Genomic DNA, 57,365 nt, shown 5'->3' with positions numbered 1-57,365 from the left:
CTCTGTTGGTACTGTTGAGGTTCAACGGCAGAAAAAACCAGCCTGGATATACCTGACGAAGTGCATCTGCCTGCAGGCAGTGCATAGACCAATACGGAAGGTACCAGGCTGGCTCGATTCCAATAAAACAGGCAGAGAGTAAAGATCACAAGCTACTTATACAACCTTTTGCCTGTTGGTAAATAGTTCTCCCTCTAACATATGAGACCGTCAAAATGTACATTTTATTTCGAACTCACATCACTTATTGAAGGTGGCTTTAAAGTACGTATAGTACAATTCGGTTTCTCCTTCAAAGCCTGAGCGGGAACCAAATAGCAGCCATGCACGGCCGTTTTCGTCGGAGGTTACCGTTGTATGTTGATCGGATTGTAATGTTTTTATTTCATATTGCTCGCCTTCTTCACATTCGCGGCTGTTAGCAATGTGTCCCATAATGACATTTTGGTACCACTGCTGAGGATCATTCTGCTGTTCAATATTTAGCAAATAATAATCCTTTTCTTCATTTAAGATGGGTTGGGGTTGGGTGGTGCTGGCATCGGCGATGATTTTTACCGCCTCTCCGGGTGCTCCGCCAATACCGACGCATCCGGAGGGTGCAGAGGTGGCGAAACTAACTTCAAATGCTACCTTATAGGTGGTATTAGCTTCCAGACCATCCACCTGTTTGCGGAACAGCATTTTGACATCGTCGCTGTTGTTTACTGCGCTGATATAGTGGCCGCTATCCTGACTATCAAGTGGTTCTGGCAGATTTCGGTATTCGGAACTTAACTCCATTTTTTCTTCCCAGCCCACATTGTAATTGGTAAAAAAAGCTTCCCATTCGGCTGGTTGTTGCCTGAAATCATATTCGAAAATCATCTTTGCGGTATCATCGCTATTTGATATACCGCATCCCAAGAGAATACTAACAATGAGTGCTAATGTTATAATGAATTTGGACGAAATATTTTTATAAACACTTATCATAAATATCTCTCTTTAGTTATGATTTGTGGTTAGTTAAAATTTATTTACCAAATATTGCATTGTATGATATATATTATAATTGAAATAATTTAATATATTATTTATATAAATAGCGTTAATTGTAACTCAATGATTAAGCTATGAAAGAACTGTCAGTAAATAAAATGGAGAAAATAGAAGGTGGAGATGTTGATCCTGTGTGCGATGTTGCACGAAATGCACATACTCTAGCTAGTATAGGATTAGCCGCATTTATGTTGGGCGGACCACTAGCCGGTGGTATTATGGCAGGTGGTGCGGCTGGTTATTATGCAGTGTGTGAATTAATGGATTAAACCACGTAAAGTACTTGCTAATATATTTCAAGAAATGAATAGAGAAAGGGTAAAATCACCCTTTCTCTTTTTTTATATATCAATCAGCTTTGCTTAATCCATTTCCCTAATTCTTTAAAAGAAGGCTTTTTGCCGTACATCAAAATACCTACGCGATAAATTTTGGCAGCCAACCACATGATGCCAAAGAAAGTGAGTACCATTAAAACCAGGGATAATATTATCTGAAGTAAAGGAACTTCAGTAGTGGCAATCCGTGTAACCATATTGATTGGTGCGGTAAGAGGAAAGAGGGATGTGAAGATGGATAATGCTGAATCGGGGGATTCCATTACTCTAACATTGAAGAAATAGCCAAGCATGATAGGAACCGCTACTGGAAACATGAATTGTTGGGAATCCTGCTCGTTTTCAACAGCAGCTCCTATGGCTGCAAAAATGGCACTGTAGATTAAAAATCCTACGATGAAAAACAGTAAGAAATAAAGGAATATAGAAGGGTCTATAGCCAATTGTTCCAGCGAAGATGGATCAAAGGAGGAGGCGGTTGCTTCTGCCGCTTCTTCAGGCATGCTTTCCATTTGCGCCTGCATAATCATAGCGGCAACGGGTGCCGCTGCCAGTGAGAGGCCAATGTAGAATGCAATCCAAATACCAAATTGGGTTACGGCCATGCCTAACACTCCAAAAAGCTTACCATACATCAACTCAATAGGCTTCACTGAGGAAGCAATGACTTCCACAATGCGGTTGGTTTTTTCTTCAATCACGCCCCGCATAAGAACCGATCCATAAATGAAAATTCCCATAAAGATCATAAAGCCCAAGGCAAAACCTACCATAGAGGCTGCTACCGTGTTATCCTCTGACTCTCCTTCTTCGGTGAGTTTTATGGCCTCGAGGCCGGTCCGGGTTTCAAAGATATTACGTACGTCTTCAGATACATTTTCCCGAGACAATCGTTCCTCCCGGATAACATCTCGGAGATCAGAACGCACGGAAGATATGAAGCCAATGCCGCCGCTCCCTCCATATATCATGACGGGAGTTTTACCATATGTCAAAACGGAATCATCGAGGACAATAAAGCCATCAATATCTTCCGAAAGCACTTGTGAACGAAGGCTGTCTTCAGAAAGATTGCTTACATCCAAATAGCGAGTTTCATTGATTTCGGTTAACCGATCGTACAACACTCCTGTGTTATCTGATATCCCGATTTGTTTCTCGACCTCGGCATCAGTGATGTTGACAAAAACAAGGATACCAACTAAAGCAACTAAGGCCAGAGGCGTTAGTGCCGTAGCAATGATAAAGCCTTTACTTTTTACCCTTGTGAGATATTCTCGCTTCAGTACCAGCCAAATTTTGTGAAAACTCATGATTATTGGATCTCCGCTTTTTTGAGGTTGTCTTCGCCTACGGTTGAGATGAAAATTTCGTTGAGGGTGGGTTGAATGCGTTCGAACTTGTGAATCTCCGCATGTTCCATGGCCAGCTTTAGGATGTCCTGCATATTCTGTCCGTTCAGTACCCGAATTTCTGCAAAATTGGTAGAGCGATTGTTGATGCGCACATCTTCCAGCTGATCCAGAAAGGCTCCGTCACCTTCAAATTCCAGGTTGATGGTGTTTTTGCCAAAGGAGGCTTTGATTTCGCGCAATTTGCCGGTCAGTACGGCTTCCCCTTGGTTAAACAGGCAAATGTCATCACACATCTGTTCCACTTGTTCCATACGGTGGGTGGAGAATAGAATAGTTTTACCATTTTCCCGCAGCTCAATAATAATTTCTTTCAGGGTTTCGCTGTTGATGGGATCCAGACCACTGAAAGGTTCGTCAAAAATATAAATGTCCGGATCGTGCGCAATAGTGGCAATGAATTGAATTTTCTGCGACATTCCTTTGGAGAGCTCACTCACTTCCTTCTTCTTCCAGTCGGAGGCGTCAAAGCGGTCCAGCCAGTAGTTGATGGCCTTTTTTGCCTCGGAGGCGCTCATTCCTTTGAGTTGGGTGAGATAGAGCAGCTGGTCCATCACCTTCATCTTCTTATACAGGCCGCGCTCTTCCGGCATGTAGCCAATCATCCGCTGGGTTTCCGGGCTGGCTTGTTGTCCGTTTATGGTGATTTCACCGGAGTCTGGATTCAGGATGTGATTAATCATACGGATGGTGGTAGTTTTGCCAGCCCCATTGGGACCAAGCAATCCAAAAATCCGGCCTTTATGTACCTCGAAGCTAACGTCATTAACCGCCTTGGTTTTTCCAAAGGCCTTAATCACGTTCTTAACATCAATTACTGCCATAGTTTTTTTGATTTGAGTGATATGGTGATTTGGTGATATAGTGAAGGAGGCGATGGGGACGTTATCTCTAAGGATAAGTTGTGTCCATTGAAATGATACAGTAACCTTTTAATTTACACAAAATCACTATATCACTATATCACCAAATCCCCCACTTTTCTTTTGGAAGATGCCTAAAGATTTCTTATTTCTCACATTAATATTTATTGATAACGAATAAGGACACTTAAGGTTACAAAAACATTATGCACATTATTCATCTGAGCGCGGAATGTTATCCGGCCGCCAAAGCAGGCGGGCTGGCAGATGTAGTTGGCTCACTTCCCAAATATCTGAATCAGTTGGGGGAAGAGTGTGAAGTAGTGATTCCTAAATACGACAATCACTGGATGGGAAAACAGGAATTTGAAAAGGTTTTTGAGGGCGCTTTTTCTATGGCCGCCGAACCGGTTCATTTTTCCGTGCAGCGCATGAAAGATGACAAACTGGGATTTCCATTTTATGTGATTGATATCCCCGGGCGTTTTGATCGTCCCGGCATCTATATTGATCCCTGGTCAGGCCACGGGTATTGGGATGAATTGGAACGCTTTGTAAGTTTTCAGACGGCTGCAATGGAGTGGATGAAGGCCGAGAATATTAGGCCGGATATCGTGCATTGCCATGATCATCACACCGCACTGGTACCGTTTATGATGGCCCATTGCAATCGTTATCGGGATATGGCGGATACGCCCTCTGTCATCACGGTTCATAATGCCGAATACCATGGGGAGCATGACATTGATAAATTTAAGTTATTGCCGGCTTTCAATTTAGATAATATCGGCTTGTTAGACTGGAACGGAAGATTAAATTCCCTGGCGGCAGGGCTTAAAAACGCCTGGAAGATTACCACGGTGTCTAATACTTATATGGATGAGCTTGCTCATAACAGCAGCGGCTTAGAGATGTTATTTGATCACGAGAAAGATAAATCCACCGGTATTGTAAACGGCATTGACACGGAAGTCTGGGACCCTGCCACAGATGAGCTGATTGAATATAATTTCAGCTTCCGGAATCGAAAGAAAGGTAAGCTGGAGAATAAAGCCCATTTATGTAAAGAATTTGGATTAAACCCTGACCGGCCAACTATTTCTTTTATCGGAAGATTGGTACGGGAAAAAGGCGCCGATTTACTCCCGGACCTTTTTAAGCGGGTGATGTATTCCGACAAGGAAGTTAATTTTGTATTATTGGGCACGGGCGATCCTCAGTTGCACCAGGTATTTGCTAGCATGCAAGATGATCATGTAGGATTTTTTGATGCCACGCTGGAATACAACGAGAAACTGGCCCATCAAATTTACGCCGGATCAGATTTTATTTTAATGCCTTCACGCGTAGAACCATGCGGGTTAAATCAAATGTTTGCTATGCGTTATGGAACGGTTCCTATCGTACGAGCTGTTGGAGGGTTGAAAGATACCGTAAGGGATATTTCTGAAGATGAAGGATATGGAGTTACTTTCAGCGATTTTAATCTTGATGCGGCATCAGAGGCCTTAAGCAGGGCTGTGGAGTTGTATAAAGACGAAGCCCGGTACTCGGAAGTACTAAAACGAATTATGAAGCTTGATTTCTCATGGAAGAGTTCTGCCAGGGAATATCTGAAAATGTACAACGGACTAAGAAGTACAGCCTGAGTTTAACTCCAGCCAAACCGGAGTGTTAAACCTTCTTAAATCAATACAATTTCACACAATATACATAGCTGTTTATTCTATTAAATATAGTGTATAGCTATAAAGAGACTTATTAAAGGGAAATATAAAATACATTCAATATGAAAAGTTCATCCGTAATTGCAGTAATTCTTGGGGGAGGACGCGGTACACGTCTTTATCCATTAACCGATCACCGTTCAAAGCCAGCAGTTCCGGTAGGGGGTAAATATCGCCTTGTAGACATTCCCATATCTAACTGCTTGAATTCCAATATCCGCCGTATTTATGTGCTAACCCAGTTTAATTCAGCCTCACTGAACCGGCATATAAAAAACACCTATAATTTTGATGTATTCAGCAGCGGTTTCGTGGATATTTTGGCAGCTGAGCAGACCCCAAATAATACGGGTTGGTTTCAGGGTACGGCCGATGCGGTACGGCAATCGCTGCACCATATGGAGAATCATGAACACGATCATGTGCTCATCTTGTCGGGCGATCAGCTTTACCAGATGGATTACCGGAAAATGCTGGAGCGTCATAAGGAAAACGATGCGGACCTGACAGTGGCAACTATCCCGGTAAATGCCCAGGATGCTACCGGCTTTGGCATCATGAAAACCAATAGTGACGGTTATATAGAAAACTTTGTAGAGAAACCCTCTCTGGATGAATTGGAAAAGTGGAAATCTGAAGTTCCCGAGCCCTATAAAGAACAAGGTAAAGACTATCTTGCCTCAATGGGGATTTACATTTTTAACCGCGAAGTGCTGAAAAAACTTTTTGCCGATAATCCCGATGCTACTGACTTTGGAAAAGAGCTCATTCCAAAATGTGTAGAAGGCGGACAGCGTGTTTGTAGTTATGAATTTGGAGATTACTGGACGGATATCGGAACGATTGAGTCTTTCTTTCAAGCCAATCTGGCTTTGGCAGATACGATTCCGGATTTCAATCTTTATGACAACGAAAATTTTATATACACTCGCGCTCGCCTGCTTCCTCCCTCAAAAATGACGGGAACCACGATGGAGCATGCTCTTATTGCAGAGGGATGTATTATTGAGGCCAGCAGGATTGAGCGTTCGGTAGTGGGTATACGTTCACGCATTGGTAAAGGAAGCACCATCGAAAACTCAATCATCATGGGGAATGATATTTTCCAGGACCGGGCTGATATTGAGAAAGCTAAACCAGAAAACCCGGCCATGGGTATTGGACATCGTTGTTATATAAGCAACTGTATCATCGACCGTAATGTATGCATTGGTAACGACGTACGGATTGTAGGAGGCAAACACCTGGAAGACGGAGATTTTAAATACCATTACGTACGCGACGGTATTATTATCGTCAAAAAAGGTACGGTAATCCCTGACGGTACTATTTTATAAGAATAAACACACTTAGCCATTTAGTTATAAGGGCAGCACAGGCAGGTTTGGTACATCTGCTTGAAATGGGCTAATCAATAGAAAAAATTAAAAAAAACAGCACAACAATAATTCGGAATACAACTAACAAATTCTGTGTATAAAACACAGTAAAAGGTACTCAATCGGTTTACTTTTCTACTAATCATATTGTAGGCCAATCATATACTGCGCCGTTAGGGTTTTTATGGCGTAAAATTCGGGACCTATCATTTAATTTTTCTGGATGATTGCCGATAACAAAAAAGAAATATTAAGTTTTTTTAATTATAAAATTTTTTTTTCTACCTTCAATCGGAGAAGAAATTAATATCCAAGGTGGGCAGTTGGTATTTGGGTAAACAGACAAGATTTTGTTAGGATAACGGAGTTCTATGGAAGAGGAAAAGCGACACATTCTTATTGTAGATGATAACGCATCTATTCATAAAGACATACAGTCTATTTTAGCGGGTATTTCATCAAAAGATGATGATGAGCTTCGTGCAATGGAAGAAGAATTATTTTCAGACTCTACTGATACCAGTGATAATACACTGGAAGTATCTCAGATACACTATGACATCAATCACGCCTATCAGGGGGAAGAAGCTATTAAAATGGCGGATGATGCCGCTAACAGTGGCAATCCCTTTTCACTGATTTTTATGGATGTGCGCATGCCGCCGGGGATGGATGGCATACAGACCATCAAAAAAATATGGGAAAAACATGATAATACTGAAATAGTTATTTGTACGGCCTATTCTGACTATTCCTGGGAGCAGATTTTATCCGAGTTGGGAACTTCGGACAAATTGCTGTTCATGAAAAAGCCTTTTGATGCTACTGCTTTAAAACAAACGGCATTGACCCTTACCCGTAAATGGCAGCTCCGGCAGGAAACGTTACAATACACTGAGAAGCTTGAAGAGCAGGTTAAGGAACGTACCAGTGAACTTACTCGGATGGTATCTGAATATCGCATCATGAAGGAAAAAGCGGAGCAGGCTTCAGAAGCGAAAAGTGAATTTTTAGCCAACGTCAGTCATGAAATACGTACCCCGATGAATGGCATCATTGGGATGAATGATTTACTGATGGAAACCCCGCTGGATGAAGAACAAAAAGAATATGCCGAACTGGTAAAATACAGCGCGGAAGCCCTGATGAATATCATCAACGATATTTTAGACCTGGCGAAAGTAGAAGCAGGCAAGATGGAAGTAGAGGAAATTCCGTTTGACCTGAAAGAAAGTATTGAGGAATTGCGCAAGTTAATCGCTTTTTCTGCAGAGCATAAAGAGAGGGTAGCGGTTAAATCCAGTATAGATCCGGGGATACCGGAAGAAGTGCTCGGGGATCCAATGCGCATTCGCCAGATTCTGCTCAATTTTGGCAACAATGCCGTTAAATTTACTGAAGAGGGTGAAATTGAGCTTAAAGCTGAGATTCTCTCAGAGGATGAAGAAGCAATAAACTTCCGTTTTGCGGTTAAAGATACTGGTATTGGTATCCCGGAAAAGAAAAGACAACAGATATTTGATCCCTTCTCACAAGCAGACGCCTCAACTACCCGGAAGTATGGTGGAACCGGTTTGGGCTTGTCCATTTGTAAGCAGCTTTCAGAATTAATGAAAGGAAAAGTAGGCGTAGAAAGTAATGAAGGAGAGGGATCTGAATTTTGGTTTGAAGTGCAGCTGTCTAAAGTGAGAATGCAGGAAAAACCTGAGGACAGGGACGATTTAGGAGATGAAATACTGGAAGGCCAGATGACTGACGGTGACAGTGAGCTCCATATTTTATTGGCAGAAGATAACCAGTCTAATCAATTGCTTGCGCAGCGAATGCTTGCGGAAGATGGTGTGCATATCACCCTTGCTAAAAACGGTAAAGAAGCGGTTGAAAAATATAAGAAAGAGCATTTCGATATCGTCATCATGGACGTATATATGCCTGGTATAGACGGAGTTGAAGCAACACAGTTAATCCGGAAATTTGGAGAAGAAAGGGACACTTATACTCCCATAATTGCTATCTCGGCCAGCGTAATGCCTAAAGATAAGAAGCGCATTTTTGATGCCGGTGTAGATGATTTTCTTGGAAAACCTATCGCAAAAAAATACTTGATTGATAAAATAAGAAAGTGGACCACGGAGAATTCTCCTGAAGAGTCATAATTCAATGCTGAAACCATGGGCTCCAAGTTCAATTTTATCATTTTGTTTGCCTTGCTGGGGTTGCCCCTCAATGCACAAAACCTGTTGCTTCCGGAATTCAGGTATTTGACCCCCGACGATGGTCTCTCACAAAGCACTGTTGAAACGATATACCAGGATCACGAGGGGTTCATGTGGTTTGGGACGCTGGAAGGCCTAAATAAATATGAAGGTCAAAACAAGAACATTGTAGTTTACAAGCACGATCAGGATGATCCCAAAACGTTGAGCAGCAATGAGATTGAGTTTGTATATGAAGACAGCAAGAACAATCTCTGGATTGGAACAGACTGGGGTGGGTTGAACCTGTATGACCGTGACAAGGATCATTTTAGACGCATTACAGCGGCAGAAGACCGGCATGTTGGTCGTTTAAGTGATAATACCGTGCATAACATGCTGGAAGATAGTAAAGGTAATATCTGGGTGGGTACTTATAAGGGACTTAACCTGATGAACCGCAAAGACTATTCTTTTTTAAACTATTTTTCAGAGCCCGGAGACAGCAGCAGTCTTAGTGGAAATTATATCACTGATATTTTTGAGGATAGTAATAACCAGATCTGGGTAGGTACAAATGATGGGTTAAATAGAATGCACAAAGATTCGGTTAGCTTTGACCGATTTTATCTGCCTGAGGAGAATCACAGACAATCCGGGACCTATGTTAATGTAGTGTACGAAGACTCCCGGCATAATCTGTGGATTGGTACCGAAAGCGGTTTATATGTTTTTGATCGTGAGGTTGAAGAATTTCGAGTGCCGGACCTGGAACCCATTATTCCGGAATCCGCTGCAATTATGACCATTCTTGAAGACAGTGATGGTGTTTGCTGGATTGGTACGGAAAATGACGGGTTGTTTGCCATTCCGCCCGGTAGCCGAAGCCCTTTTCACTACAAGTACTCAGAAGCCAAGCTAAATGGAATCAATAGCAATTCCATATATAGTCTATATGAAAGCAGGGATAAAATTTTATGGATCGGGACTTTTGATGGCGGATTAAATATTCTAAACCGCAAACAAAATAAATTTAAGCACTATAAGAACAGACCCGGTACGAAAGGCACCCTCAATGAAAACTCCATCATTTCTTTTCTAAAACCAGATGGAGAGTCATTATGGATAGGGACGGACGGAGGCGGGATTAACCTCTTCAAGCCGAAGACAGAGAAATTTTCCTATATCAGAAAGGAGGAAAGTAATCCAAACAGTCTTTCAAGTGATGTTATTTTTGATATGATTGAAGATCGGCGGGGCATTATATGGATAGCAACTTATAACGGTGGTTTGGTTCGGTACGACAGGGAAAGCTCAGATTTTAAAACCTATTTACACGACCCTGAGGACCCACAGAGTCTAAGTCATAATCAAGTTTTTGCTGTGATGGAAGACAGTGATGGATATATCTGGGCAGGCACAAATGGAAACGGGCTCAGCAAGTTGGTAGACGAAGATCGCGGTGTTTTTGAAAGTTGGAATCCACAGTCAGACAGCCTCTATTTTCCGCTTTATTACATTCGAGACATTTTTGAGGATCAGCAGGGTTTCATCTGGGTAACCACCTATGGAGGGGGCGTAGTAAACTTTCAACCCAAAAGTGGACTACTTAAAAGATACAACATGCAAGAGGGCTCCATGAGCAGCAGTGTGGTGCTGGATATTTATGAGTCTTCCAATGGGACAATTTGGGCAGGTACTAAGGGGGGAGGCCTGGACAGATACAATCCGGAAAAAGACCTTTTCGAATCTTACACCACCGCAGACGGATTGCCAAATGATATCATCAATTCAATTATTGAAGATGAAAATGGTAATCTTTGGTTAAGTACCAATAATGGTCTGTCAAGATTTAACCCTGTTACCGGTACGTTTAAAAATTACAATGTTAGTGATGGATTGCAGAGCCGTGAATTTAAACCAAGGGCGGCCTACAAAATGGAAGACGGTACCATTTATTTTGGTGGAATCAATGGCTTTAACAGTTTTCATCCTGACAGTATTAGTGAAAACAGTAAAGTATCAAATATTGCTCTGACTGATTTTCTGCTGAATAATAAATCTGTCAAGATTGGTGGCAACTCTCCTTTAAAAAAGCATATTAATCAGGTTAAGGAAATTGTATTGCCGCATTCGGCCAGCATTATTTCTTTTAAATATTCGGCACTCAATTTTAACCCGGATCTTGGGTATACGTATGCCTACAAGCTCGAAGGTTTTGATCAGGAATGGAACGAAGTAGGCAATCAGAACACCGCTATTTATACCAACCTTGATCCCGGTGAATATATCTTCATGGTTAAAACTGCCAATAGCGATAATATCTGGGGAGAAGAAATCAAACAAGTTCAGCTTGTGATAACGCCGCCTTTTTGGCGCACGTACTGGTTCTACGGTATAGTGGGAATACTATCGGTTGGGTTAATTTTTGGAGGCGTAAGATATCGTACCCGTCGGATGGCCTCAATCAACAAAATGCTGGAGCAGCAAGTAGCAAAACGGACATCTGAGTTGGAAGAAAGTAACAAGGATTTGAAGAAAGCCATGGAGGCCTTGCAAGAAACGAAAGAGGAGTTGGTGTTAAATGCCCACAAAGCCGGCATGGCCGATATCGCCACAGGAGTGCTCCATAACATCGGGAATGTGCTAAACAGTGTTACCACCTCCACCACTCTTACCTCCGATCTGTTGAGAAGTTCAAAATTGAAGAAATTATTTCGGGCCAACGCGCTTTTGGAGCAACACAGTGACAATCTGGAAGAGTTTTTACTGCACAATCCTAAAGGGCAAAAGCTGATGGAGTACTATCTGAAGCTGGATAGTAATTTAAAAGAAGAATATCAGCTACTTACAGAGCATAATAAAAGGCTTGAAAAGAAAGTAATTTTGATAAACGATATTATTGGGGCCCAACAATCCTACGCCAGAGCCGGGGCTAACGAAGAACTGGCTGATTTAAGCGTGGTAATTGATGACGCTATGACTATTTACTCCACTTCTATGGATCGCCATGGCATCAACATTGAAAAAAATATTGAACCGGTAGAAAGGGCGGTAATTCAAAAAACGAAATTAGTTCACGTCATCGTAAATCTGCTTAAAAATGCTAAAGATGCATTACTCGAATCTAATTTTGCCCAGAAAAAAATCAGTATTCGGTTATATCAAAAAGCAGACAAAATATTTATTGAAATTGCAGATAACGGGCCAGGAATAAAGAACGAAGATCTAAAAAAAATCTTCACCCATGGATTTACTACCAAGAAAAAAGGACATGGTTTTGGCTTACACAGCAGTGCGAACTATATGACAGAAATGGGTGGAAAATTAACCGTCAGTAATAATGATAAAAGAGGGGCTGTCTTTACACTTATATTCCCGTCGGCCTCCTCTCGTAAGAGCAAAACAATAGGCAATACCAAAGAAGAGGCTTGAGGCTTACTAACCTACATATCATCCGTGTACTGTGCCTTATAGGGCTGCATTTCGTAATAGCATTGCCAGGCTACGCGCAATGGCCAGGGGATTTGGACTTTAGCCATCTTACACAAGAACAAGGCCTTTCCCAAAGTACAGGACAGGTAATTTACCAAGATTCTCAAGGCTACATGTGGTTTGGTACCGGAAACGGGCTCAACAAATACAATGGGTATGATATTACGGTTTATCGGCATGATCCGGATAACCCAAAAAGTATCAGCGGGAATAATATCAGTGCAATCTATGAAGATAAGCGAGGCAACCTTTGGATTGGGACTACCGGGGCCGGCCTAAATATGTACAACCGAGATGAAGATAGCTTCCGAAGATTTAAAATTGATTATACCGATCCGGATGCGGGAATAAGTGATAATTCTATCACCAGTATACTGGAAACCCGAGAGGGTAGCTTATGGATAGGAACCTACAACGGTTTAAATATTTATGACCGCGATAAAGACGAGTTCATACAAATAAAGACTTCAGGTGAAGCAGATAGCGGATTAGGCAGCAATTACATTAACTATCTTTATGAAGATAAAGAAGGGGTTTTGTGGATAGGCACGGATAATGGACTTAATTTGTGGGATCCGGTAAACGAGGAGTTTATGCATTTTACCGAAGAAACGGATGACCCGGCCAACAGAATAAATAATGTGCTTGTGTTGTACGATGATTCAAGGAACAACTTTTGGGCTGGTACCAAAAATGGGTTAGTACGATATAACCGGGAGACGGAAAGCCTAACCAGGTATGTATATGACAGTAATGACCCGGGAAGTATAAGCGGAAATGCAGTTTTCAGCATACTGGAAGATAATCAGGGGCTACTTTGGATAGGTACTGAAAATAATGGTTTAAATGTGTTCGATTATAAAACCGAGTCATTCTATCATTACAAACAGAACCTGGACGATCCCAACAGTCTGAACAGCAATGCAATTTATGACATTTTTGAAAACTCTGAGCACATTTTATGGGTGGGAACCTATTCAGGGGGGATAAACTACATAGACCGGAAGAAGCAGAAGTTTGAACTCTATAAATACGATAAAAATCTGTCCCAACCGTTAAGTACCAATTCTGTCACCTCTTTCCTTGAGGACAGAAACGGTAATATGTGGGTAGGTACGGATGGGGGAGGCCTGAACCTTTTCAATCGCCAAGAGAAAACTTTCCAGGCGTTAAGGCATGATCCAAGGGATGAAAATAGTTTGTCTAGTGATGTTGTATTGGCTTTGTTGCAAGGAGTGGAGGATTACATATGGATAGGATACTATCGTGGTGGAATAAGCAGGTATAATGTTAAAACAAAAGAATTTACACACTTCAAACACATCCGTGGAGACAGTACCAGCCTATGCCACAACGATGTATTTGCCCTGTATAAAGATCAAAATGAAGACCTTTGGGTGGGAACCAATGGTGGTGGTATCTGTAAGTTCGATCCAAAAACTGAAGAATTTTCAAAGTATCAGCTTCTTGAAGGGGTAGTCCGTGATATCCTGATTGACACCAAAAACAATTTTTGGGTGGCAACTTATGGCGGCGGACTTAAGTTAGTTGATCTTGTAAATGAGGGCGTCTGGAATTTTTATGAGGGAGATCATGGCCTTCGAAGTAATATCATGCTGACACTGCATGAAGACCAACGTGAAAATTTTTGGATTGGGACTATGGAAGACGGTCTTAATTTGTTCGACCGTGATAGTCTCAGGTTCACTTCATTCAATTCCGATGACGGGCTTTCAAGTGATGCAGTGAAAGGTATTCTGGAAGATGACGGGGGCAGACTGTGGCTGAGCACCAACAATGGGATTTCAAGTTTTGATCCGGAAACAAAGTCTTTCCAAAATTTTTACCTGGAGGATGGTTTACAAGGCAATGAATTTAATGCATTGGCTTATTACAAAGATCAACAGGGGTATATGTACTTTGGCGGAATAAATGGCTTTAATAGGTTTCATCCGGATAGCATTCGTACTGATTCTTCCTCCTATCCAGTCATGTTTACCGATTTCAAGATATTCAATAATACTGTTACCCCAGGCCCGGATAGTCCTCTAAAGAAACACATAAGCCAAACCAGTGAAATTACTGTACCCTATTCAGCCAGTGTGCTAACATTTGAGTATGCTGCGCTAAATTACAATGAGATAAAAGGGGTGCGCTACTCTTACCTGTTGGAAGGATTTGAGGAAGAATGGAATGAGGTAGGAAACAAACGAAGTACTACCTACACAAACCTGAGTGCGGGAGATTATGTGTTGAGGGTCCGTTCTTCAAGTTTGGATGGTGACTGGAGTGAAGAAACAAGTCTGGCTCTAACCGTAACGCCTCCATTTTGGCAAACCTATTGGTTTTACCTGGTAGTTTTGCTGTTTGCCGGCGGCAGCATTTTTGGAATATACCGGGTACGTGTGCGCCAGATCACAAAGCAAAACAGACTGCTGATTCAAAAGGTAGACGAGCGTACATCCGAACTGAATCAGAGAAATAAAGACCTGGAGAAAGCGCTGGATGACCTGAGGGAAACACGAAGTGAGTTAATTGAGAAAGCTCATAAAGCAGGTATGGCAGACATTGCAACCGGCGTGGTACATAACATTGGCAACGTATTAAACAGCATTGGAACTTCGAATAGTATCAGTGCGGATATTTTAAGCAAGCCAAAATTTGAAGGCCTGTTTAAAGCCAATAAGTTATTACTGGAACATGCTGATCACCTGGAAGAGTTTCTAAATCATGACCCCAGAGGAAAAAAACTAATTGCCTATTATCAAAAATTGGATGCATCGATTCGCCACGAGGTTGAAACCCTGAAAGAGAACAGTGAGCGTATAAGTAAAAAAGTAGATTTGATAACCGGTGTGATTGCAGCTCAGCAAAATTATGCAAGTGTAGGGTTAAATAGTGAACAGACAAAACTGGATCAGGTGTTGGAGGATGCCCTTACCATTTATGGGGCCTCATTATCTCGTCACGGCATCAGGATTACTAAAAAAGTGGAAGAAACACCGGGAGTATTGATCCAGAAAACTAAGTTGGTGCATGTGCTCATAAATATCTTTAAAAATGCCAAAGATGCTATTAATGAGGCGGGTAAGTTGGATAAAGAGATAGTGGCGCGCGTGTATCAAAATGAGCAGAAAGCCATTTTTAGAGATCACCGATAATGGCACAGGTATAAATAAGGAACATGTTGACAAAATTTTTAGCCACGGCTTCACAACCAAAAAAGAGGGCCACGGTTTTGGTCTGCATAGCAGTGCTAACTATGTAACAGAAATGGGGGGTACCATGACGGCCAAAAACAGGCAGGATACATCTGGGCTAAGTATCATTTTAAGTTTTCCAACAGAAATAAATGAGCTGCCGGCAAATCCCGTTAAAGCAGGGAATAAGAACAACGGACAAAGTGCATGAATGGACTGAAGATATATATTGGCTTATTTTCAGTTATTGCTGGCACCTTATTTCCCGCGCAAGCTATAATGGCTCAACATCCTGGCCAAATAAATTTCAGGCATATAAGTACCCGGGAAGGACTTTCTCAAAGCACTGGTAATGAGATCTTACAGGATTCCAAAGGCTATATCTGGATAGGCACACAGGATGGGCTAAATAAATACAATGGGTACGAGATAAAAATTTACAGGCATAAGCAAAACGATAGTACCAGTATTGGATCAAATGATATATCTGCCCTTTTTGAGGATAGCAAGCAGCAGTTGTGGATTGGAACTCAGGGCGGGGGACTAAACAGGTATGATCCTGAAAAGGATTCTTTTGTAACGATTAAAGAATTGCCAGATCATCTTGACAAGTCAAAGGGGTTATCAGATAACACGGTTTTCAGTATTTCGGAAGATGATTACGGAAACCTTTGGTTGGCTACCAATAGCGGTATCAATATAAAAGCAGCAGAGGCTGATACCTTTCAATATGTTTTCTCCGATCCCGGTGATCCTAACACCATATCAGACAATTATATTGAAACGCTCTTTAAAGATAGCCGAGGCATCATGTGGATTGGTACGGAACATGGTTTGAACCGGTATCTCCCAAATAAAGATATTTTTGAACGAATCGAGCAGATACCATTAGATGATAAGATTTATACTATTACAGAAGACCGGCAGGGCGATATCTGGATTGGAACGGACAACAACGGCTTATATAAATACGATTATACGCGCGATACTTTTTCGCAATATTTGCGCAAACGGGATGATTCAGGATCCGTACCGGTAAATTCAGTTTTCTCTATTATTGAGGATAGCAGAGGAGTATTGTGGATTGGAACTGAATCGAACGGACTGATGGTGTTTGACCGACAAAACAACCGGTTTTATCAATATCTCAATAATTACGCAGATCCGACCAGTTTGAGTAATGATGCAGTGTATAGTTTGTATGAAAGTCAGGACCAGATTTTGTGGATTGGTACCTACACCGGCGGCATTAATCTGGTAGACCGAAAAGTTCCACAAGTTCAGCATTTTCAGCATAATCCATCTGATCCAAAATCGCTGAGTAGTAATTTTGTACAGGCTTTTGCAGAAGATCAGGAAGGGAATTTATGGGTAGGAACCGATGGAGCGGGCTTGAATTTATTTGACAGAAATACTCAGAGCTTTGAAATATTTCTGCATGATCCCAATAATCCCAATTCAATAGCTAACAATTCCATCCTTGAAATGGTATCCGACAAGCGAGGGAATGTCTGGATTGGAAGCTATAATGGCGGCGCTACCCGTTATAACGTAGCTTCAAATACTTATACCCATTATAAGTACGATCCAGAGGAAGGAGGAATTAGTCAAAACCATATTTATGCAATGATGGTAGACCGGAAAAACAGGGTATGGGTAGGAACCAATGGAGAAGGCGTAGACACTTTAAGTGCAGGAGGAAATCGGTTTGCTGCCTTTGGCACTGACTCTGTGCGGGTTTCAGGCGGGGCTATTAACATAGGTTATGTACGAAGCCTGTTTGAAGACCTTGAAGGAAATATTTGGATCGGTACCTATGGAAGTGGCATTGTCAAGTTTGATCCTTCAACCGAAAAATTTAATGCATATAATACCTATAACAGCAATATCAGCAATAATGTCATTTTAAGTATTCATCAAGATCATAAAAATCGCCTATGGATAGGGACCAAAGGCGGTGGGCTAAACCACTATATTCCGGAAGCCGATACTTTTAGGGTATATAATGAAAATGTGGGTATGCCAAGTGCAACCATTTATGGCATACTGGAAGATGATAGTGGAAACCTGTGGGTAAGTACTGGTGAAGGCGTTCGTCGTTTTAATCCTGACCGAAAAACCGTGCAGGCTTTTGGAAGCCAGGATGGTTTCCAGGAGGGGGAATTTTTGGTAGGTGCTGCTTTTAAGGATAAGGAAGGCTATTTCTATTTTGGAGGTATCAATGGTTTCAATCGCTTCTACCCTGATAGCATAAAAGTTGATTCCACGGTTCATCCAATAGTTTTTACTGATTTCAAGCTGTTTAACCGTTCAGTTAAAATTGGTGGAGATTCTCCACTTAAAAAGCATATATCCGAAGCAGAATCCATCACACTTTCTTATCAGTCATCTGTGTTTACCTTCGAATATGCCACGCTCAATTTTAATGAGCAGAAAAGTAATCGCTATTCTTATAAAATGGATGGTTTTGACGAAGAGTGGACCGATATAGGAGAACAAAGATCGGCAACCTATACCAACCTTGACCCAGGTGAATATACCTTTAGAGTAAAAGCTTATAACAGCGATAACGTAATTAGCGAACATGAAGCTAGTGTTGACATAATTATCACTCCTCCTTTTTGGGAAACCTTTTGGTTTTACCTGATAGTGGGTGGGGTAATTGCAGCGGCAGGATTTTCAGTGTATCGATACCGGGTTCGGAGTATACGTGAACGGAATATTGAGTTGGAACGGAAAGTGGAAAAACGTACTTCAGAACTGGATAAGCGTAATAATGAGCTGAAGCAAACCCTGGAAGATCTGGAGACAACCCGGCATGAACTCATTGAAAAAGCCCACAAAGCCGGAATGGCGGACATCGCTACCGGAGTGCTCCATAATGTTGGCAACATTCTAAATAGCGTGAATACGTCGGCGGCGCTTATTGAAGACCGGCTGGACAAATCAAAAATAAAGAATCTGGAAAAAGCCAATGACTTGTTAAGGCAACAATTGCATGATATTGAGAGCTTTATAGTGGATAATCCGAAAGGAAAACAGCTGTTGCAGTATTACCTGAAGCTTGAGGAGCCACTGAAAGAAGAACAGAAAAATATTACAGAACTTAGTAAACGCTTGTCTGGTAAGATCGATCTTATTAAAGATGTAATTTCCGCACAGCAGAATTATGCGATGACTTCTGCTAACTCTGAGGAGCACACCCTTTCGGAAATTGTGGATGAAGCATTTATGCTAAACGCCGGTTCTTCCGAACGCCATTCCATACAGGTATTAAAGAATTATCAGTCCTTTGCTCCTATTATTTGCCAAAAAACCAAACTCATCCATGTGCTGGTAAACATTTTTAACAATGCCAAAGAGGCAATGTCTAAGAACCACAGAAACGACAAGGTGCTAAAAATCAATCTTACCGAAGATGATAGCAGGGTCTACTTGTCTATAGAGGACAACGGGCATGGAATTACAGAAAAGAATTTGAATAAAATATTTAACCAGGGCTTTACCACCAAGAAAAGAGGACATGGCTTTGGCTTGCATAGCAGTGCCAACTACATTCAGGAAATGGGAGGCAAAATTAAGGTGGAAAGCGATGGTGAAGGCAAGGGTGCTCGTTTTATCATGTCGTTTAAACGGGCGGATGTAGATTAAAAGAGCGCTAAGTTTATCACTTAAAAAAAGAAACCCCGTTCCTGATTGAAACGGGGTTTGTAAGAAAATAATAAAGACAGAAAAACTTAAGCCGTTTCCAGCAGGTTCTTCAGCGTTACGCCGATCTCAGCCGGGCTTTCCACTACCGTGATACCAGCTTCAGCCAGTGCTTTTTTCTTTTCCTGTGCGGTTCCTTTGCCACCAGAGATGATAGCTCCGGCATGTCCCATGCGACGTCCGGGAGGGGCCGTAGAACCAGCAATAAATGCTACCACAGGTTTGTCTACATTGTCTTTGATCCAGGCTCCGGCTTCTTCTTCAGCCGTACCACCAATCTCGCCAATAAGCACGATAGATTCAGTATCCGGGTCATCATTCAAAAGCTTAACGGCATCCAGGTGAGTGGTGCCAATCACTGGGTCACCGCCAATACCGATAGCAGTACTTTGACCAAGGCCAACTTTAGTAAGCTGATCAACGGCTTCATAGGTAAGCGTACCGGAACGGGAGATAAGGCCCACTTTTCCGGGAGTAAAGATACTACCGGGCATAATACCTACTTTGGCTTCGCCGGGAGTGATAACGCCGGGACAATTAGGTCCAATTAAAGTTGCACCATGGCTGGTAACAATTTGTTTGGCCGTGATCATGTCCTTAACAGGAATACCTTCCGTAATACAAATAATCACCTCGATACCGGCAAAAGCGGCTTCGGTGATGGCATCGCCGGCAAAAGCCGGGGGTACAAAAATAACGGATGTATTGGCATTAGTTTCTTTAACGGCTTCGGCCACGGTATTAAAAACGGGACGATCTAAGTGGGTTTGTCCGCCTTTTCCAGGCGTAACCCCGCCAACAACATTGGTGCCGTATTCAATCATTTGTCCGGCATGGAAGCTACCCTCACTTCCGGTAAATCCTTGTACAATTAAGCGGGTATCATTTCCGACTAAAACGCTCATAGACTTTTCTTGAAGTTAAAATTTCGAGGTTGGGAATATAGCATCTGTGGGGACGAATTGAAACAGAAATACTTGTAAAAACAGTTTGCAATGGCGCTAGTTAGCAGTAAACAGTTATCAGTAGTCAGTGATCAGGAATTCAAGATTCAAAATTAAAGATGGAAGATTAATTTTGAATGGTAAGTGTTGAATTTTGAATTGAAAGCTTGCTCTGAACAATAGTTTTGCCAAGCTTCTGCTAACTGCTAACTGCTAACTGCTAACTGCTAACTGCTAACTGCTAACTGCTAACTGCTAACTGCTAACTGCTAACTGCTAACTGCTAACTGCTAACTGTAATTTTCGGAGCGGCAGAGAGAATTTCCTCACTGGCTTCCTCCTCAAACTGGCTGAAGTTTTCTACAAACATTTGGGCTAATTCTTCTGCTTTGGCATCGTAGGCGGCTTTATCCTTCCAGGTGTTACGGGGAATAAGAACCTCATTAGGCACTCCGTTTATTTTTTTGGGGATTGCCAAGCCAAATACCGGGTCTTTGATGAATTCTTCTTTATCCAGGTTGCCGGCAATCGCCTCGCTTAGCATCCGGCGGGTATGGGCCAATTTCATGCGATGACCAGTTCCATAAGCCCCACCAGTCCATCCGGTGTTTACCAGCCATACTTTGGAACCGTGTTTGCGAATTTTTTTAGCAAGCAGTTCGGCATATACTGTTGGATGCAAAGGCATAAATGGGGCTCCAAAACAGGCGGAAAAGGTAGCCTGGGGTTCGGTAACACCACGCTCGGTACCTGCTACTTTTGCTGTATATCCGCTGATGAAATGATACATGGCCTGCCCGGGTGTGAGCCGTGAGATAGGAGGGAGTACACCAAAAGCATCAGCTGTCAGGAAGATGATGTTTTCGGGATGATCACCACGCCCGGTCTCACTGGCATTTGGGATAAAATCCAGGGGATAAGAGCAGCGGGTGTTTTGGGTGAGGCTGACGTCATCAAAATCCGGTCTCCTCTTCTCGTCCAGCACTACATTCTCCAGGATAGTGCCCGGCATCTTAGTAGTGGCATGGATAAGGGGTTCGTTCTCTTTAGAAAGGTTGATGGTTTTTGCATAACATCCGCCTTCGAAGTTAAATACCCCATCGTCACTCCAGCCATGCTCATCATCCCCGATAAGCACTTTGTCAGGATCGGCGGAAAGAGTGGTCTTCCCGGTACCGGACAGACCAAAAAATACTGCTGTTTTTCCATTTTCATCATGATTGGCTGAGCAATGCATAGCCATGACTCCCTTTTTGGGAAGCAGATAATTCATGACTGAGAAGATACCCTTCTTCAGTTCTCCGGAATAAAGGGTGCCGCCAATGAGGATAATTTTTTTATCGAAATTGCAGAGGATGAAGGTACTGCTTCGGGTACCGTCTTCATCGGGAATAGCCTTTAAATGGGGCGCAGCTAACACAGTGAATTCAGGTTCGTGATTAGCCAGCTCCTCAGCGGATGGACGAATGAACATATTATGCGCAAATAGTGCATGATATGCTGCTTCGCTAACTACGCGAACATTCAGCCGATTATTCTCATCGGCCCCGCAAAAGAGATCTTTAACAAACAGGTCTTTGTCCTGCAGGTACGTGATGGCTTTTTTATACAGCCGGTCAAAAACTTCCTCTGAAATGGGCTGGTTAATTTCACCCCAGTCAATTTCATTGTGTATAGAAGGCTGATCAACAATAAATTTGTCCATGGGCGAGCGCCCCGTAAATTTACCAGTGAGCACTCTTAGGGCATGATCTTTAGTTAAAACGGCCTCTTCGCGTTTGATAACCTGTTCATATAACTCAGCGGGACTGAGATTCCAGAATATGTTGTCATTACTTTCCAATCCAAGGTACTGTAGCCCAGTCTTGCTTTTGGGCTGTTTTTGATAATCCACACTCATAGCTTTTTTTGAATATTTATTTCCAAAAAAGGTACGGATTCAGTTCTATAATATTAACAGCTTACCATAGCCAAAAATGGGTTTTGAAGCCTTTTTAGTATTTTTATGGAAGCGCTTTTATTAGTTATGCAAAGAACCCATAGCACTTAAATATGAACGTAAGATTTCGGCTTGGCATGAATTTATAAAGACACTGATTTCTCTCTTTTCCTAAAAAGATTTAAAAATATTAATTAAGCTGGGTATGAATTATCCTTTAACGTAGAAACATTTTTTTGAAAGGATAGAATTGCTCCATCCACCCTTCGGATTCCTTTATAGCCATTAAAAGATCCAATGCTTCCTGTCGGATTTCTGGATTCGAGTTACAGCTTTGGCGTATGTAGGTCTTTTGCAGAGATTCTGGATACGAAAGAGCCCCGTCAACCAGAGACTCAATTTTTGTCCAACGTTGTTTATTCATTTTGGTGATATTAGCCTTCTAAAGTTCATTGCCTTTATTAGATATACGGTAGGCAAATCAAAAAAAGCTCAACGATCTATTTCAAACCGTCCCTTTAATTCTTTATAAAGCCAACCCCGTGCTTTCATCCAGTCTCTTTTTACCGTGCTTTTTGAAATATCGAGTGCTTCAGCAGTTTGTTCGATACTCATTTCTCCAAAGAAGCGCATTTCTACTACCGAGCTCAGCCGCTCATTAAGTTCCGCAAGACGATTTAGCGCTTCATCAATATCAATCAGTTCCTGGGCCTGTTGTTCATATGCAGTGTAAATCCCTTCCACGTAGGTACAATCATTATTTTTACCACCCCGCTTCTCCGCATTTTTCTTGCGGGCATAGTCAATAAGGATTTGGCGCATACACTTTGAGGCAATAGCCAGAAAGTGCTGGCGATCGTTTACCTCAATGTTTTCCTGCTCTATCATCTTGAGATAGGTCTCATGGACCAATTCTGTACGGGAAAGGGTATGCTCAGAATATTGCCGGTTCATGTGGCGATGGGCAATATGCTTTAGCTTATCATATATGATAGGGTACAGCTCATCGTAGGCTTTTTCTTCGCCTTCTTTTAACCGGTTTAACAGGACTGTAACTTCCTTCGAACTACTCATGTTTTAAACCTGTCTCAGTGAAACGGTTGGTAATAAGTTTATTTGGTAAAATAAATGTAGAATATAGCTTAGATTATAGAAAATTAATATTAGGAAACCAACAGAATGCCAATAAAATTAATTGTTTGGCATAACTAATAAATCCTTGATATTCATCACATCTTCAATTTTTTTTGGATACATTCATGTCAGTAATGGTTTGGGTTTTGGGGCTAAGCGGGCAGGTTTTTGTCCGCTTTTTTTATGAGGAAAATTCCTCGCCATCGAATGATCACAAGGCTTTACAGCTATACCAATTTGTGGATTAGAATAATATGATACTTGAACCCAGCTATCAAATGCCAGCAGAATGGCATCAGCATGCCGCCACACAATTGCATTGGCCATCAAACCAAATAACCTGGCCGGAAGAGCAACCACACAAAGTGGAAGAAGTATATTGCCAAATCATAGAAGAACTGCATTTTTATGAACCTATTCATTTGTTTGTAGAAAACCTGAAAGTTCGAAACCGGGTGATGCAAAAACTTTCACTTCGGGCCGTGGACCTGGACCGCGTAATCATTCATCAGAAAAAAATAAATGACGTGCGGGCAAGGGATTACGGGCCTTTGTTTGTGAAGAAAGGCAACAACTATGTAATTACAGATTGGGGATTTAATGGCTGGGGAAATGAATACTCAGACAGGAAAGACGAGGATGGAGTCCCTAAATATATTGCCGAAAAGTTTGGAATCGAACGGCTTAAACCGGAAATGAAATTGGCAGGAGGTTCGATTGATATAAACGGGAATGGAGCGTTAATAACTACAGAATCGCTGCTGCTAAATCAAAACCAAAGTCCTTATTTAAGCAAGGAAGATATTGAACATAAACTGCGGGAGTATCTTGGTGCGAAGCAAATCATTTGGTTAAAGCGTGGTCTGGCAGATGATTATACCGATGATCGAGTCGACAATATAACCCGCTGGCTCAATGAAGATACCGTACTTTCTATGGTGTGTGAAGACAAAGAGGATATTAACTACTCCATATTACAAGAAAACCTGGAAATGCTAGAATCAGTAAGACTGGATGGAGGAAAAAAGCTAAACATCGAGACGCTTCCTCTGCTAAAAGTAAAGCTTAATGATTCAATACAATTACCCGCCAGCTATGCAAATTTCTACATCGCTAATGGCGTGGTACTGGTTCCGCAGTATGATAACCAATATGATAGACAGGCAGTTGAACTATTTAAAAACTACTTTTCAGGCCGAAAAATAATCGGAATTTCTTCTAAAGATTTGCTGTGGGGTAAATGCTCCCTTCATTCCATCACCCAGCAGTGGCATGGGGCTCTGAGTTTTTAGGATTTAGTTTTGAGTGATTAGGTTTTAGTGGCAAGTTTGCTGCCAACACATGCGGCATCTACAGAAGACAGCATAAAAACAAAATCACTATATCACTATATCACCCAATCACCATATCACACCTCATTCCCCGATCATTTCCCGAAATTTGGCTTCATCCAGCACAGTGATGCCCAACTCATTGGCTTTATCCAACTTACTTCCGGCAGATTCTCCGGCCAACACGAAATCGGTGTTTCCGCTAACTGAGGAGGTGGTTTTTCCACCATGTTTTTCAATAAGTTCAGTGGCTTCTTTTCGAGTATAGGTAGGCAGGGAGCCGGTGAGGACAAACTTCTTCCCTTCAAAAATACTGGAAGCTTGTTCTTCTTCCTCTTTTTCAAACTGTAGGCCATGTTCACCCAATCGCCGTACAATGGCTTGGTTCTTCTCATTGTTGAAAAACTCCACCACCGATTCGGCAATGCGTGGTCCAATGGAATCCACGGCCTCCAGCTCTTCTTCGGCCAGTGATTGCAGCTTGTCCATAGTCTTAAATGCCCGAGCCAGGTCTTTGGCTACTGTTTTGCCCACAAATCGGATGCCGAGTGCATAAATCACCCGTTCAAACGGTTGTTGCTTACTTTTCTCAATAGCATCAATCAGGTTCTGTGCACTTTTCTCAGCCATACGCTCCAGCTCAATAATCTGAGCTTTTTCAAGATCGTAAAGATCGGCGTAGGTGTTGATTAGACTTTCAGAAACCAGCTGATCCACAACCGATTCTCCCAAACCTTCGATATCCATGGCATCACGGGAAGCAAAATGTTCAATACGGATACGCACTTGTGGAGGACAGGTAGGGTTCACACAACGCCATGCCACTTCATCTTCTAACTTAATAAGTTCCGAGCCGCATGCCGGACATTTATCCGGAAAAGTAAAAGGTTCATTTCGATCATCCCGGTCCGGGTTTACCACACTGATAACTTGCGGGATAATTTCCCCGGCTTTTTCCACCACCACGGTATCGCCAATGCGAATATCTTTACGCTGGATTTCGTCTTCATTATGAAGTGAAGCTCGCTTAACCGTGGTCCCGGCCAGTTGTACGGCTTCCAGTTCGGCTACGGGAGTGATGGTTCCTAAGCGACCAACCTGCAAGGTGATATCATTAATAACAGTAGTTGCCTGCTCAGCCTCAAACTTGTACGCAATAGCCCAACGCGGGAATTTTGAAGTGGAGCCCAGCTGCTCGCGTAAATTACTCTGGTTTACTTTGATGACCACCCCGTCAGTTTCATAGGGCAGCTCGTGGCGGAGCTCTTCCCAGTCTTTTATTACCTGATGGACTTCATCAATACCGGAGCAAACTTTGTAGTGCTCTGATACCGGCAGCCCGAATTCCTGCAACATTTCTACTTTGCGTAATTGGGTGAGCGAGTCGTCTTCTTCATCCAGCAACAAATCAAAAGCAAAAAAGCGAATGGGACGCTGTGCCACCGCTTTGGGATCCTGCATTTTAAGTGAGCCAGCTGTAGAGTTACGAGGGTTAGCAAATACGCTAAGACCTTGCTCCTCACGATGCTGGTTCATGCGCGCAAAAGCTTCCCGCTCCATGTAAGCCTCGCCCCGGACTTCCACCACTTCAGGGTAATCACCGTTCAAACTGATGGGGATATCCCGGATGGTTTTTACGTTGTTAGTGATGTCATCACCTTGTTGGCCATCGCCACGTGTAGCCCCCAAAGCCAGTTTTCCATTTTCATAACGCAGACGAATAGAAGCCCCGTCAAACTTCAATTCAACCATATAATCGTAATCCTCATGGTCGAGAATACGCTTTACACGGCCGTCAAAATCGTTGAGTTCTTCTTCATTGTAAGTATTGTCTAGACTCAGAAGGGGCACGGGATGTTGTACCGTTTCGAATACTGAAGAGACCTCACCACCTACACGATTGGTAGGGGAATCAGGATCTTGTAGCTCAAATTCGGTTTCCAGTTGTTCGAGTTCTTTCAGCTTTTCATCGAACTCCTTGTCACTCATGAAAGGTTGAGCGTCCTGGTAATAGGCTTGGTTGGCTTCATCCAGCAGGTTACGTAGTTCTTCTACCCGCTGTTTTGCTTCCGATTTGTTCATGAAAAAAATGGTGGTTTGGTCGGTTTAATGAAAGAAAAAACCTGTCAGGTTTTGCCTCAATTCATAACTAGTAATAGTGAACTCAAACCTGACAGGTTTACTGCATTACTACTGTAAACTTATTCTAAAAACGGATGAGGTAAGAAACACTGTCCGGTGGACCTACCTCAAGTGGAAATTCCTCGGGGGCAGGTGCTAAATATTCATCCTGGCTTAAGACTGAACGCGTAATCATAATGGCATCGTTCTCCGGGCTGAAATAATTCTGGCGGGGGTTTTCAATGACATGCCCGTTAAAGAGTAGCAACAATCTACTGTACTGTCCACGAACCATCAAAGTGTCTCTGAAATCAAACATATGGGCCACGCCTTGTTCTACCCAAAATGGATTGGTTTGGCCGTTAAAATCACTGGTCACTCGCACAGGCTCCAGTTGTCCATAAGCGGCATAAACGCTTACGGTAAGCGTATCGCCAAGGGCAGCTAAGTTTCCTTGATTCCTGACGGTTGAATCAGCATCTGCTTCAGAATCGCCTTGGTTGGCAGGAACGAGGGTTTCGTTGTTAATATCAGCTGTATCGGCAGGGGCGGGTGGGAGTTCATCTTGTGTAGCGTCATCAGCCACTTCTTCAACCGGATCTTCAGTATCATCACCCCATAAAGCATCACCAAAAAAGAAAGCGGCTGTCCCGAGGCCTACAATTACAAGCACAACAATAGCGGCCATCCACATGCGGGATGATTTTCTTCCAGGATTGTAACTATGCCCAAGGTTAGCCCAGTCTACCCCATCAGATTCAGCAGAAATAGTAGTTTTGGGTTCGGGTGTTTTATCTGCGGGTCTGTTTTTTTGAGGAGGAGTGGTAGGTTGGGGGTATTCATCGTCTGTCACGTCTTCATCTTCGGCATCAAAAGTATCGTCGATATTTTCTTGCTGACCTTCCGAGAGTAGGCTGCCGGAGTAGGTGCCCGCTTGTTTCTCATCCAAAGCCTGTATAATAGCGTCGTCCTCAATCTTCAGCGCCTTGGCATAGCTGCGCACAAAACTGCGGATATAGGTCGTATTTTCTTCAAAGTCGGAAAAGATGCGTCCGTCTTCGATACTTTTTAAGATATGAAGCGGGATTTTAGTCGCATTTTGGATATCCTCAAGAGTGAGGTTTTGGCTTTTTCGAATGGATGCGAGGTCTTTACCGAGAGACATAGACAGATGATTTTTTGTGCTTGCGAGATTATAGAAAACTAAGTAATTAAAGTTGTCAGTAAAAGCAAACTTTTGGCTTTAATTGTACAAAATGAAATCACTTGTTAAAAAAATAAAAGAGGGTATTTCGGAGGTTATTTTTCCCACTATTTGCGTGGTTTGCGGGATGAAAGTATCGGCCAGCCAACACTTTGTTTGCACCCATTGCCTGGAACACAAATTTGACCTGGCGAATCGGCAGGGCAAGCAAATAAGCAGTGATACTATTTTACCGGAAGGTATCGTGTTACAGCACGCCTTGTGGAATTTTGATAAAGGCGGGCACTTGCAGGATTTGTTGCATCAGCTGAAATATAATCGTTTAACGGGCGTAGGGGTAGATTTAGGGCGGCAGCTGGGTAAAACTCTGTTGCGAAATCCTTTTTTTATCAGAGCTATTGAAGATCAAAAAGTACGTTTGGTGCCAGTTCCTCTTCATCCCAAAAAAGAACAAAAACGTGGATACAATCAGGCTTTTTACGTAACCAGAGGAGTGGCAGAGGTAACCAATTTGCATATTCTCAAAAAGCAGGCGATAAAAAGGGTAAAGAATACGCGCACGCAAACCGGTTTTTCGTTGGAGAAAAGAAGAGAAAACATCAATGGAGCTTTTAAAGTGCAGAGACCCGACTTAATAGAAGAAGCGTTTTGTGTGATTATCGATGATGTATTTACTACCGGCGCCACCACATTTGAGCTGGCAAAGGCATTGAGATCTGCAGGTTCCGGGAATATTGCCATTGCTTCGGTTGCACAGGCCTGAATCAAAGTAATTTTAAGCCTATATTTGGGCATGGAAAATTTTCAACGAGGACGTAGTAAGTGGCAAATGCTGGAGCTATCCGATGGCATTACCACATCTAATGGCAATTGGTACCGCATCACGGCAGAGGGGATAGAGGAGTATATTCCCGGCTTGCTCGATAAATACCCGCTGGAGCAGATTATTGAAGAAGCCGATGCCTGGGTGAAAAGTGCGGATGGACTTTCCTTGATGCTGTTTTTTATCCTGGTATTGGTATCCTTGAATCCCCTATTAGCTACCCTGATCTCGCTGGCTTTTTATCTGTTCTGGTTTTTTAACACCAGTGCTTTTGTAAATATCCCATCCAATCCAATTGTAAAATTTCTCAGTAAGGACGGTGTCGTTTATACAATCTCGGCCATTGTGCTGATCGGTATTAGCTTGAACGACATCATGGAATCTTTACAATTGCCCGTTAGTTTTGAGGCGATTTGGTATGGACTGGTTTTGATTTTTTTATACAAAGTGGGACTGCTGCGGCTATTAATACAGTTTATACAAAAGAAGACATCCGGCGATTCCGGACCTTCCCGTGAAGATCGTGTGCTGAATATGCTGCTCATCCGATATGGAATGAAAGAAGGCAAGCTCACCGGTGAGGTGGAAGACATGGAGGATGAGTTAATCCGGATCAAAAACTATCATAAGAGTAAAAAGAAAAAATAGAAGACTGACCTTTAAGGCATGAAACAACTTTTCTTTATCCGTCATGGAGAGACCGACAACAACAAAACAGGTGTTATTCAGGGGCGTGGTGTAGATGCTTCGCTCAATGATACCGGCAGAATGCAGGCACAGGCTATCATCGAAGCACTGGAAAACTATGAGGTGGAGCGAATTGTAGCCAGCGGGTTAGTGCGCACGCATGAAACTGTACAACCGCTGGCAGATCAAAGAAAGCTAACCGTAGAAAAATATCCGGAATTGGATGAAATTGATTTCGGAGTGCTGGAAGGCCGGGCATTCACTGACATCAAAGATGAAGTGGAGGTTATTCATAACGAGTGGAAGAGCGGTAATGTGGATTTTGCTCCGGATGAGGGAGAATCCCCCCGCCAGACGTTTGCCCGTGCCAATGCCAAAGTGGTGGAAATCCTGGAAACGGCTAAAGAGGAAATCATCGTGTTTATGATTCATGGCCGGCTGACCCGCATTTTGCTTTCCGAGTGGCTGGGCTACGGCTTGCAAAACATGCACAAGGTGAAGCACCAAAACGCCGCCATCAATCATCTCACCTGGAAGGACGGTAAATTTGAAGCGGTTAAGCTAAATCAGGTAAATCACTTGAAACAGCTGGTTTGATTGGTAGAGGCACAGCCTCTGTTGGCTTGTGCTTTTGAGGTGCAACCTCAAAAGATCTTTTCTCTGCTTTATCACGGATTTTGGGTAGGCAAGTAACTTCATCAAAGCAAAGCACTGTGTCCCTTAGGAGGGACCGATTTATGAGGAGGCTTGTCCTGCACATAAATCAGGGAGGGGAGTGATAGATACAGCTTAGTCTGATTATAGAATCAACTACTTTTTAGAGGCGCAGCCTCTTTGGGCTTTTACTTTTGAAGTACAACTTCAAAAGATCCGTGGGAGGTACAACCTCAAAAGATCCTTAAATTGATATGATCAGATCAATTTGAAGTGGGTATCAGGCGCATTTTTCTAAAATCAGTGGCGGTATTAGCTGTAGTATCCTGGTAGAGCCAGCGATATTGCCCGGTAAGCCAGAGCTCGGTTTGGTCGCCGTAATGCTCGGACAGTGGGTTACCTGATTGTCCGGTGGGCAGTATGCTCATGCTTCTGCTCATATCTGATAAATCAGAAATACGACGAATAGAGGGTCCCAGCACCATATTGAAAGGATTATTCCAGAGATATTGACCGTTATTGACCGACATCCCATGGCCGGGCACATCATAAGGGCCATGACTAAGAACATTGTCTACGATCATTTTCAATGCAGTTGGAGCTTCAGGATCAGAGGCTGCGCGACCAAACAGCGGGGGAGAAAGTGTAAGGGTATGAAGTTGCTCCCAGCGCCACTCGAAAGGCTCGCTTCCCAGCGAATCACTCAAAAACAAAATGGCATCCTGCATGCTTTGGATCACGATCTCATTTTTGGTTTCGACTTGCTGCGTAGTTACATCATCAAATAACACACTTTCGGTTTCAATGAGCGATGTTAGGGTACGCACCGGTATGGTTTGATAGTGAATGAAGTTGGTGTACGCCGTTTCTCCCAGTTCATCCTTTAGTGTATTTTCCGTCAGTTTCAGAAAGAAAACATCAAAAATAGAAGCAGCCGTAGATTTCAGACCATACTCAAAATTCCAGTTCTCCAGGTAGGAAACCGGCATGGAGAAATCATAGGCATTTTGGTTTTTAATGATATTGAGAATACGGGGTGTCAGCTTGGCTGCAAAAGAGGAGTAGGTATCGTTTTGAAGTTCCTGAAAGTCATTGGTGTTTACAATTTGATTTGCTGTCAGCATTTCCTCAATGCGTTCGATCCGTGATGGGGGCTCCCAAAAAGTAGCAATATAGTGGGGGTAGCTATCGGTGGTGATCTTGTTATTGGCATTGGCAATCCAACCATCTTCGGGATTGATTACCTTCGGCATTTCATCAAAGGGAATAAAACCTTGCCAGTCCTGTTCAGGGGCCCAACCCTCTCTCAACGTTATAGGATTGCCGGAACGCTTCGGCAGCTTGGCTACAGAATACATGGCGATATTGCCTTCCACATCCCCATAAAAAAGATTTAAACCGGGTACCCCGTACGTAGGCAAGGCCTCTTTAAACTCCTGGAAGTTTTCCGCCCAGTTAATTTGATAAAGCGTTCGCATTTCGTTTGTGAGCTGATGACCGGTCCATTGCATGCTAATGACTTTGTCATCCGTTAGCTCAGGGGCAGGATAGATATCAGAAATTACCGGACCATGCTTGGTGTATCGAATCTCAAACGACTGGTCATCTGCCTCTTTTACTTTGATGATTTCGCGCTCTTTGGTGAAGGGCTGATACACAGCGGTAGAATCATTCAGTGAATCGGAAACCACACGTCCTCGGTCTTCAGGATCAACCTGTTCAACAAAAAAGTCAGTATCGTCACTCATAATACTGGTGAAGCTCCAGGCCATTTCATCGTTTTGGCCGATGATTACTGCTGGTACGCCCGCAATGGTGGCACCGGATACATCATTCCCATTCAGGTTCAGATGCACTTCATACCATTTGCCAGGCATATCCAAACCAAGGTGAGGATCTCCGGCCAGCAGCGGATAACCGGAATCAGTTTTTGAACCATCTACCACCCAGCCGTTGCTCCCAACACGAGTTCCTTCTATTTCCAGCATATTCCGGCGGTCTACTTCTTGCTGCAACATGGGCATTAAGGAAGCGGTGAGTCCTCGGGTTTCGCCCTCGTTAAGGGTAGTCGGAGCGTCGTCGGGAAACTCCAATTGTAAATCCTGGAAATATTCCGGAGGTAGATTATCGCGGAGATAGCCATATGTGATTTCACTCCACCAGCTCATGTTGAGCTCCCAGGCCATCAAACGGCTAACGGCCAGTGTGCGTACGGGATTCCAGCGCAATGGCTCCATATCCGCCAAGGCGAACTGCACGGGCAGACGGTTAGAGTTTTCATCAATAAAACGATTTACACCACTTGAGTAAGCTTCCAGGATAGCCAGCTCCTCTTCATTCAGCTCCTTTTCCAGTTGCTCTGCAATCTTCCAGATGCCAATGGTTCGCTGGTATTTGTCCAGCTGGATCAGTTCCTCATCGTTTCCAAAAAACTCAGCAAAACGGCCCTCGGCTGCAATCTGGCTTAGCGTCATTTGCCACAGGCGATCCTGGGCGTGGATATACCCAAGTGCAAAATAGAGATCAGCTTCCTGGTTGGCGTAAATATGAGGGGTTCCATAATTGTCCCAAAATACGTCCACTTCTTCATTCAGTTCTTCAAGGGGGATGGTGGCCTCATATTCGGGCAGGGGTTTATAAAACGTCCAGTAGAAAGCCAATCCGGCAAAACCAATGATTAAGATTAGCAGGAAAATCAAAAACTTGACAATAGTGTTCATGGAAAAAGAGCCCGTTAGAGGTTAAGTACAAACTTAAAAAATATAAGCTTCATTAAGTATGGGGAATTGAATTCTTAATCGGTATGATTTTCTTTAAGTTCAGGGGTTTAAGAAACTAAAATTAAGGTCTATTTCTTCACCTGGAATTCGAAATAGCCTGAAAGTGATCTATAAAACATTTACTGATGGAAGTTCAACATAATCTGCTGATCCTTGGTTCTCAAAACGCTAAAGAGGAGGACCAAAAGCTTAAGCGCTCACAGGTCAAGCCTGTTCAAATAATGTATAAAGACGAGAATATAGAACCGGTTTCTTTTTTTGATGATTGGGGAGAAGTGGGAGTGAGTTCTATTGCCTGGCCTCAAAAATTCAAGGATGAGCTTTTTGTTTCGGTAAATGATGAGATTCGAAGGCTGAATGTTAAAAGTAAATCGTGGAAGACTCTTGATTTGGGCACCGTTGGCGATATCCACGACATTCATTTTCTGGATGACCTGCTCTGGATTTCAAATACCGAATACGATGAAGCTATCGGCTATGATGCCGAAAAAGCAGAAGTGGTGAAGCGCTTATCATTAGATGAATTCCGTACGGAAAAGGAATGGGCACAAGGAGGCGAGGAGTTTGAGAAAATCAAAGATCGTTTTCATTGTAATCAGGTATTCAAAAACTATGCTGGAGAGACCTGTGTGCTCATTCATACCATAAATGGGTGGTTGTTTTACAGGATGTTATTCGAGATGCTGGTGAAACAGCAAGGGGAGGGTGGAGTCATTAATCTGGACACCAAAGAAGTGATTCCCTTAAAATTACAAAGTCCGCATTCCGTAAGGAAAATAAATGGGAATTATTGGATACAGGACAGCAGCGATCTGTCAGTAAAAATCTACGATAAGGAATGGAATCTGATTGACAGTATCAAAACCGGAGGCTTTGGTCGTGGCGCAGACTTTTCGGAGGAAGCGAACAGAGCTTATATTGGTCTTTCAGCTACCCGGAAACGGTATCTTAAAATCATTCCGACAAGCGAATATCACTCGAATAGGGTGATGGTTACTGACATCAAAAAGCGGAAAAAAATCAAAGAGGTACCGGTACCAAATATTGAGCAAATGGACAATGTGTACATCCTCAATGAGCAGATGCTCGAAGTGTTTGAATCTCTAAAGTGATTTTGAAATTGTAATAGTGGTGCCTTAATTAACTTGAGTTCGAGATAAGAATAACGAAAAAAAGTTCCGTCATCCCAGTAGATGTTAGATAATTCGGTGACAGCCAGAAAATTGTCCATTATTTATCTAACACCTACAGCAATGACGAGCTTTATATCAAATTGGCGTTAAATCAACAGTGAGTAGACTTTACTGCTAAGAAAAAGGTTTCACTTTAAGAGAGCAGTCGATGAAGTTAGTAGACCGGTAGATCAAAGCTACCACTGGTGAAAGAATGCCAGGTGGTGTCTTCTACAGCTCCCCATGAAACATTATTCACTCTAAAGTTGAACTCTCCGGAGCACCGGGTATTTTGGGCATTACAATCGGCGATGATAACCGTGCCCCCTGAATCTTCGGGTGAGGTAAATGTTGGCCCAATCCAATCGGTACCAAAAGTGGAATAGTTGGCTTGATCTTTTCCTATAGAATAGGTTCCCGTACCTATAAAATCATTGATTTGGATGGAGATCCTTTGCCATTTCATTTCTGCATGAAGTACCCATTCCGAATTACTTTCCCTGGTGATATAAGCAGTAGGTACCCGGTGATCAACTTTAACATTCTCGAGAATCTCTTCACCCTTATGAACGCTGAAGTCAGCTGGGGTAGCGGGGGCAATTTTACTGGATAATTTGCTTCTTATATAGGTGCCGGCGGCAAACCTACCTTCTAATATCAGCATATTATTGCGGATACTGTACCGAATGACCTCTGTATCCACATTGGGATGAGCAAAGTAAGTCACTTCCATTTTTCCCGAATTGGCAAATCCGATTTCAGGCAGATAGCGGGTGTCAATCAGAGCCAGCTTACCGGTGGCTGATTCAACTCCAAGCGGATCCATGCCTCCATCTTTTGTAATGCGCCAACCGGTGTACACCTGTTGGGGAGTATTGCTGGAAAAAGTGCCGGGATTTTCAACCTTGTACCATTCCCCAACCAGTTTAGGATCAATGTTTTCTTCGGAATTGGAGCATCCGATAATTAAAGTGAGCGAAAGAAAGAATAAGGCTATAACTCTCATGACATTTGGATTTGTACTGGTTTATAATCCGGTAAATACATTTTGTTACCCGAGAAGTAAAAACATCTATCTTGAACTTTATGTTTAAACTAATAAACACATTTTTTTGAGTTAAAGAAAGAACCCATTGTTAAGTTCAAGATAGTGTAAACAAGCAAAATCCATTTTAAGATGATTGAGGATCATAAATCCCCAATTGATTTAGAACCAACCGGCACCAAATCCGCGGAATGGCCAGGGAATTCCGGCAAGAATCAATAATAAACCAATGCCATAGTAAATAGCCACTTTCTTGTGTTTGGCCACAGCATCAGTCAGTCTTTTAGCTTTGCTGAAGCCCATAGTGATAAGTACAATGGCGACCAACATCAATACCAGATGCTCCATGGTGTAGAAGCGAAGCAGGGTGGTTTTCATCATATCGGCGGTAAACTGCACTTTGGGACTTACAAAATAAAGCACCAGCCCGAGAAGCAATTGAATGTGCGTAAAAATGAGGGCAAATAGGGCAGATAGCCGGTCAGATTTTGTGTACTCTTTTCCTCCCATCCAGCCAGAGAAAGCCTTAATGATAGCCCAAAGGATAAGAACCAAAACAATCCATCGAAGTCCTGAGTGTGCGTGCAATAAACCGGTATACATAATCTGTTGTTTTAAAAGTGATAATAGGACTTGGAATATAGCCAAGAATTTAGATTCGTTCTAAGAAAGTTAGGAGCAGTAGGATGTTTTACAATCGTTCATGAAGCTCCGAGACAAGTCGTTTAACCCGGCGCTTATTCACTCCCAAATCATAAGCACCTAGCCGGCTGGCGCTACGAATGTACAATATGGAAGAACTGCCATCTTCAGCTTCTTCCAAAATTATGTCGACATCATCCTTAAAACCAAAAACTGGTATTCGGTACACGGCATGAATTTGAATTCGCTTGGGATCCGTAACTTCAAAACTATGTGCCTGCTGTTCCAAAAGCTGGATCAGGGAAGCAAAAACCTGCTCTATCCCGTGTTTAAAATTTTCGGTTGTACGGACACAATTGGGCGTAGCCGGACAGGCGGGTAAGGGATTTTTGACAGATTCTTCAGCCATTGTTTACTTTGCTTTCGATTGTTGATCCACGTCAATGGTATCAATCCAGCTCAAAAAATCGTTCCAGCTGATTGAAGCAATCGTCGATATCTTCGCAAATATGAAATAAATCCAGGCTGCTCTTGCGGATGAAATCGTACTCAACAGCCGATTTGGTGAATTGCACCAGGCCATCAAAGTAGCCTTCCGCATTGATAAGAAAAATGGGTTTGTTGTGGATGCCCAGTTGTCGCCAGGTTAGGATCTCAAAAAATTCATCCAGCGTTCCAAAGCCGCCGGGCAACACCAGGAAGGCATCTGATAATGATTCCATGAGCGCTTTGCGGGTATGCATATCCTGCGTCTCATGGAGATCGGTGAGACCGGTATGGGCTACCTCGGCTTTCTTTAGCCGCGTGGGAATAACTCCAAAAACTTCACCTTCAGCTTCCAGTACTGCATCGGCCAGTTTGCCCATCATTCCTACTTTACCACCGCCATACACAATACCCCAGTTACGCTGGGCAATTTCGCGCCCCGCTCGCTCAGCAAGGGCTGGAAAATTTGGGTTTTTGCTTTCTCTTGAACCGCAATACACACAGATGTTTTTCATCACGCAACCGTAAACATTCTCTTTAGTACAGCATCCAGTTTTTCAACGAAATAGTGGACATCTTCTTCGGTGTTTTGTTTGCCAAAGCTAACACGAATGCTGGAATTTGCCAGTCCGTCCTCCATACCCAATCCACTTAGTACATGTGATGGTTCCACCGCTCCGGAGGTACAGGCCGATCCGTTACTAACGCAAATACCTTCAATATCCAGATTCAGCAGTAACATCTCGCCGTCGATGAAGTTGCCTTCGTTGTCGCTAAACGACAGATTCAGGATATGCGGTACCCCGTTTTTAGATCCGTTGATTTGGTAGTTGAAGTCCAGCGTCTGCTCCAATTTTTCCAGCAGCTGAGTGCGGAGTTTCTCAAAGTGTTTTTTGTGATCGTCCATTTCATCAACGGCCAGCTCCAGCGCTTTGGCAAAGCCGACAATGCCCGGCACGTTCAGGGTGCCACCACGGCGGCGGCGTTCCTGCGATCCTCCCTGCATCCACGGAATCCATCGGGAACCATTTTTGACATACATGATACCGGTGCCTTTGGGGCCATAAATTTTATGGGCACTTCCACTCAAAAAATTCAATCCCAGTTCTTTCACATCAATAGGAAGCTTGCCCAGACTTTGCACGGTGTCAGAGTGTAGCTGAACGCCTTTTTCCTTGCATACTTCCGCAATCTCAGCTATCGGGTTGATGGTGCCGATTTCATTATTAACGTGCATCAGGGTTACCAGTGCAGTGTTTTCGGTAATGGCATCCGCCACGGCTTCCGGGGTGATGAGTCCGTTCTTATCCGGTTTTGCAAATACGGGTTTGATACCCTGCATTTTAGCCAGTTCTACCGTGTGTAGTACGGCATGATGTTCCAACTCAGACGTAACCACTTCTTTCTTATCACCGGAAACAGCAAGCACTCCTTTAATTACGGCGTTGTCGCTTTCGGTCCCACCACTGGTGAAAATAATTTCATTGGATTCGGCCCCAATAAGTTCAGCTACTTTTTGCCTGGCCTCTTCCACCACTACTTTGGCTTTTTGGCCCAGGTTATGCAGGGAGTTGGCGTTTCCGTAATTTTCTTTGAGATAGGGGAGCATAGCCTCCAAAACGCGCTCATCGAGCGGAGTAGTAGCGGCGTGGTCTAAATAAACCGTTGGCATGAATACTTTTTTGTGATTACCGGTTCAAATTTGGGTGCCGGAAAATATCCAAATTCGTAATGAAAAGCAGGCGGAAAGAATAAAGAATGACGAACAAGGAACATTGAATATCGAACATTGAAGTAATTGGGAATGATGGATTTTGAATGATGAATTTATAAACATCTAAGTGATTAAAACCCAAATCCAATCTTACCAAAGCCTTCCCCTCCTGGGAGGGGATTAAGGGGAGGGTAAATGTTGCCAGAGGTAATTTGCTTGAAGATTGAGTATGGTTGACTTTTTATAAAGAGCCCAATCTTCAATTTTTAATTTTTAAATCTTTAATCCTTTATCCCTCTAAACATTTGTGATAATTTCATATCGGCTATATCTTAATGGCTATGAGAAAGCTTACCCCAACCGAGCGAAAAATTTTGGACCGGCTTATTTTTCCTGAACCCTTTGAAGTGATTCAGGAGGAGACTGAGCTGGAGTATGGAGAAATAAGGGACGATCTTATCAACCTCATCAATTCAAGGCTGATAGAGACCGTAAATACCGATCAGCCCTTTGACAACGCACTCCCTTTTTATGATTCAGATAACCTGAGAGAGTGTACGTTTAGAATTACCAAATCCGGAATAAAACACATGCGGCAGAACAAATGAAATTTCAGGCAACCCTGGGCGAAAATGCCCGCGACATCACCTTAAATCCCGAAGCAGGTACCTATACCAGTGAGGAGAAGTCGGGCGATTACACTTTTGAATACGTAAACGGCCGGTATCTTTTACGTACGGGAACAAAAACCTACAAAATTGATAATGTATCCTACGAAGGTCATGCCATCGAATTTACGATGAATGGCGTTTGGCATTCGGTAGAGGTTAAAGATGAACAGGAGTTGCTCTTAGATCGCCTCGGCTTTAAAACCGGCGCTGCTGCTGCCGAAGGTATTCTGAAAGCCCCGATGCCAGGTAAAATCCTGGAAATTATGGTAGCCGAAGGAGATGAGGTAGAAAAAGATCAGCCCGTGGTAATCCTCGAAGCCATGAAAATGGAAAACGAGTTAAAAGCCCCTATAAGCGGAACCATTGACAGCATCTCGGCCGAAGTCGGGCAATCACTAGAAAAAAATTCACCCATATTGGAGATCGAAGCTCTTGGATAAATTTGTTGTTGAAGGCGGACAATCACTGAAAGGAACTATTCCCATAAGCGGCTCAAAAAATGCCGCTTTGCCCCTGATGGCCGCTTCGTTACTTGGCAGTACTCCCACCACCATTCGAAATATTCCACGCCTGAAGGATATTTATACCTTCAATAATGTGATTCGTGTATCCGGCGCGCAGGTTGACTTTGAAGAGGAGCAGAATATTCTTCGAATCGATCCGGCGCATGTAAATCACCTGGAAGCTCCCTACGATTTGGTTCGCAAGATGCGGGCTTCTTTTTATATGCTGGGCGCTTTGGTTGGCCGGCACGGAGAGGCCAAAGTCTCACTTCCTGGCGGATGTGCATGGGGACCTCGTCCCGTTGATTTACACCTCAAAGGCATGGAAGCCATGGGCATTGATATTTCCCTGGAAAAGGGCTATGTGATTGCCAAAGCGGATGATAAGATTGAGGGGGGCAGTTTCAAGCTTGAACCCAGCAGTGTGGGAGCTACCGTAAATTTATTGCTGGCTTCCGTCTTAAAAGCAAAGAAATTCACCATCAAGAATGCTGCCAAAGAGCCGGATGTGGTGCAGCTCTGCAACCACCTGGTAAAAATGGGATCGATCATTGATGGCATTGGGACCGATACGTTGACGGTCCGCGCTGTGGATGAGTTGAAGGGCGTGGATGTTTCCAACGATCCCGATCGCATCGAACTGGGTACCTTTATGATTGCCGGTGCCATGATTCCGGGATCAGAACTGACCCTTACCGGTTGCAATCCGGAACAGCTCGGAAACTTCACCAAAAAGTTGAAAAAGACAGGCGCAGAAGTTTCGGTGGAAGGTACCATCATCAAAGTAAAAGCTCCCGATGTGCTGAAACCGGTGTCTCTGAAAACGGAGATCTATCCCGGCTTTCCCACCGACCTACAGGCACAATGGGCCACAATGATGACCCAGGCAGATGGCACCTCCAAAGTAACCGATACCGTTTATTTTGATCGCTTTAGTTACGTGCCCGAACTAGTGCGTCTGGGTGCAGATATGGATGTAGAGAAGAATACGGTTACCATCAAAGGTAAAACCCCGCTCACGGGTGCCTCCGTGATGAGCACAGATTTGCGTGCCAGTGTGAGCTTGGTGTTGGCTGCTCTTGCTGCTGAAAATGGTTCAGAAGTGCTGCGTATTTATCACTTGGACCGGGGGTATGAATCTCTGGAGGATAAGTTGAAAGCCGTTGGTGCTAACATCCGTCGGGTGGATGAAGACTAGTCAGAACTGAAGCAGGAGCTTCACACGAGCGTTCACCAAGCTGGAGCTTGGGAACGAGGATAAAATAACCAGATCGGACGGAAGGCAAAGCCTTCTGGGACTTTTACTTTTCAAGTACAACTTGAAAAGATCGGAGCTTGATAATGAGTTTGGACAAGATTAAAATATTCAGCCGTCTCGCTCCATACGCTCTGCGTTGGAGCGGATATAACTACTCCTTCAAATCCGCAATTTTGCTACCTGCTTCCTGCCGTCGCTCGCAGGCTTCCTTATCCTGGCAGCTGCCGAAGAAGTGAAGGGAGTGCCCGTCAATATTCATATCGTGGATTTCGGAAAGCATGCGCTGTATTTCACCCACGCGAGGATCACAAAACTCGAGCACGTGTCCACAATCTCTGCAGATGATGTGATCATGCTGTTGATAGGCGTAAGCGCGCTCATAATAATACTGGCTTTTACCAAACTGCTGGCGCTGAACCAGGCCACACTCAACCAACAGGTCGAGCGTATTATAAACCGTAGCGCGTGAAACCCGCTGTCCGGCTTCTTTCATGTTGAAGTAAATATCGTCGGCGTCAAAGTGTCCGTCGGAGGTGTAAATTTCCTCTAATACCATGAAACGCTCCGGGGTCTGCCGTTGATTACGTTCCTTAAGGTAGGAGCGAAAAATCTCCTTTACTAAATTAACTGTATCTTCGTGTGCTGGATGTGCCATGTGTACTCTTTTAAATTCGCTTAAATATACGATTTGTAAACTTGCTTATGAAACCCGTGCTTTTGATTTCAAGAATATTATATTTCGCCGGAGTTATTAAACGGAATAAATCAGCCTGATATGCCTACAACTGTCGCTTTTGAAACACTGACTGAATTATTTTTAAATCTTTCGCGCAAATACAAGAACGCGGGAAAGGCTGCTTTCTACTATAAACCCACCCCGGATTCGGAATATCAGCCCATTTTCTGGAAACAGGTTAGTGACGATGTGTATTCCATAGCGGCTTATCTGCTGGAACAAGGCATCCAAAAAGGAGATCGCGTGGGCATACTTAGCGAGAACCGCTATGAGTGGGCCGTAGTTGATTTGGCTACGCAGCTGATCGGCGGTATCAATGTGTCGCTTTATACAACTTTGCCGGCCGGACAGTGCGAGTATATTCTGCAGGATTCAGGCGCTAAAATATTTTTTGTATCCACTGGGCTGCAGCTAAAGAAAGCCGTGGAAGTATTTGAAAACTGCGAAGAGCTCAAGGAAGTAGTGGCTTTTGATCAACCCAAGTTAGAGCATCTTGCAGAAGAAGAGTATGTGCGGATGTTCGAGGATGTATTGTCAAAAGGAGGCAAACATCTTTCCAAGAAAAGCGAAACGATTAAAAAGCGCAGTTTGCAGGTGCATCCTGAAGATGTGGCTACCCTCATTTATACATCCGGTACCACCGGGAAGCCCAAGGGAGCCATGCTCACACATCACAATATTGTGAGCAATGTAAAAGCGGCTACCCAACATATTTACTGGGATGATAAGGACCGCTTGCTTTCCTTTCTGCCCCTGTGCCATTCTTTTGAGCGTACGGGCGGTTACTATGCAATGATCTCCAGCGGGGTGGAAATTTACTATGCAGAAAGTGTGGATACGGTATCCAAGAACATGCCAGAAGCCAAACCTACCATCATGATTAGCGTGCCTCGCTTGTTTGAAAAGATGTACAATCTGATTGTGAAAAGTGTGGAAGAGGGCAGCGATACCAAGCAAAAGATTTTTAACTGGGCGGTTGAAACCGGCCGGCGCTATGCAGAGGGTGAACGCGGACTGATATCACTCCAAAAGAAAGTAGCGGACAAACTGGTGTTTGATAAGTTGAAGCAGCGCACGGGTGGACATGTTCGCTTATTTGTATCCGGCGGAGCGGCACTGCCTCCTGAAATTGACACTTTTTTCCAGTGTGCGGGGATGAATATCCTGCAGGGTTACGGGCTAACGGAAACTTCGCCGGTGATGGCGGTCAATCAACCGGGTAAAGAGCGGGTGGGAACCGTAGGTACAATTATTCCAGGCGTTACTGTGGGCATTCAGAACCTTGAGGACGGGAAAATTACTGCGCAGATAAGTGGAGAAGATTATCCCACGGATATTACCAGCCCGGAAGGGGAGATTCTATGTAAAGGTCCCAATGTGATGAAGGGATACTGGAACAATCAGGAAGCAACTGACGAGATGATAGATGAAGACGGCTGGCTACACACCGGAGACGTTGGCAAGTTTGATAAGGGCTACCTTAAAATCACTGATCGTATTAAGCATATGATTGTGAATGCCGGGGGTAAAAATATTTACCCGGGACCTATTGAAGATATGTTAAAAACCAGCAAGTGGATTGATCAGATTGTGGTGGTTGGTGAAGCACAGAATTATATGGCGGCCATTATTGTGCCTGATTTTGAAGCGATTGCCAAGTTTGCCCGCGAGAATGGACTCAAATACTCAGGCAACGAGGAATTGATAGCCCTGGATGAGATAAAAGAAATCTACAAAAAAGAAATTCGCTCCTTCTCCAAGGATCTGGCCTCACACGAAAAAATCCGGGATTTCCGACTGGTGGCGAACGAGTTTACGGTTGAAACCGGCGAAATCACTCCAACCCTAAAAGTTAAACGCCGTGTTATTGCAGATAAATACGGCCACCTCATTGAGGATATCTTTAAAGACGATGAGTAAGGTGGTTACGGGTTACGGGTTACGGGTGGTTCCTCTGGATCTTTTGAGGTTGAACCTCAAAAGCGCAAGCCCTGTGAGGCTGTGCCTCACATTGAAGTGATTGAAAATGGGATCATTGTAAATTAAATCTCATAATACCAAGAGTTTTCCTTCAGAAGCATAAGCTCTTAAAGTCTTTGCCTTACCTCATTAAAACTTCCCTCCCTGTTTCATTCGCAAGACGCGCTTGCTCATGAAACGGTCCCTCCAGCGGGACACATTCTTTCAAAAAAATGGACTTTTGGACTATTATTAGATTTTGAATCACCCCAAAAACGGAAGGTTATTGCCGATAGCTTTAAAAAAAGGCGTGTAAGGTACCGAACTCATAATCTTCAAATCCTGCCTGAAACTGGTTTGCTCTCCCAAAAAGCGGAAGATATCATCAAAGTGATTTTTCTTAAACAGAGAACGAAAAACCTGTAAACTTTCTTCGGTAGAATTAGATAGAATATGCAGCAGCAACAGGTCGTAATACCTGTACTTGAGCTTGGATAAAGAAGGAGCTGACGGTGACTTACCCTGTACCAATTGTTCAGCCAGCTGTTGGGTATACGCTTGTATCCGGGTAAAAGTGTAGCCGGTGCTCGGTTTCGTCTGCCCGCCCACCGAGCCCAGGTTGATGATGTTATTTTCGTAATAAGGATGATAGGGACGGTCTTCCATCGGTATTACGCCATCTTCCTTTCGAATCACCTTGTAATCCGATTTATCCAGCCCAAAATGAAAGTATAGATATTCTTTGATGTGCTTCTTATACACTTTTCGAGGCAAGAGATCTTCAGAGAATACGGTGAACTCAAGCAGGGCTTTTTTCAGACCATAAGGCAACACATACATAAACCCTACGCCCGGAGAAAAATCTTCATTGAAATCCATGAGTGTAAAGGTTTCCGGATCAAAAGCCGTCTCATTGGTTTCGATCTCCCAGCCCAGGAAATGCTGTTTCAGGGGATATTTGATATCATCAGCATCCAGATTTTTTGGTTTTAATACACTTTGAAAAATATGGTTAGCCAGGTAGCTGTCTCCCCCTTTGGTAAGCATAATGGCTTTATTCTTGTAGGAGGAGAAATCCAGAATATTATCTTCGAGTAAATCAAAGTTTTTGAAGGATCTGAGCCCGGTGAGTACATATTCCCTGAAATCACCGCTACGGATGCAGTAATAGGTGTATTCATTCAAATATCTGAAGGTGCTGTAATCCAGGGCGGAAACCCAGGTTTTTTTCCATCGCTTGTAGATGATCTCCTTGAAAGGCGGTTCGTCTTTGGTCCAGAAGCACCAGGTTTTATCGTTGGTAGGCGCAAAAGTAGCATCTGCCACCAGAACCTGTCCCTTATAGCCGCCCTGGGCCAGGTACCAGGCCAGGCTTAATCCCGAAAGTCCGCCCCCGGCAATGATGATATCGTACTTGGCCTCAATCTTCAAAAGAGTGGTCCCCCGGCAAAAAGCGGATCATATAAAAATAACATACACTTGGTTTTATACTTTTTTTCATCAACAGTGGGGATGTGGCTTAAGTTCGCTACAGGTATTGATTATATTCCATCAAACCGAAAAAGAAAAATTAGAACTATGATTGATCTACGCAGCGATACCATCACCCGGCCAACCCAGGAAATGCTTGAGGTAATGATGGCAGCGGAAGTTGGGGATGATGTATTTGGGGAAGATGAAACCGTAAATGAATTTCAGGAAAAGGTAGCTAAGTTGTTTGGGATGGAAGCCGGACTTTTTGTGCCCAGCGGAACCATGAGTAACCAATTGGGCGTGAAAGTGTTAACGGAACCCGGTGATGAAATTCTGATCGATAAAAAAGGCCATATTTTTAATTACGAAACCGGGGCCGCTTCGGCTCTTTCGGGCGTTCAGATTAAAACCCTGAATGGTAGCAAAGGGAAATTAAGTACGGATGTTTTGGAGCACAGTGTACGCGGAGGTTACGATTGGGAACCCAGAACCCGTGTGGTTTGTCTCGAAAATTCTACCAATAAAGGTGGTGGCGTGTGCTACACTGAAGAAGAACTGAGCGATATCAAAGAGTATGCTGACGAGCATAAGCTTGCGGTGCATCTGGATGGAGCCCGAATCTGGAATGCCATGACGGCCACGGATATCAATCCTGCTTTCTTCGGGGAGATTGCAGATACGATCTCCGTTTGTTTTTCTAAAGGATTAGGAGCCCCGGTGGGTTCCATGTTGCTTTCATCCAAAGAGCATATTGCCAAAGCGCGACGGTATCGTAAAATGTGGGGCGGGGGAATGCGGCAAGTTGGGCTCCTGGCTGCTGCGGCCGATTATGCCCTGGAACATAACTGGGGGAAGCTGGCCGAGGATCATCGCCGGGCCCGTGAAGTGGCAGAGGTAATTTATAACAGCGACAAGCTTGCCGTTGATATGAATAGCCTGCAAACCAATATCCTGCTTTTTGATACGGTACATGAGGCGGCGGCTGACGTTTTAGAAAGACTGAAAGAGGAAGGCATTTTGATGACGCAATTTGGTCATAAAACCATACGTGCTACTTTCCATTTTCAAATCAGCGAGGAGGAAGTGGAGAAAGTAAAAGAAGTACTGGCTGAGTTTTAGGCATCTTTGCAGGACCAGAATAGAGTAACCCAAAATAAAAAAAGACCCGGTGGCTATTTGATGTAATCAAAGAGAAGCCAGCGGGTCTGTTTGGTCTTATCAGTAGTATGGAGGACTAAAAATAAACGGAAAGGCCAAAAGCTACGCCATTGCCACCGAAGGATATGCCTTTACCATATTGCTTATCCGTAGTAGTTTCAGTTGTTGAAATCAGGTCTTTTTGTTTCATTTTTCGATGTTGGTAGTAACCTGAGACAGAACCTCTGTATTCAGCATGCATGCTGATTGAAGGGTGAAAAAACCATTCAACGCCAAAGTAGCCCAACACTCCAAGACCAATATTGTAATATCTTTGAGTTTCTAATTGATTTTGACTTTCATTCTTATCTTTGTTTTTCTCATAGAAGTAAGAAAATTCCGGTCCTATCCCATAATAGGCTTTTATTGGATTATCGGTGGTAATATAATTTTTCCAGGTAAATGAAAATTCTGCCCTGCTATTGGTCCGTTTATCTTCTGATTCAGAATTTTGATATTCTGAATTTAAGTCATTGAGCAAATTACTAATACTCACACCAATACGGTGGGCTCTTTTCTCTGTTACCTGATTTTGAAGCGAGAGGGCTGAACCTTCAAAAGACCCGAGAGTAAAGTTATCTGTGATTTGAAATTGCAGAGCTTTATCGCCGGGTGCAGGTGCATGGGTATCATCACTATTACTTTGGGCAAAAGTTGATATAGAGGTTGCGAGGGAAAGCAAAAGTGTAACCGCGAAAACTGAAATCTTGACTATATGTTGCATGATGTGATTTTAAGTTAAGGTGGAAAGTAAAAGTGCAAATCCGTAACCCGTTTTTAAAAACATATTTATGTGAATATTGCACTTATAATAGTATAATTAATTCAAACGGTATTTATTATTAATTATTTTAGTTCTTGATAAATATTTTAGAATAGAGGACTAAATGGTGTTACAACTGTTTTTTTGGATGGTCAGATAATTATAGAATAGGTCGCTTCAAAGTTGATGAAGGGAGACTGGAAGTTGGACTTAATGGTTTTTTATCGAATAAGCAGGGAGTTGATTACAACTTCTAACAAACTTCTCACCAAAATTTGCGTAATTGTGCGAGACCCGAAATTTAATCTATCCACTATGAAAGCATTCCCAGCCCTCCTGATTTTTTGTTGTACCCTGATTGCTACTGCTATTGAACCTGTTCAAGCTCAAGAACAGGATGAACAAGCCGTAATTACGGTGATTGAGCAACTTTTTGATGGCATGCGCGCCAGCGATAGCACCATGGCAGGCGGTGCGTTTACCAGTGATGCTCTTATGCAAACGATAGTAGAAAATGAAGCCGGCGAGGTGGAGATAAGAACCGGCAAGTTGGAAGCTTTCCTGAATGCCGTTGGTTCCCCGAAGGAGTTAATTTGGGACGAAAAGATTCTGGATTATGTTATTAAAATAGATGGGAAACTGGCTACTGCCTGGACGCCTTATGAGTTTTATCGCGGCGAAGAATTTTCACATTGCGGAGTAAATGCGTTTCAACTCATAAATAATGATAAAGGCTGGCAAATTTTTGCTATCGTGGATACCCGCCGTACAACCAATTGCCCACAATAACTTTTAGAGGATTCGATTATGAAATATGCCGTATTGATTTTTGCCGCTCTTCTGGTTCAACCGCTATCAACCCAAGCACAACAAAAAGCTGATTTTTCAGCTGATGTGGAAAACATAGATAATCTGATAGAAGCTTTATATGCTACTATTTCCGGTGAAAAGGGAGAGCCGAGACAGTGGGATCGTTTTAGAAATCTGTTTATCCCTGAGGCACGTCTGATTCCAACAGGAGAAAATGAAGATGGGAAAAATACCTACCGTGTGATGAATCCGGAGGAATTCATTGAAAATACCAATGAATATTTTGTAGAAAACGGTTTCTATGAATATGAGTTATCCCGTGAAGAACATCATTATGGGAGGGTAGTGCACCTTTTCAGTACTTATGCATCCAAACGGAGCAAAGCTGATGAAGAACCTTTTAACAAAGGTATCAACAGCATACAGCTTTTTAACGACGGAGAGCGCTGGTGGATAGTTACGATATACTGGGCGCATGCCTCAGAAGCTAATCCTATCCCTGAAAAATATCTGGATTAACTTGGGATAAGCTATTTATTCCTGGTCTTGCAGCAAGCGATCTATGACACTTGCTTTATCCTGATCCACATACATGCCGTAAGAGATAATCAGGGTGCCTCTAACGTCATCATCAGCTTCAATGGCATACACGGTGGCCTCGCTGCCGGGATCGGTGCCTTGATCAAAACTGTGAGTTTCTTTGATAACCAAGTCGTCTGGTTTGTACTCCTTAGACAGTTTTTTACAGGTTATGCAGTTATCCCCCAATTCAAAAGTATGGGTGTAACCCTTGTCTTCCAATGATTCGGTGGCGTCGGCTAAATCTTTATACATAACTATATTAATTTGTTGTTACTCTTATAGTTATAAAGCCTGATACGAACAAAAAGTTCCAACACAGTGAGTGAAAGGCATAAAAAAAAAGCCGCTTAAAAAAGCGGCTTTTTATAAAAACGTAGAGCTATAAAAATTAGTCCTTGTTTTTGATATCCTGGATTTCCAGACGGATTTCCTGGGCTAATTTTTTAAGTTCTTGAAGGCCTTTACGGGCACGTGTACCGGCCGCTTTGTTTCCTTTCTCGTAGAATTTTTCCATTTCTACTGCGGTTTCGTCTACGAGGTTTTTTATTTCTTCAACTCTGCTCATTAATAGCTCCGTTAAATTATTTTTAGGTTAAATATTTCTGTTTTCAGAAAGTGCGCTGAAGCTATTGATTCGGGCATTTTGAATCAAATTAGAAAGTGCTTTTTTGCATTAGAATTGCAGTTTTTTTCAATCTAAGGGCTGATTTTTGTCACTTTTTTGAGATTTGGCCACTGAGCGAAGGCTGTAGCGGTGGTAACATGTACCGGAAAGTCGAAATTTTGGAATTCTTCGGGGAGTGTTTCTTCCTCAAATCTGGTAGGTAAATCTTCCCAGCGGTACTCTTTATTGTTATCAGAGAGAATGATTTCATCTTTCTCCTTCCTCGAAAAAAGTAACACATCGGGCTCATCCAGGGAGCGGGAAAGCACTTTCACTACTTCCGGTAATGGTACATGTACAACCTCATCATCTTGTTCCACTAAACTGGAAACCAGAAGATGCGGGCTGTCATGCAATTCATTCAATACTTCTTTGCTTAATTGTACCGTTCCTGCTTCTTTTTTTATCAATCCTTTTTGATAACCATGCACGCCAATGGTTGAAATGCCCTGATCAGCAAACAGCCCGACAAGCCTTCGGTTCAAGTCTTTAATGGCCCGCAGTCGCGCATCTTCCCTCATCATACCAGTTTGGATTAGGCGGTCGGTGTACGGACTGTCACTGTGTACAATGATTCCCTTTCGGCTGCCATGCTGGGCCAGAGATTTAGCAAAAGCAGTGAGAAATACCGAATTATCCAGGTGTTCCCGGTCTAATACGGCGATGTATTGTATAGGCATAAAAGTTTTGCAGTTAATTTGGTTGCAAGATTACTGTAAGTGGCACTCGAATAAATGAACTAAAAAGCTATGTATGTAAGCTTATTTTTTTAAACTGGATGTTTTGAAGCTGAAAGGAAGTAAGTCAGCTGACAAGTGCTTGGACAGAGATCCATCGGCATGGTATAAACTCAATTCATGATAAGGCATCATTTCGGTCACTACCTGTCGGCAGGCTCCGCAAGGACTGCTAAATTCACCCTTGAGGGTATGAACGTCCATCCGTTTAAATTTGCTGATTCCGGCAGCCTTGGCTTTTGCAATGGCCACGCGTTCGGCACAAAGTCCCATGCTCCAGTCACTCACTTCTACATTTACGCCCTCAAAGTATCCACCCTCAACAAATAAAATAGCTGATACCGGGAAATCGGAATTAGGAGTTACCGCACGGTTGATCAGGTTTTTGAGCTCTTCCTGGGATGAAAAATCCTCAGGTTCTTCTTTAAAGCACGAAGTCAGCTTATCCAGTGGTGGTTCGTCTGTTTTAATGATTTCCAGATCAAACTCATCTTTCCAGTAGCTAAGTTGATCGGCATCGATTTGGAGGGGCAGAAATACCCGTATCGGTGTTTCACCCTCACTCAGACAGATACTGCATGCGGCCTGAAGTGAAGAAATGGTAACGGGATAAGAAATATTCTCGATGCGTACGCCTGCAAAGAAATTTCCTTTGTCAGATTCTACAATACAAGCTTTTGCTGCTTCAGAGTAGGGGACATAAGCATTTTCTAGTAATGAATTCCAGCTCATAAGTGTGTTATTTTGTAATTGATGAAAAGGCAATATCAGCTATTTCAGCTCTGATTTGACTTATGGTTTTTCCATAAGATCGATGAGGAAATGTTCGGTTTGTCAATAAGATGATAGTCATATTTTTTTTCCGGTCTATCCACAAACTAGTACCGGTAAATCCAAGATGCCCAAAAGTATCGTCGCTGGCAAGTGATCCGGCCGTTGAAAATCCCTGCCCGCTTTTGCGGTCAAATCCAAGCCCACGGGTATTGTGTGCTGATTGATCTTTAGTAAATAGTTGGACGGTTTCGGGGCTGAGATACCTTCTGCCGGCATAAGTTCCTTCATTCAAGAGCATGGTGCTAAACTTGGCCATATCCACCACAGATGAAAACAGGCCGGCATGTCCGGCAACGCCATCCATAAACCAGGCGCGTTCGTCGTGCACGCGTGCCTGAACCAGACCGCGGTCAAACACAGTATCAATTTCTGTGGGTGGGATGCGCCGTATCAGCCAGCTGCTGTTTTTTACCGGGTTGAAATAGCTGGAATACATGCCCATCGGGTAATAGAATTCATCGCGGGCATAACGGTCCAGTGGTTTGCCGGAAACTTCATGAATAATTTCACCAAGTAAGATCATGCCCAAATCACTGTACACATATTTGCTCCCGGGTTCATAGGTCAGGGGTTCATTCTTGATGGCTTCTATGATAGCTTGACGGCTTTTCAGTGAATCTACATACACGCGGAAGGGAGGTAATCCGGATTGATGCAAGAGCACATCGCGAATGGTAATATCAGCTTTTCCATCGGTTTTAAACTCCGGAAAGAATTCAGCCAAACGGTCATCGAGGCCCAGTTTACCTTCGTCAACCAGCTTCATGGTAGAAGCGGTGGTAGCCATTACCTTTGTGATGGATGCCACATCGTAGGTGTCTGTGGCGCGTATAGCTTCGGTTTTGGAGTAATCCTGGTAGCCGAAGCCCTGGTGATATGCCAGTACGCCATCCTTCACAACGCCAACAGTCGCTCCGGGAAATACAGAATCACGGATAGCTTCACGCAGCACGTTATCAATTTCATACAGTTTTTCCGGTTCCAGTCCCACATCCTGTGGGTTACCAAAACGAAGTGCCGTATGCTTGATGTTAATTCCATCTCCCAAAGCATACAGGCCAGGGATATCTATCGGCAAAGTCGCTTTAACAGCAGAAGCGCCAAATAAGGCCGGGGCTACGGCATCTACCTGTTCGCCGGTATTATACCAACCCTGTACGTGCACATCGGCCTGTTTCATATCACTTAATACATAAGGATTGCCGAATGAAACCAATATGTTGGGCTTGCCGGTATTTGCAAGCTTATCCAAAAAATTTTGCTGTCCTCTTGAAAGGTGAATAGATTGTCCATAGCGAAGATAGATAAAGGAGCCAATGATAATCAGATCAGCCTGCCGGGCTTGTTGTAACATCACTTGCTTGTCTCGCTCGGAAGTCCGCTCATCATACACATGATAAGACACATCGGGATGATAATTGCGAAGCTCGAGTACAAAACTGGAGCCGGTTCGTCCCGATTGATCGTCTGCCAGGGCCACTACCATAATCTCGGGATACTCAGAAGGCTGGATGGGAAGAATGTTATTCTCGTTTTTCAGGATGGTAACGGATTCTCTTGCAATGCGGTCGGCTACTGCTTGATGGTAGGGAGTGTTTATACGTGAATCGAGGCTTTCCAAATTCACAAGGTTATCCGATTCAAACAGGCCGTACAATTGCTTCCAGGCCATCAGCTTTCGGAATGATTGGTTGATACGTTCTTCAGAGATATCGCCCTTTTTTACTGCATCAATTACTTCATCAACAGCGGTGTACACATCGGGACTGATCAGCATGATATCGGCTCCGGCCTGCAGGGCTTCAACAACAGCTTCACCGGGGGAATATTTTGAGGTGATACCGCGCATTTCAAGTCCGTCAGTCACCACCATACCCTGAAAATTCAGGGAATCTCTGAGGATGTCTCCAAGAATGGCGGGGTCCAAGGTTCCAGGCACATAATCATCAGAGCCGATATTTGGAAATGCAATGTGAGCACTCATGATACTGGGAATACCCTGCCGGATAGCAGCTTTGAAGGGTGACAGTTCAAGCGAGTCCAGTCGCGGATATTTGTGCCGCACAACCGGCAGGTCGTGATGAGAATCTACATCCGTGTCTCCATGACCGGGAAAGTGTTTCGCAGTAGCCACCAGCTGTTCACTTTGTACGCCCTGCATAAAAGCCGTGCCAAAAGTGGTTACGATATCCGGATCTGCAGAAAACGAGCGCACATTTATAACCGGGTTTTCCGGGTTGTTGTTTACATCAAGAACCGGTGCATAAATTTGATGCACTCCAAGAGCCTTGGCTTCCAGGGCGGTGATCTTGCCCATCATGAACGCATTGCGCTTGTTACCGGAAGCGGCCACGCCCATTGCCGGAGTAAACCGGGTGGTGCCGGAAACCCGCATAGCTGCTCCAAACTCCATATCCTGCGAAATCCAAAGCGGAAACTTTGCCATGCGTTGCAGTTTATTGGTTAACACCGCTTGTCCATAAATATCACCCTGCATAAAAATGATGCCACCTACATGATAATCCTGCACCATGTTTTCCAGCTCTTTGAAGGTGCGGCTTTTTTTGCTGGTGAAGTCTCCGTAAGCGGGGATAAAGAAAAGTTGTCCTACTTTCTGTTCCAGTGAGGTATTGGCCACCAGAGAATCGAGATATACTTCAGAGTTTGGGTCGAGGAGCTGTGACTGATTGCTTTTCAATGTCTGCCCAAAAAGGAATTCCGAAATTCCTTGGGCAGTGGCCGGATACGAGCCGTTCATCAGCAATAGTAGCGCTGTTATAAAAGCCGTCTTGATACTGCTCTTCATAGGATGTTATAAAACCGTAAATGATGAATAACTATAGGGGTGAAATGTACGTGATAGTAACAGACTACGCCAATGGTTTATTTCATAAGGGATGTAATGGTAATTGAGCGATATGTTGATTTAGTGAATTTATTGGCTCTTGGAACCGAGGTCCGTTATATAGTCTGCCTTCTTGTTTTACTGTGATATCTGTGGCTTTGTGTGATATAGTGATGTGTTGGCTATAAATGTGAAAGATGATTTGGTCAGCTACAGGGAAAATACAAACCCGGTATTTCCCCTCCTGGGAGGGGATTAAGGGGAGGGTAAATGTTGCAAAGGATTTAGAAATTTGAATACGGTAAAGTTTCATTCCAAGACAGAGTGTGTGGAACGAGGAGGGCGTATTTTCGATAGCCTCAATCTGAAAAACCAAGATGGGCAGTGTTAAATGAGGCAAGGTACAACCTTGCTGCGCTTTTTCTTTTGAAGTAGAACTTCAAAAGATCGGAGAGATTTCGATTGGAGAAGTAATCAAATGATCGGTTCCAGATATCTTTATCAACCTTTACAGAAATTGCTATCTTAGCGCTTTATTTCTACACGCAAAATGCTCATCATTAGGCCATGATTAGTGACGATAAAAAGGAAGAAGTACGCGCCGCGGCCGACATCGTAGAGGTTGTATCCGACTATGTGAAGCTGAAAAAATCCGGCAGCGGTTTTGTAGGGCTATGCCCCTATCATGACGAAAAAACGCCTTCTTTCAACGTCACTCCCCGACTTGGGATTTTTAAATGTTTTGGATGCGGGGAATCCGGCGATGTATTCAAGTTTGTGATGGACCAGGAGGGCGTAGGCTTTACCGAAGCAGTACGTCAGCTGGCCGAGCGCTATGGCGTGTTCATCCCCGAAGAAGACAATGAGGAGCCCAGCGAAACCACCCAGTTGCGCGAAGGCATTTATCACGCTCTCAAATTTGCCGGCGTATTCTTTTATCGGAACCTGATCGAAAATAGTGAGGCAGAGAAAGCCCGGAAATACCTGGAAAAACGAGGATACAACCGGGAAGTGTATAAGAAGTTCGGCTTAGGTTATGCTCCCTCTGATGGCGAAGCGTTGTGGAAAGCCGCCCAAAATGCCGGTATCGATGATGAATACTTGGTAGAAGCCAATCTTATCAAACCAAGTAATCGCGGAAGCGGCTTCTACGATACTTTTCGCGGGCGACTGATGTTCCCCATTTTCAACCCCACAGGCAAGGTGATTGCGTTTGCGGGACGGGTTTTGGGGGATGAGAAAACGGCCAAATATATCAACTCGGCACAAACCAAAGTGTACAACAAAAGCGAGGTGGTGTATGGCGTCAATTTTGCGAAAAATGAAATTCGTAAAAACAAGGAAGTAATTCTCGTTGAGGGCTACACCGATGTGATTACGCTGAATGAGCACGGTATCGGAAATGTGGTAGCCAGTAGTGGCACCTCGCTTACCGTCGGACAGATGAAGATTCTACACCGTTACGGCGAGCGCATTGTGATGATTTATGACTCGGACAGCGCGGGACAAACGGCCATGAAGCGTGGGATAAATATTGCCCTGGCTGAAGGGATGGAAGTTGAATTACTGGAACTTCCGGAAGGGCAGGATCCCGATTCGTTTGTGAAGCAGTTTGGGAAGGAATCTTTTGATGAACTGAAGAACGAAGAGGCCGCGGATTTTGTGGACTTCCTGTTGCTAAAGGCAGAAGAAGAAGGTCGCATGGCGAAACCGACCGAGAAGCCTAAAGTAATTACCGAAGTGCTGGAGGCTATCGCCAATATCCCGGATACCATTCAACGGCAGGTGTATGTGCAGTACCTGCATCAGCAAATACAGAAATTCCAGAAGGTTAAAGAGTCAGATTTATTTGAGCAGCTGGAACGCGTGCTTGCAGAAAAGCGGCAGGAGGAACAACGCTCTGCCCGTCGTGAGCAGGCCCGGGAGCGAGCTCAGCAACAAGAGCAGCCACCGGTTCCTGAAGGTCCGGGGGATGATGACGTTCCTCCATTGCCGGGCACTTCGGCAAGGCCAAACCGGCAAGCGTCATCAACCCGAAAAAAGAAACCGCATTTTGAGAAAGAACTTATTCGTTTGATGATCACTTATGGGCGGGATATGGTGGAGTACATTTGTTCGTTTACCAATGCCAAGTTGTTTGAGGACGAGGAATTGCAGCAATTTTACGAGGATGTCACCGACCGGTTTAAGGAAGAAAAAGAGATCTCGATTCAGGTGTACTCCGGCAAAGAAGAGCCGTTTCCACGTCTGGTGGGTGATGTGTTGCTGGAGCAGCATACGGCCAGCGATCGACATGAGGAAAAAGTAGGGCTGAAGTATGAAAAGGATAAAAATCCTTATAAAACGGCGAAAAGTGCCATCCGGGCGACTCAAATTAATTTCTACAAGCGAAAGCTGAATGAGCTGGCTGATCGCATTGGATCATCCTCTGGTGATAAGCGCCTGAAGCTGATGGAACGCCAGAAAGACATCAAATCCAAGCTCACCCGCCGCGAAACCGCCGATCCCGATGATTTATTTCCCGATCCGGAAAAAGGTCTCCGCAAAGAGGACAACGACAAGGTGTTTGTGTACAAAATGAAGGGCGAGGAGTGATTGGGTGATGTAGCACGGCTCGCCGGAGCCGATGCAAGGTACAACCTTGACGGACTTTTTCCTTTTGAAGTAGAACTCCAAAAGATCTATTCATTTGGCCATGGTATTATAAACGCGGAATTTCCCCTCCTGGGAGGGGATTAAGGGGTGGGTAAATGTTACCAAGGATTTAAAACCTCGCATTCGGCACAATTCCGTTTCAACACAAACTTGAATACAGTTACATGCAAACACCTCTCCCGGCTAAAGCCGTACTCTCCTCAAGGAGAGACTTCTCTTGGGCGTTATCATCAAGTTAATGTTGAATTAGGAATAGTATTTTGAATTCCATTCAGGAAAAGTCCTTCCTTGAGGAAGGTGCCTTGGTTTTAACTCGTTAAAACCGGCGGAGGGTGTACGATGGTGATTGAAACTTAGACAATTTCGCCCGCCGAGAGGGCAGTGCTAACCAAGGCAAGGTACAACCTTGCCGGGCTTTTACTTTTGAAGTGCAACTTCAAAAGATCGCTTAAAGATCGCCTGAGATCTAAAAAAACACATAATGATCAGCGATCATCCGCCCAATCCGTGTTATCCGCGTTCCATTTCGATATCGCTAAAACAATAAGCTAATTGGAAGCAGTCACTTGATCACTTCCGGTGAGGGCGTAGATGAGGATGTTGGTGCCCATCCGGAAGGCTTGCTGGCGCAGGTTTTGGGGGGTGTTGTGTATTTCAGCATCGGCCCAGCCATCGCCTAAATTGGATTCGTAGGTGTAGAAGACAACCAGCCGTCCTTCGTAAAAAATGCCAAAACCTTGTGGGGGCTTGCCGTCGTGTTCGTGAATTTTGGGGACGCCATTTGGAAATTCGTACGCCTGATCGTAAATGGGATGACTAAAGGGAATTTCCACGAACTCTTCATCCGGGAATACGTCGTTCATGGCCGGACGGATATATTGATCCAATCCGTAATCATCATCAATGTAAAGAAAGCCGCCGTTTTGGAGGTACTCACGCACATTACGGGCTTCGGCTGCGTTAAGCGTGATGTTGCCGTGCCCGGTAAGGAAAACAAATGGATAGTTGTGCAAGTCTGTGCTGCCGAGGGATACATCCGAATAGGAGCCGGAAATATGCAGGGGAAAATTAGATTTGGCAAAACTCAGCAGGTTCGTCAGGGCAGAAGGATCGTTATACCAATCTCCGCCACCCCGGTATTTGGCTCGGGCTATTTCAACCTCGCCGGCAGATTGAGCCTCCGCTACTTGAAAACCAGTAAGAAAGGTGCAAAATACAAGTACGAAAGCAAGTAAACGCATGTTGATTAATTTTGGGATAGAGATAAATTTTAGGTACTATTCTAATCACCGCTAATAAAATATAGGGGTATGAGAGTCCTTTTCACAGTTTTGTTAACCTTTTTAACAGGTAGTTTAGTATTTGCTCAACAGGAGGTAATTCAGCCCCCTAATACCTTCCAATTAATCCCGCTCGTGGGGTAGGCTTACATGATTCCTTTATCTCCACAAACATACAGCAAGGCAATAATACCAGCATTGCAGCCGCCACTTTATTCCCTTCCCAAAACGGAAAATGGTTCCTTTCAGTAGGTGCCAATATTTATTCATCAGGTACTGTGTTAAAAATCAAGAGAAACTTCTATTTTATGTCTTCAAAGAACATCATGATGCCTTTGCATGTGATGTATCTACAGTAGCCTTG

The 57,365-nt window shown here is 43.6% G+C and carries 45 protein-coding genes; 21 read left to right on the top strand and 24 right to left on the bottom strand.

What is annotated here, in order from left to right:
• Positions 1-240 precede the first annotated feature (240 nt).
• On the bottom strand, positions 241-975 hold the full coding sequence (locus FN815_RS18350) for a hypothetical protein (protein WP_142456297.1): 735 nt from the start codon (positions 973-975) through the stop codon (positions 241-243).
• Between the two features lie 140 nt (positions 976-1,115).
• Here FN815_RS18350 and FN815_RS18345 point away from each other — a divergent pair, with 140 nt between their 5' ends.
• Positions 1,116-1,310 (top strand): hypothetical protein, encoded by a 195-nt coding sequence (locus FN815_RS18345; RefSeq protein ID WP_142456296.1) that lies wholly within the window; start codon positions 1,116-1,118, stop codon positions 1,308-1,310.
• Positions 1,311-1,393: 83 nt separating this feature from the next.
• Here FN815_RS18345 and FN815_RS18340 read toward each other — a convergent pair whose 3' ends face one another.
• Positions 1,394-2,692, bottom strand: a complete 1,299-nt coding sequence (locus tag FN815_RS18340; protein WP_142456295.1) for an ABC transporter permease — start codon at positions 2,690-2,692, stop codon at positions 1,394-1,396.
• Between the two features lie 2 nt (positions 2,693-2,694).
• A complete protein-coding gene (locus FN815_RS18335) occupies positions 2,695-3,615 on the bottom strand; it encodes an ABC transporter ATP-binding protein (protein WP_142456294.1) in 921 nt (306 codons plus the stop codon).
• Positions 3,616-3,860: 245 nt separating this feature from the next.
• Between FN815_RS18335 and FN815_RS18330 the strand changes: the two genes are divergently transcribed.
• The 7 genes from FN815_RS18330 to FN815_RS18300 all read left to right on the top strand — a co-directional run bounded on the left by FN815_RS18330 (position 3,861) and on the right by FN815_RS18300 (position 19,301).
• On the top strand, positions 3,861-5,303 hold the full coding sequence (locus FN815_RS18330; protein WP_142456293.1) for a glycogen synthase: 1,443 nt from the start codon (positions 3,861-3,863) through the stop codon (positions 5,301-5,303).
• A gap of 140 nt (positions 5,304-5,443) precedes the next feature.
• A complete protein-coding gene (locus FN815_RS18325) occupies positions 5,444-6,718 on the top strand; it encodes a glucose-1-phosphate adenylyltransferase (RefSeq protein WP_142456292.1) in 1,275 nt (424 codons plus the stop codon).
• A gap of 413 nt (positions 6,719-7,131) precedes the next feature.
• Positions 7,132-8,916: a response regulator gene (locus FN815_RS18320; protein ID WP_142456291.1), complete on the top strand. Its 1,785-nt coding sequence runs from the start codon at positions 7,132-7,134 to the stop codon at positions 8,914-8,916.
• Positions 8,917-8,931: 15 nt separating this feature from the next.
• A complete protein-coding gene (locus tag FN815_RS18315) occupies positions 8,932-12,390 on the top strand; it encodes a ligand-binding sensor domain-containing protein (protein ID WP_142456290.1) in 3,459 nt (1,152 codons plus the stop codon).
• Positions 12,387-15,611, top strand: coding sequence for a two-component regulator propeller domain-containing protein (locus FN815_RS18310; protein WP_142456289.1), 3,225 nt, complete (start codon positions 12,387-12,389; stop codon positions 15,609-15,611). Before FN815_RS18315 ends, FN815_RS18310 begins: the two co-directional genes overlap by 4 nt.
• Entirely contained in the window at positions 15,577-15,861 is a 285-nt protein-coding gene (locus FN815_RS18305; RefSeq protein WP_142456288.1) for an ATP-binding protein, read from the top strand. Before FN815_RS18310 ends, FN815_RS18305 begins: the two co-directional genes overlap by 35 nt.
• Positions 15,858-19,301, top strand: coding sequence for a sensor histidine kinase (locus tag FN815_RS18300; RefSeq protein ID WP_142456287.1), 3,444 nt, complete (start codon positions 15,858-15,860; stop codon positions 19,299-19,301). Before FN815_RS18305 ends, FN815_RS18300 begins: the two co-directional genes overlap by 4 nt.
• A gap of 86 nt (positions 19,302-19,387) precedes the next feature.
• On the opposite strand, the gene sucD is transcribed toward FN815_RS18300, so the two are convergent.
• From sucD to FN815_RS18280, 4 genes are all read right to left on the bottom strand, one after another.
• Positions 19,388-20,263 (bottom strand): succinate--CoA ligase subunit alpha, encoded by an 876-nt coding sequence (gene sucD, locus FN815_RS18295; protein ID WP_142456286.1) that lies wholly within the window; start codon positions 20,261-20,263, stop codon positions 19,388-19,390.
• A 322-nt stretch (positions 20,264-20,585) separates the two neighbouring features.
• The gene (gene pckA, locus FN815_RS18290; protein ID WP_142456285.1) at positions 20,586-22,202 is read right to left on the bottom strand and encodes a phosphoenolpyruvate carboxykinase (ATP); all 1,617 of its coding nucleotides are present in this window, start codon (positions 22,200-22,202) and stop codon (positions 20,586-20,588) included.
• Positions 22,203-22,458: 256 nt separating this feature from the next.
• Complete coding sequence (locus FN815_RS18285; protein WP_142456284.1) at positions 22,459-22,665, bottom strand: hypothetical protein; 207 nt, start codon at positions 22,663-22,665, stop codon at positions 22,459-22,461.
• 68 nt (positions 22,666-22,733) lie between these two features.
• Positions 22,734-23,315, bottom strand: a complete 582-nt coding sequence (locus FN815_RS18280; RefSeq protein ID WP_142456283.1) for a sigma-70 family RNA polymerase sigma factor — start codon at positions 23,313-23,315, stop codon at positions 22,734-22,736.
• A 314-nt stretch (positions 23,316-23,629) separates the two neighbouring features.
• Here FN815_RS18280 and FN815_RS18275 point away from each other — a divergent pair, with 314 nt between their 5' ends.
• Positions 23,630-24,667, top strand: a complete 1,038-nt coding sequence (locus FN815_RS18275; RefSeq protein ID WP_142456282.1) for an agmatine deiminase family protein — start codon at positions 23,630-23,632, stop codon at positions 24,665-24,667.
• Between the two features lie 123 nt (positions 24,668-24,790).
• On the opposite strand, the gene ligA is transcribed toward FN815_RS18275, so the two are convergent.
• Positions 24,791-26,788 (bottom strand): NAD-dependent DNA ligase LigA, encoded by a 1,998-nt coding sequence (gene ligA / locus FN815_RS18270; RefSeq protein ID WP_142456281.1) that lies wholly within the window; start codon positions 26,786-26,788, stop codon positions 24,791-24,793.
• Positions 26,789-26,912: 124 nt separating this feature from the next.
• Entirely contained in the window at positions 26,913-27,992 is a 1,080-nt protein-coding gene (locus tag FN815_RS18265) for a helix-turn-helix domain-containing protein (protein WP_142456280.1), read from the bottom strand.
• Between the two features lie 91 nt (positions 27,993-28,083).
• Here FN815_RS18265 and FN815_RS18260 point away from each other — a divergent pair, with 91 nt between their 5' ends.
• From FN815_RS18260 to FN815_RS18250, 3 genes are read left to right on the top strand one after another with little or no spacing between them, the layout of a single operon-like run.
• Positions 28,084-28,794 (top strand): ComF family protein, encoded by a 711-nt coding sequence (locus FN815_RS18260; protein WP_246075358.1) that lies wholly within the window; start codon positions 28,084-28,086, stop codon positions 28,792-28,794.
• Positions 28,795-28,824: 30 nt separating this feature from the next.
• Positions 28,825-29,502: a hypothetical protein gene (locus FN815_RS18255; protein ID WP_142456279.1), complete on the top strand. Its 678-nt coding sequence runs from the start codon at positions 28,825-28,827 to the stop codon at positions 29,500-29,502.
• Between the two features lie 18 nt (positions 29,503-29,520).
• On the top strand, positions 29,521-30,138 hold the full coding sequence (locus FN815_RS18250) for a histidine phosphatase family protein (RefSeq protein ID WP_142456278.1): 618 nt from the start codon (positions 29,521-29,523) through the stop codon (positions 30,136-30,138).
• A gap of 320 nt (positions 30,139-30,458) precedes the next feature.
• On the opposite strand, the gene FN815_RS18245 is transcribed toward FN815_RS18250, so the two are convergent.
• Positions 30,459-32,915, bottom strand: coding sequence for a penicillin acylase family protein (locus FN815_RS18245; RefSeq protein WP_142456277.1), 2,457 nt, complete (start codon positions 32,913-32,915; stop codon positions 30,459-30,461).
• Between the two features lie 185 nt (positions 32,916-33,100).
• Here FN815_RS18245 and FN815_RS18240 point away from each other — a divergent pair, with 185 nt between their 5' ends.
• Complete coding sequence (locus FN815_RS18240; RefSeq protein WP_142456276.1) at positions 33,101-34,087, top strand: DUF4915 domain-containing protein; 987 nt, start codon at positions 33,101-33,103, stop codon at positions 34,085-34,087.
• A gap of 235 nt (positions 34,088-34,322) precedes the next feature.
• Here the strand turns inward: FN815_RS18240 and FN815_RS18235 are convergent, their stop codons facing one another.
• The 5 genes from FN815_RS18235 to FN815_RS18215 form a co-directional block, all read right to left on the bottom strand.
• Positions 34,323-35,153 (bottom strand): DUF6252 domain-containing protein, encoded by an 831-nt coding sequence (locus FN815_RS18235; protein ID WP_142456275.1) that lies wholly within the window; start codon positions 35,151-35,153, stop codon positions 34,323-34,325.
• Between the two features lie 201 nt (positions 35,154-35,354).
• Positions 35,355-35,795: a cytochrome B gene (locus tag FN815_RS18230; RefSeq protein ID WP_142456274.1), complete on the bottom strand. Its 441-nt coding sequence runs from the start codon at positions 35,793-35,795 to the stop codon at positions 35,355-35,357.
• An 88-nt stretch (positions 35,796-35,883) separates the two neighbouring features.
• Entirely contained in the window at positions 35,884-36,243 is a 360-nt protein-coding gene (locus FN815_RS18225; protein WP_142456273.1) for a DUF1499 domain-containing protein, read from the bottom strand.
• 40 nt (positions 36,244-36,283) lie between these two features.
• A complete protein-coding gene (locus tag FN815_RS18220; RefSeq protein ID WP_246075356.1) occupies positions 36,284-36,835 on the bottom strand; it encodes an LOG family protein in 552 nt (183 codons plus the stop codon).
• Positions 36,835-37,992: a cysteine desulfurase family protein gene (locus FN815_RS18215; protein ID WP_142456271.1), complete on the bottom strand. Its 1,158-nt coding sequence runs from the start codon at positions 37,990-37,992 to the stop codon at positions 36,835-36,837. The genes FN815_RS18220 and FN815_RS18215 overlap by 1 nt, the downstream gene beginning before the upstream one ends.
• Before the next feature lie 383 nt (positions 37,993-38,375).
• Here FN815_RS18215 and FN815_RS18210 point away from each other — a divergent pair, with 383 nt between their 5' ends.
• From FN815_RS18210 to murA, 3 genes are read left to right on the top strand one after another with little or no spacing between them, the layout of a single operon-like run.
• Positions 38,376-38,642 carry a hypothetical protein gene (locus FN815_RS18210; RefSeq protein ID WP_142456270.1) on the top strand — a complete coding sequence of 89 codons (267 nt, stop codon included), beginning with the start codon at positions 38,376-38,378 and terminating at the stop codon, positions 38,640-38,642.
• A complete protein-coding gene (locus FN815_RS18205) occupies positions 38,639-39,145 on the top strand; it encodes an acyl-CoA carboxylase biotin carboxyl carrier protein subunit (RefSeq protein WP_142456269.1) in 507 nt (168 codons plus the stop codon). Before FN815_RS18210 ends, FN815_RS18205 begins: the two co-directional genes overlap by 4 nt.
• On the top strand, positions 39,138-40,406 hold the full coding sequence (gene murA, locus FN815_RS18200) for a UDP-N-acetylglucosamine 1-carboxyvinyltransferase (protein ID WP_142456268.1): 1,269 nt from the start codon (positions 39,138-39,140) through the stop codon (positions 40,404-40,406). The genes FN815_RS18205 and murA overlap by 8 nt, the downstream gene beginning before the upstream one ends.
• 211 nt (positions 40,407-40,617) lie before the next feature.
• Here murA and FN815_RS18195 read toward each other — a convergent pair whose 3' ends face one another.
• Positions 40,618-41,121 (bottom strand): Fur family transcriptional regulator, encoded by a 504-nt coding sequence (locus FN815_RS18195; protein ID WP_142456267.1) that lies wholly within the window; start codon positions 41,119-41,121, stop codon positions 40,618-40,620.
• A 120-nt stretch (positions 41,122-41,241) separates the two neighbouring features.
• Between FN815_RS18195 and FN815_RS18190 the strand changes: the two genes are divergently transcribed.
• Positions 41,242-43,122: an AMP-dependent synthetase/ligase gene (locus tag FN815_RS18190; protein ID WP_142456266.1), complete on the top strand. Its 1,881-nt coding sequence runs from the start codon at positions 41,242-41,244 to the stop codon at positions 43,120-43,122.
• A gap of 303 nt (positions 43,123-43,425) precedes the next feature.
• On the opposite strand, the gene FN815_RS18185 is transcribed toward FN815_RS18190, so the two are convergent.
• On the bottom strand, positions 43,426-44,592 hold the full coding sequence (locus FN815_RS18185) for a lycopene cyclase family protein (protein ID WP_142456265.1): 1,167 nt from the start codon (positions 44,590-44,592) through the stop codon (positions 43,426-43,428).
• 147 nt (positions 44,593-44,739) lie between these two features.
• On the opposite strand from FN815_RS18185, the gene FN815_RS18180 reads away from it, so the two are divergent.
• On the top strand, positions 44,740-45,753 hold the full coding sequence (locus FN815_RS18180) for a threonine aldolase family protein (RefSeq protein WP_142456264.1): 1,014 nt from the start codon (positions 44,740-44,742) through the stop codon (positions 45,751-45,753).
• Positions 45,754-45,868: 115 nt separating this feature from the next.
• On the opposite strand, the gene FN815_RS18175 is transcribed toward FN815_RS18180, so the two are convergent.
• Positions 45,869-46,555, bottom strand: coding sequence for a hypothetical protein (locus FN815_RS18175; RefSeq protein WP_142456263.1), 687 nt, complete (start codon positions 46,553-46,555; stop codon positions 45,869-45,871).
• Positions 46,556-46,909: 354 nt separating this feature from the next.
• Here FN815_RS18175 and FN815_RS18170 point away from each other — a divergent pair, with 354 nt between their 5' ends.
• Both FN815_RS18170 and FN815_RS18165 read left to right on the top strand, forming a co-directional pair.
• Positions 46,910-47,383: a nuclear transport factor 2 family protein gene (locus FN815_RS18170; protein WP_185957373.1), complete on the top strand. Its 474-nt coding sequence runs from the start codon at positions 46,910-46,912 to the stop codon at positions 47,381-47,383.
• Between the two features lie 18 nt (positions 47,384-47,401).
• The gene (locus FN815_RS18165; RefSeq protein WP_142456262.1) at positions 47,402-47,923 is read left to right on the top strand and encodes a hypothetical protein; all 522 of its coding nucleotides are present in this window, start codon (positions 47,402-47,404) and stop codon (positions 47,921-47,923) included.
• Between the two features lie 15 nt (positions 47,924-47,938).
• Here the strand turns inward: FN815_RS18165 and FN815_RS18160 are convergent, their stop codons facing one another.
• From FN815_RS18160 to FN815_RS18140, 5 genes are all read right to left on the bottom strand, one after another.
• A complete protein-coding gene (locus FN815_RS18160) occupies positions 47,939-48,238 on the bottom strand; it encodes a hypothetical protein (RefSeq protein ID WP_142456261.1) in 300 nt (99 codons plus the stop codon).
• A 136-nt stretch (positions 48,239-48,374) separates the two neighbouring features.
• Positions 48,375-48,551 carry a histone H1 gene (locus FN815_RS18155; protein WP_142456260.1) on the bottom strand — a complete coding sequence of 59 codons (177 nt, stop codon included), beginning with the start codon at positions 48,549-48,551 and terminating at the stop codon, positions 48,375-48,377.
• Between the two features lie 131 nt (positions 48,552-48,682).
• Positions 48,683-49,330, bottom strand: a complete 648-nt coding sequence (locus FN815_RS18150) for a hypothetical protein (protein WP_142456259.1) — start codon at positions 49,328-49,330, stop codon at positions 48,683-48,685.
• Positions 49,331-49,411: 81 nt separating this feature from the next.
• The gene (locus FN815_RS18145; RefSeq protein ID WP_142456258.1) at positions 49,412-50,119 is read right to left on the bottom strand and encodes a cytidine deaminase; all 708 of its coding nucleotides are present in this window, start codon (positions 50,117-50,119) and stop codon (positions 49,412-49,414) included.
• A gap of 7 nt (positions 50,120-50,126) precedes the next feature.
• Complete coding sequence (locus FN815_RS18140) at positions 50,127-53,027, bottom strand: serine hydrolase domain-containing protein (protein ID WP_142456257.1); 2,901 nt, start codon at positions 53,025-53,027, stop codon at positions 50,127-50,129.
• Between the two features lie 606 nt (positions 53,028-53,633).
• On the opposite strand from FN815_RS18140, the gene dnaG reads away from it, so the two are divergent.
• The gene (dnaG, locus tag FN815_RS18135; protein ID WP_142456256.1) at positions 53,634-55,661 is read left to right on the top strand and encodes a DNA primase; all 2,028 of its coding nucleotides are present in this window, start codon (positions 53,634-53,636) and stop codon (positions 55,659-55,661) included.
• A 608-nt stretch (positions 55,662-56,269) separates the two neighbouring features.
• Here dnaG and FN815_RS18130 read toward each other — a convergent pair.
• Positions 56,270-56,962: a DUF4159 domain-containing protein gene (locus FN815_RS18130; protein WP_142456255.1), complete on the bottom strand. Its 693-nt coding sequence runs from the start codon at positions 56,960-56,962 to the stop codon at positions 56,270-56,272.
• Positions 56,963-57,365: the final 403 nt, after the last annotated feature.

It is taken from the genome of Gracilimonas mengyeensis (assembly GCF_900182705.1).
In the GTDB taxonomy this organism is placed as follows: domain Bacteria; phylum Bacteroidota; class Rhodothermia; order Balneolales; family Balneolaceae; genus Gracilimonas; species Gracilimonas mengyeensis.
Note: the sequence above shows the minus strand (reverse complement) of the source record. Positions and strands in the feature narration are given on the sequence as shown.

What these genes read in the sequence shown, in the direction of transcription:
- FN815_RS18350 (WP_142456297.1), bottom strand. Translation starts at nt 975, where the DNA reads ATGATAAGTGTTTATAAAAATATTTCGTCCAAATTCATTATAACATTA.
- FN815_RS18345 (WP_142456296.1), top strand. Translation starts at nt 1,116, where the DNA reads ATGAAAGAACTGTCAGTAAATAAAATGGAGAAAATAGAAGGTGGAGAT.
- FN815_RS18340 (WP_142456295.1), bottom strand. Translation starts at nt 2,692, where the DNA reads ATGAGTTTTCACAAAATTTGGCTGGTACTGAAGCGAGAATATCTCACA.
- FN815_RS18335 (WP_142456294.1), bottom strand. Translation starts at nt 3,615, where the DNA reads ATGGCAGTAATTGATGTTAAGAACGTGATTAAGGCCTTTGGAAAAACC.
- FN815_RS18330 (WP_142456293.1), top strand. Translation starts at nt 3,861, where the DNA reads ATGCACATTATTCATCTGAGCGCGGAATGTTATCCGGCCGCCAAAGCA.
- FN815_RS18325 (WP_142456292.1), top strand. Translation starts at nt 5,444, where the DNA reads ATGAAAAGTTCATCCGTAATTGCAGTAATTCTTGGGGGAGGACGCGGT.
- FN815_RS18320 (WP_142456291.1), top strand. Translation starts at nt 7,132, where the DNA reads ATGGAAGAGGAAAAGCGACACATTCTTATTGTAGATGATAACGCATCT.
- FN815_RS18315 (WP_142456290.1), top strand. Translation starts at nt 8,932, where the DNA reads ATGGGCTCCAAGTTCAATTTTATCATTTTGTTTGCCTTGCTGGGGTTG.
- FN815_RS18305 (WP_142456288.1), top strand. Translation starts at nt 15,577, where the DNA reads ATGAGCAGAAAGCCATTTTTAGAGATCACCGATAATGGCACAGGTATA.
- FN815_RS18300 (WP_142456287.1), top strand. Translation starts at nt 15,858, where the DNA reads ATGAATGGACTGAAGATATATATTGGCTTATTTTCAGTTATTGCTGGC.
- sucD (WP_142456286.1), bottom strand. Translation starts at nt 20,263, where the DNA reads ATGAGCGTTTTAGTCGGAAATGATACCCGCTTAATTGTACAAGGATTT.
- pckA (WP_142456285.1), bottom strand. Translation starts at nt 22,202, where the DNA reads ATGAGTGTGGATTATCAAAAACAGCCCAAAAGCAAGACTGGGCTACAG.
- FN815_RS18285 (WP_142456284.1), bottom strand. Translation starts at nt 22,665, where the DNA reads ATGAATAAACAACGTTGGACAAAAATTGAGTCTCTGGTTGACGGGGCT.
- FN815_RS18280 (WP_142456283.1), bottom strand. Translation starts at nt 23,315, where the DNA reads ATGAGTAGTTCGAAGGAAGTTACAGTCCTGTTAAACCGGTTAAAAGAA.
- FN815_RS18275 (WP_142456282.1), top strand. Translation starts at nt 23,630, where the DNA reads ATGATACTTGAACCCAGCTATCAAATGCCAGCAGAATGGCATCAGCAT.
- ligA (WP_142456281.1), bottom strand. Translation starts at nt 26,788, where the DNA reads ATGAACAAATCGGAAGCAAAACAGCGGGTAGAAGAACTACGTAACCTG.
- FN815_RS18265 (WP_142456280.1), bottom strand. Translation starts at nt 27,992, where the DNA reads ATGTCTCTCGGTAAAGACCTCGCATCCATTCGAAAAAGCCAAAACCTC.
- FN815_RS18260 (WP_246075358.1), top strand. Translation starts at nt 28,084, where the DNA reads ATGAAATCACTTGTTAAAAAAATAAAAGAGGGTATTTCGGAGGTTATT.
- FN815_RS18255 (WP_142456279.1), top strand. Translation starts at nt 28,825, where the DNA reads ATGGAAAATTTTCAACGAGGACGTAGTAAGTGGCAAATGCTGGAGCTA.
- FN815_RS18250 (WP_142456278.1), top strand. Translation starts at nt 29,521, where the DNA reads ATGAAACAACTTTTCTTTATCCGTCATGGAGAGACCGACAACAACAAA.
- FN815_RS18245 (WP_142456277.1), bottom strand. Translation starts at nt 32,915, where the DNA reads ATGAACACTATTGTCAAGTTTTTGATTTTCCTGCTAATCTTAATCATT.
- FN815_RS18240 (WP_142456276.1), top strand. Translation starts at nt 33,101, where the DNA reads ATGGAAGTTCAACATAATCTGCTGATCCTTGGTTCTCAAAACGCTAAA.
- FN815_RS18235 (WP_142456275.1), bottom strand. Translation starts at nt 35,153, where the DNA reads ATGAGAGTTATAGCCTTATTCTTTCTTTCGCTCACTTTAATTATCGGA.
- FN815_RS18230 (WP_142456274.1), bottom strand. Translation starts at nt 35,795, where the DNA reads ATGTATACCGGTTTATTGCACGCACACTCAGGACTTCGATGGATTGTT.
- FN815_RS18225 (WP_142456273.1), bottom strand. Translation starts at nt 36,243, where the DNA reads ATGGCTGAAGAATCTGTCAAAAATCCCTTACCCGCCTGTCCGGCTACG.
- FN815_RS18220 (WP_246075356.1), bottom strand. Translation starts at nt 36,835, where the DNA reads ATGAAAAACATCTGTGTGTATTGCGGTTCAAGAGAAAGCAAAAACCCA.
- FN815_RS18215 (WP_142456271.1), bottom strand. Translation starts at nt 37,992, where the DNA reads ATGCCAACGGTTTATTTAGACCACGCCGCTACTACTCCGCTCGATGAG.
- FN815_RS18210 (WP_142456270.1), top strand. Translation starts at nt 38,376, where the DNA reads ATGAGAAAGCTTACCCCAACCGAGCGAAAAATTTTGGACCGGCTTATT.
- FN815_RS18205 (WP_142456269.1), top strand. Translation starts at nt 38,639, where the DNA reads ATGAAATTTCAGGCAACCCTGGGCGAAAATGCCCGCGACATCACCTTA.
- FN815_RS18195 (WP_142456267.1), bottom strand. Translation starts at nt 41,121, where the DNA reads ATGGCACATCCAGCACACGAAGATACAGTTAATTTAGTAAAGGAGATT.
- FN815_RS18190 (WP_142456266.1), top strand. Translation starts at nt 41,242, where the DNA reads ATGCCTACAACTGTCGCTTTTGAAACACTGACTGAATTATTTTTAAAT.
- FN815_RS18180 (WP_142456264.1), top strand. Translation starts at nt 44,740, where the DNA reads ATGATTGATCTACGCAGCGATACCATCACCCGGCCAACCCAGGAAATG.
- FN815_RS18175 (WP_142456263.1), bottom strand. Translation starts at nt 46,555, where the DNA reads ATGCAACATATAGTCAAGATTTCAGTTTTCGCGGTTACACTTTTGCTT.
- FN815_RS18170 (WP_185957373.1), top strand. Translation starts at nt 46,910, where the DNA reads ATGAAAGCATTCCCAGCCCTCCTGATTTTTTGTTGTACCCTGATTGCT.
- FN815_RS18165 (WP_142456262.1), top strand. Translation starts at nt 47,402, where the DNA reads ATGAAATATGCCGTATTGATTTTTGCCGCTCTTCTGGTTCAACCGCTA.
- FN815_RS18160 (WP_142456261.1), bottom strand. Translation starts at nt 48,238, where the DNA reads ATGTATAAAGATTTAGCCGACGCCACCGAATCATTGGAAGACAAGGGT.
- FN815_RS18155 (WP_142456260.1), bottom strand. Translation starts at nt 48,551, where the DNA reads ATGAGCAGAGTTGAAGAAATAAAAAACCTCGTAGACGAAACCGCAGTA.
- FN815_RS18150 (WP_142456259.1), bottom strand. Translation starts at nt 49,330, where the DNA reads ATGCCTATACAATACATCGCCGTATTAGACCGGGAACACCTGGATAAT.
- FN815_RS18145 (WP_142456258.1), bottom strand. Translation starts at nt 50,119, where the DNA reads ATGAGCTGGAATTCATTACTAGAAAATGCTTATGTCCCCTACTCTGAA.
- FN815_RS18140 (WP_142456257.1), bottom strand. Translation starts at nt 53,027, where the DNA reads ATGAAGAGCAGTATCAAGACGGCTTTTATAACAGCGCTACTATTGCTG.
- dnaG (WP_142456256.1), top strand. Translation starts at nt 53,634, where the DNA reads ATGATTAGTGACGATAAAAAGGAAGAAGTACGCGCCGCGGCCGACATC.
- FN815_RS18130 (WP_142456255.1), bottom strand. Translation starts at nt 56,962, where the DNA reads ATGCGTTTACTTGCTTTCGTACTTGTATTTTGCACCTTTCTTACTGGT.